The organism is Streptomyces sp. NPDC093801 (assembly GCF_040701585.1).
In the GTDB taxonomy this organism is placed as follows: domain Bacteria; phylum Actinomycetota; class Actinomycetes; order Streptomycetales; family Streptomycetaceae; genus Streptomyces.
This window is the reverse complement of the sequence record NZ_JBFBDP010000044.1, coordinates 1-56,252: the sequence shown is the minus strand read 5'-3', so window position 1 is coordinate 56,252 and position 56,252 is coordinate 1. Positions and strand designations below refer to the sequence as shown.

53 protein-coding genes are annotated in these 56,252 nt (G+C 72.7%); 20 read left to right on the top strand and 33 right to left on the bottom strand.

Annotated features, from left to right (window positions below):
- The first annotated feature begins 116 nt into the window (after positions 1–116).
- From fahA to AB0469_RS35720, 3 genes are all read left to right on the top strand, one after another.
- Positions 117–1,346 carry a fumarylacetoacetase gene (gene fahA / locus AB0469_RS35730; protein ID WP_366455695.1) on the top strand — a complete coding sequence of 410 codons (1,230 nt, stop codon included), beginning with the start codon at positions 117–119 and terminating at the stop codon, positions 1,344–1,346.
- 197 nt (positions 1,347–1,543) lie between these two features.
- The gene (locus AB0469_RS35725) at positions 1,544–2,167 is read left to right on the top strand and encodes a hypothetical protein (RefSeq protein WP_366455694.1); all 624 of its coding nucleotides are present in this window, start codon (positions 1,544–1,546) and stop codon (positions 2,165–2,167) included.
- A gap of 111 nt (positions 2,168–2,278) precedes the next feature.
- Positions 2,279–2,893 carry a hypothetical protein gene (locus AB0469_RS35720; protein WP_366455693.1) on the top strand — a complete coding sequence of 205 codons (615 nt, stop codon included), beginning with the start codon at positions 2,279–2,281 and terminating at the stop codon, positions 2,891–2,893.
- Positions 2,894–2,956: 63 nt separating this feature from the next.
- On the opposite strand, the gene nuoN is transcribed toward AB0469_RS35720, so the two are convergent.
- Genes nuoN through AB0469_RS35650 form a run of 14 tightly spaced genes read right to left on the bottom strand, consistent with a single transcriptional unit; the run spans position 2,957 to position 18,929 of the window.
- Positions 2,957–4,612 (bottom strand): NADH-quinone oxidoreductase subunit NuoN, encoded by a 1,656-nt coding sequence (nuoN, locus tag AB0469_RS35715; RefSeq protein WP_366455692.1) that lies wholly within the window; start codon positions 4,610–4,612, stop codon positions 2,957–2,959.
- Positions 4,609–6,201, bottom strand: a complete 1,593-nt coding sequence (locus tag AB0469_RS35710) for an NADH-quinone oxidoreductase subunit M (RefSeq protein ID WP_366455690.1) — start codon at positions 6,199–6,201, stop codon at positions 4,609–4,611. The genes nuoN and AB0469_RS35710 overlap by 4 nt, the downstream gene beginning before the upstream one ends.
- A gap of 1 nt (position 6,202) precedes the next feature.
- Entirely contained in the window at positions 6,203–8,143 is a 1,941-nt protein-coding gene (gene nuoL / locus AB0469_RS35705; RefSeq protein ID WP_366455689.1) for an NADH-quinone oxidoreductase subunit L, read from the bottom strand.
- A gap of 12 nt (positions 8,144–8,155) precedes the next feature.
- Positions 8,156–8,455, bottom strand: coding sequence for an NADH-quinone oxidoreductase subunit NuoK (gene nuoK / locus AB0469_RS35700; RefSeq protein ID WP_042815878.1), 300 nt, complete (start codon positions 8,453–8,455; stop codon positions 8,156–8,158).
- Positions 8,452–9,282 (bottom strand): NADH-quinone oxidoreductase subunit J, encoded by an 831-nt coding sequence (locus AB0469_RS35695; protein ID WP_366455688.1) that lies wholly within the window; start codon positions 9,280–9,282, stop codon positions 8,452–8,454. The genes nuoK and AB0469_RS35695 overlap by 4 nt, the downstream gene beginning before the upstream one ends.
- Complete coding sequence (nuoI, locus tag AB0469_RS35690) at positions 9,279–9,899, bottom strand: NADH-quinone oxidoreductase subunit NuoI (protein WP_366455687.1); 621 nt, start codon at positions 9,897–9,899, stop codon at positions 9,279–9,281. Before nuoI ends, AB0469_RS35695 begins: the two co-directional genes overlap by 4 nt.
- A gap of 3 nt (positions 9,900–9,902) precedes the next feature.
- Positions 9,903–11,288, bottom strand: a complete 1,386-nt coding sequence (gene nuoH / locus AB0469_RS35685) for an NADH-quinone oxidoreductase subunit NuoH (protein WP_366455686.1) — start codon at positions 11,286–11,288, stop codon at positions 9,903–9,905.
- Positions 11,285–13,795, bottom strand: coding sequence for an NADH-quinone oxidoreductase subunit G (locus tag AB0469_RS35680; RefSeq protein ID WP_366455685.1), 2,511 nt, complete (start codon positions 13,793–13,795; stop codon positions 11,285–11,287). Before AB0469_RS35680 ends, nuoH begins: the two co-directional genes overlap by 4 nt.
- Positions 13,792–15,183: an NADH-quinone oxidoreductase subunit NuoF gene (gene nuoF, locus AB0469_RS35675; RefSeq protein WP_366455684.1), complete on the bottom strand. Its 1,392-nt coding sequence runs from the start codon at positions 15,181–15,183 to the stop codon at positions 13,792–13,794. The genes AB0469_RS35680 and nuoF overlap by 4 nt, the downstream gene beginning before the upstream one ends.
- A complete protein-coding gene (gene nuoE / locus AB0469_RS35670) occupies positions 15,183–15,938 on the bottom strand; it encodes an NADH-quinone oxidoreductase subunit NuoE (RefSeq protein ID WP_366455683.1) in 756 nt (251 codons plus the stop codon). Before nuoE ends, nuoF begins: the two co-directional genes overlap by 1 nt.
- Positions 15,935–17,272, bottom strand: coding sequence for an NADH-quinone oxidoreductase subunit D (locus AB0469_RS35665; protein WP_366455682.1), 1,338 nt, complete (start codon positions 17,270–17,272; stop codon positions 15,935–15,937). Before AB0469_RS35665 ends, nuoE begins: the two co-directional genes overlap by 4 nt.
- The gene (locus AB0469_RS35660; protein ID WP_366455681.1) at positions 17,272–18,003 is read right to left on the bottom strand and encodes an NADH-quinone oxidoreductase subunit C; all 732 of its coding nucleotides are present in this window, start codon (positions 18,001–18,003) and stop codon (positions 17,272–17,274) included. The genes AB0469_RS35665 and AB0469_RS35660 overlap by 1 nt, the downstream gene beginning before the upstream one ends.
- The gene (locus tag AB0469_RS35655; RefSeq protein WP_045946776.1) at positions 18,000–18,554 is read right to left on the bottom strand and encodes an NADH-quinone oxidoreductase subunit B family protein; all 555 of its coding nucleotides are present in this window, start codon (positions 18,552–18,554) and stop codon (positions 18,000–18,002) included. Before AB0469_RS35655 ends, AB0469_RS35660 begins: the two co-directional genes overlap by 4 nt.
- A 15-nt stretch (positions 18,555–18,569) precedes the next feature.
- Positions 18,570–18,929: an NADH-quinone oxidoreductase subunit A gene (locus AB0469_RS35650; protein ID WP_045946775.1), complete on the bottom strand. Its 360-nt coding sequence runs from the start codon at positions 18,927–18,929 to the stop codon at positions 18,570–18,572.
- Positions 18,930–19,746: 817 nt separating this feature from the next.
- Between AB0469_RS35650 and AB0469_RS35645 the strand changes: the two genes are divergently transcribed.
- Positions 19,747–20,607: an NlpC/P60 family protein gene (locus tag AB0469_RS35645; RefSeq protein WP_366455680.1), complete on the top strand. Its 861-nt coding sequence runs from the start codon at positions 19,747–19,749 to the stop codon at positions 20,605–20,607.
- A 171-nt stretch (positions 20,608–20,778) separates the two neighbouring features.
- Complete coding sequence (locus AB0469_RS35640) at positions 20,779–21,033, top strand: hypothetical protein (protein WP_366455679.1); 255 nt, start codon at positions 20,779–20,781, stop codon at positions 21,031–21,033.
- 50 nt (positions 21,034–21,083) lie between these two features.
- On the opposite strand, the gene AB0469_RS35635 is transcribed toward AB0469_RS35640, so the two are convergent.
- A complete protein-coding gene (locus AB0469_RS35635) occupies positions 21,084–22,376 on the bottom strand; it encodes a geranylgeranyl reductase family protein (RefSeq protein WP_042814020.1) in 1,293 nt (430 codons plus the stop codon).
- Positions 22,377–22,474: 98 nt separating this feature from the next.
- On the opposite strand from AB0469_RS35635, the gene AB0469_RS35630 reads away from it, so the two are divergent.
- Entirely contained in the window at positions 22,475–23,014 is a 540-nt protein-coding gene (locus tag AB0469_RS35630; RefSeq protein WP_366455678.1) for a GNAT family N-acetyltransferase, read from the top strand.
- A gap of 33 nt (positions 23,015–23,047) precedes the next feature.
- On the opposite strand, the gene AB0469_RS35625 is transcribed toward AB0469_RS35630, so the two are convergent.
- The 7 genes from AB0469_RS35625 to AB0469_RS35595 form a co-directional block, all read right to left on the bottom strand.
- Positions 23,048–23,959, bottom strand: coding sequence for a glutaminase (locus AB0469_RS35625; protein ID WP_366455677.1), 912 nt, complete (start codon positions 23,957–23,959; stop codon positions 23,048–23,050).
- 15 nt (positions 23,960–23,974) lie between these two features.
- On the bottom strand, positions 23,975–24,670 hold the full coding sequence (locus AB0469_RS35620) for a demethylmenaquinone methyltransferase (RefSeq protein WP_366455675.1): 696 nt from the start codon (positions 24,668–24,670) through the stop codon (positions 23,975–23,977).
- Positions 24,671–24,829: 159 nt separating this feature from the next.
- Positions 24,830–25,474, bottom strand: a complete 645-nt coding sequence (locus tag AB0469_RS35615) for a hypothetical protein (RefSeq protein ID WP_366455674.1) — start codon at positions 25,472–25,474, stop codon at positions 24,830–24,832.
- 16 nt (positions 25,475–25,490) lie between these two features.
- Positions 25,491–26,690: a cyclic dehypoxanthinyl futalosine synthase gene (gene mqnC / locus AB0469_RS35610; protein WP_366455673.1), complete on the bottom strand. Its 1,200-nt coding sequence runs from the start codon at positions 26,688–26,690 to the stop codon at positions 25,491–25,493.
- Positions 26,691–26,786: 96 nt separating this feature from the next.
- Complete coding sequence (locus AB0469_RS35605; RefSeq protein ID WP_366455672.1) at positions 26,787–28,754, bottom strand: serine/threonine-protein kinase; 1,968 nt, start codon at positions 28,752–28,754, stop codon at positions 26,787–26,789.
- A 32-nt stretch (positions 28,755–28,786) separates the two neighbouring features.
- Positions 28,787–29,500: a hypothetical protein gene (locus tag AB0469_RS35600; protein WP_366455671.1), complete on the bottom strand. Its 714-nt coding sequence runs from the start codon at positions 29,498–29,500 to the stop codon at positions 28,787–28,789.
- 162 nt (positions 29,501–29,662) lie between these two features.
- A complete protein-coding gene (locus AB0469_RS35595) occupies positions 29,663–30,526 on the bottom strand; it encodes a menaquinone biosynthesis protein (RefSeq protein ID WP_366455670.1) in 864 nt (287 codons plus the stop codon).
- Between the two features lie 236 nt (positions 30,527–30,762).
- Here AB0469_RS35595 and AB0469_RS35590 point away from each other — a divergent pair, with 236 nt between their 5' ends.
- Entirely contained in the window at positions 30,763–30,966 is a 204-nt protein-coding gene (locus tag AB0469_RS35590) for a cold-shock protein (RefSeq protein ID WP_007265804.1), read from the top strand.
- Positions 30,967–31,199: 233 nt separating this feature from the next.
- Positions 31,200–31,781, top strand: coding sequence for a hypothetical protein (locus AB0469_RS35585; RefSeq protein WP_366455669.1), 582 nt, complete (start codon positions 31,200–31,202; stop codon positions 31,779–31,781).
- Between the two features lie 82 nt (positions 31,782–31,863).
- Here AB0469_RS35585 and AB0469_RS35580 read toward each other — a convergent pair whose 3' ends face one another.
- Entirely contained in the window at positions 31,864–33,540 is a 1,677-nt protein-coding gene (locus AB0469_RS35580) for a lytic transglycosylase domain-containing protein (protein ID WP_366455668.1), read from the bottom strand.
- A gap of 579 nt (positions 33,541–34,119) precedes the next feature.
- On the opposite strand from AB0469_RS35580, the gene AB0469_RS35575 reads away from it, so the two are divergent.
- The 3 genes from AB0469_RS35575 (at position 34,120) to AB0469_RS35565 (ending at position 38,310) form a co-directional block, all read left to right on the top strand.
- Positions 34,120–34,788, top strand: coding sequence for a hypothetical protein (locus AB0469_RS35575; RefSeq protein ID WP_366455667.1), 669 nt, complete (start codon positions 34,120–34,122; stop codon positions 34,786–34,788).
- Between the two features lie 104 nt (positions 34,789–34,892).
- Positions 34,893–35,678, top strand: a complete 786-nt coding sequence (locus AB0469_RS35570; protein WP_366455666.1) for an SDR family oxidoreductase — start codon at positions 34,893–34,895, stop codon at positions 35,676–35,678.
- A gap of 40 nt (positions 35,679–35,718) precedes the next feature.
- Positions 35,719–38,310, top strand: a complete 2,592-nt coding sequence (locus AB0469_RS35565) for a bifunctional FO biosynthesis protein CofGH (RefSeq protein ID WP_366455665.1) — start codon at positions 35,719–35,721, stop codon at positions 38,308–38,310.
- Positions 38,311–38,428: 118 nt separating this feature from the next.
- Here AB0469_RS35565 and AB0469_RS35560 read toward each other — a convergent pair whose 3' ends face one another.
- Positions 38,429–39,505, bottom strand: a complete 1,077-nt coding sequence (locus AB0469_RS35560) for a tyrosine-protein phosphatase (RefSeq protein WP_366455664.1) — start codon at positions 39,503–39,505, stop codon at positions 38,429–38,431.
- 699 nt (positions 39,506–40,204) lie between these two features.
- Between AB0469_RS35560 and AB0469_RS35555 the strand changes: the two genes are divergently transcribed.
- Entirely contained in the window at positions 40,205–41,326 is a 1,122-nt protein-coding gene (locus tag AB0469_RS35555; protein WP_366455706.1) for an ADP-ribosylglycohydrolase family protein, read from the top strand.
- Between the two features lie 82 nt (positions 41,327–41,408).
- Positions 41,409–41,558, top strand: a complete 150-nt coding sequence (locus AB0469_RS35550) for a hypothetical protein (protein WP_366455663.1) — start codon at positions 41,409–41,411, stop codon at positions 41,556–41,558.
- A gap of 70 nt (positions 41,559–41,628) precedes the next feature.
- Here the strand turns inward: AB0469_RS35550 and AB0469_RS35545 are convergent, their stop codons facing one another.
- Complete coding sequence (locus AB0469_RS35545; RefSeq protein ID WP_366455661.1) at positions 41,629–42,447, bottom strand: hypothetical protein; 819 nt, start codon at positions 42,445–42,447, stop codon at positions 41,629–41,631.
- 145 nt (positions 42,448–42,592) lie between these two features.
- Here AB0469_RS35545 and AB0469_RS35540 point away from each other — a divergent pair, with 145 nt between their 5' ends.
- The gene (locus tag AB0469_RS35540; RefSeq protein ID WP_366455660.1) at positions 42,593–43,453 is read left to right on the top strand and encodes a TIGR03619 family F420-dependent LLM class oxidoreductase; all 861 of its coding nucleotides are present in this window, start codon (positions 42,593–42,595) and stop codon (positions 43,451–43,453) included.
- 164 nt (positions 43,454–43,617) lie between these two features.
- Positions 43,618–44,103 (top strand): hypothetical protein, encoded by a 486-nt coding sequence (locus AB0469_RS35535; RefSeq protein WP_366455659.1) that lies wholly within the window; start codon positions 43,618–43,620, stop codon positions 44,101–44,103.
- Positions 44,104–44,302: 199 nt separating this feature from the next.
- Here the strand turns inward: AB0469_RS35535 and AB0469_RS35530 are convergent, their stop codons facing one another.
- Entirely contained in the window at positions 44,303–45,853 is a 1,551-nt protein-coding gene (locus AB0469_RS35530; RefSeq protein ID WP_366455658.1) for a helix-turn-helix domain-containing protein, read from the bottom strand.
- A 307-nt stretch (positions 45,854–46,160) separates the two neighbouring features.
- On the opposite strand from AB0469_RS35530, the gene AB0469_RS35525 reads away from it, so the two are divergent.
- Entirely contained in the window at positions 46,161–46,415 is a 255-nt protein-coding gene (locus tag AB0469_RS35525; protein ID WP_366455657.1) for a hypothetical protein, read from the top strand.
- Here AB0469_RS35525 and AB0469_RS35520 read toward each other — a convergent pair.
- The gene (locus AB0469_RS35520; protein ID WP_366455656.1) at positions 46,378–46,881 is read right to left on the bottom strand and encodes an ATP-binding protein; all 504 of its coding nucleotides are present in this window, start codon (positions 46,879–46,881) and stop codon (positions 46,378–46,380) included. The genes AB0469_RS35525 and AB0469_RS35520 overlap by 38 nt on opposite strands.
- Before the next feature lie 128 nt (positions 46,882–47,009).
- Between AB0469_RS35520 and AB0469_RS35515 the strand changes: the two genes are divergently transcribed.
- Together AB0469_RS35515 and AB0469_RS35510 are read left to right on the top strand one after the other, a co-directional pair.
- Positions 47,010–47,870 (top strand): helix-turn-helix transcriptional regulator, encoded by an 861-nt coding sequence (locus AB0469_RS35515; RefSeq protein WP_366455705.1) that lies wholly within the window; start codon positions 47,010–47,012, stop codon positions 47,868–47,870.
- Positions 47,867–48,049 (top strand): DUF397 domain-containing protein, encoded by a 183-nt coding sequence (locus AB0469_RS35510; RefSeq protein WP_366455655.1) that lies wholly within the window; start codon positions 47,867–47,869, stop codon positions 48,047–48,049. Before AB0469_RS35515 ends, AB0469_RS35510 begins: the two co-directional genes overlap by 4 nt.
- Here AB0469_RS35510 and AB0469_RS35505 read toward each other — a convergent pair.
- Both AB0469_RS35505 and AB0469_RS35500 read right to left on the bottom strand, forming a co-directional pair.
- Positions 48,046–48,384: a hypothetical protein gene (locus AB0469_RS35505; RefSeq protein WP_366455654.1), complete on the bottom strand. Its 339-nt coding sequence runs from the start codon at positions 48,382–48,384 to the stop codon at positions 48,046–48,048. The genes AB0469_RS35510 and AB0469_RS35505 overlap by 4 nt on opposite strands.
- Before the next feature lie 126 nt (positions 48,385–48,510).
- Entirely contained in the window at positions 48,511–49,179 is a 669-nt protein-coding gene (locus AB0469_RS35500) for a DUF4097 family beta strand repeat-containing protein (RefSeq protein WP_366455704.1), read from the bottom strand.
- 242 nt (positions 49,180–49,421) lie between these two features.
- Here AB0469_RS35500 and AB0469_RS35495 point away from each other — a divergent pair, with 242 nt between their 5' ends.
- Together AB0469_RS35495 and AB0469_RS35490 are read left to right on the top strand one after the other, a co-directional pair.
- The gene (locus AB0469_RS35495) at positions 49,422–49,793 is read left to right on the top strand and encodes a VOC family protein (RefSeq protein ID WP_366455653.1); all 372 of its coding nucleotides are present in this window, start codon (positions 49,422–49,424) and stop codon (positions 49,791–49,793) included.
- Between the two features lie 408 nt (positions 49,794–50,201).
- Positions 50,202–50,600, top strand: a complete 399-nt coding sequence (locus tag AB0469_RS35490; protein ID WP_366455652.1) for a VOC family protein — start codon at positions 50,202–50,204, stop codon at positions 50,598–50,600.
- Between the two features lie 31 nt (positions 50,601–50,631).
- Here AB0469_RS35490 and AB0469_RS35485 read toward each other — a convergent pair whose 3' ends face one another.
- From AB0469_RS35485 to AB0469_RS35470, 4 genes are all read right to left on the bottom strand, one after another.
- Positions 50,632–50,931, bottom strand: coding sequence for a hypothetical protein (locus tag AB0469_RS35485; RefSeq protein WP_366455651.1), 300 nt, complete (start codon positions 50,929–50,931; stop codon positions 50,632–50,634).
- Between the two features lie 123 nt (positions 50,932–51,054).
- Entirely contained in the window at positions 51,055–52,626 is a 1,572-nt protein-coding gene (locus tag AB0469_RS35480; protein ID WP_366455650.1) for an APC family permease, read from the bottom strand.
- 233 nt (positions 52,627–52,859) lie between these two features.
- Positions 52,860–54,332, bottom strand: a complete 1,473-nt coding sequence (locus AB0469_RS35475; protein WP_366455648.1) for an aldehyde dehydrogenase family protein — start codon at positions 54,330–54,332, stop codon at positions 52,860–52,862.
- Positions 54,329–56,071: a D-aminoacylase gene (locus AB0469_RS35470; RefSeq protein ID WP_366455703.1), complete on the bottom strand. Its 1,743-nt coding sequence runs from the start codon at positions 56,069–56,071 to the stop codon at positions 54,329–54,331. The genes AB0469_RS35475 and AB0469_RS35470 overlap by 4 nt, the downstream gene beginning before the upstream one ends.
- Positions 56,072–56,252 lie beyond the last annotated feature (181 nt).

Below are 56,252 nucleotides of genomic sequence, written 5' to 3'. Positions count from 1 at the left end.
GACAAGTCCTACAAATAGCGCCCGAATCCGGCCTCCCACAGACCCCATGCGCCACGTAACGTGTCAGCCAGCCCCCGGGACACCCCCGGACCGCGTCGAAAGCGAGGCAGTACCCCATGCCCCAGCAGAGCCCCCTCGATGTCCCCGAGGGCGACCCGTTCGGGCCGCACAACCTCCCGTACGGTGTCTTCTCCACCCCGCAGGAGCCGCAGCGCCGCCGGGTCGGCGTGCGGATCGGCGGGTACGTGCTCGACGCGGGGGCCGTGGCCGTCGCGCTCGGGTCCCCGTACGCCGGGCTGCTCGCCCAGGGTTCCCTCAACCCGCTGCTCGCCGCCGGCCGCACCGCCTGGCGCGACGTGCGCCGCGCGCTGACCGCCTGGGTCACCGACCCCGGCCACCGCGGGACGGTGGAGCCGCACCTGCTGCCGCTGGACGGGGTCGAGCTGCACCTGCCGTACGAGGTCGCGGACTACGTCGACTTCTACGCGAGCGAGCACCACGCCACCAACGTCGGCCGCATCTTCCGGCCGGACGGCGACGCGCTCACCCCCAACTGGAAGCACCTGCCGATCGGTTACCACGGCCGCTCGGGCACGATCGTCGTCTCCGGCACCGACGTCGCGCGCCCCTGCGGCCAGCGGAAGGCGCCCACCGACCCGGCCCCCGTCTTCGGCCCGTCGGTGAAGCTGGACATCGAGGCCGAGGTCGGCTTCGTCGTCGGCACCCCATCGGAGCTGGGCCGTCCGGTCGCCCTCGCCGACTTCGAGGAGCACGTCTTCGGCCTGTTCCTCCTCAACGACTGGTCGGCCCGCGACATCCAGGCCTGGGAGTACGTGCCGCTCGGCCCCTTCCTCGGCAAGTCCTTCGCCACCTCCGTCTCGGCCTGGGTGACCCCCCTGGAGGCCCTGGACGCGGCCCGCGTGGCCCCGCCCGCCCGGGACTTCCCGCTGCTGCCCTACCTCGACGACTCCGCCACCGACCGCCCCGGCGGCTTCGACCTGCACATCACCGTGTCCATCAACGGGCAGGAGGTGGCCCGGCCGCCGTTCGCCTCCATGTACTGGACCGCCGCCCAGCAGCTGGCCCACATGACCGTCAACGGCGCCTCCCTGCGCACCGGCGACGTGTTCGGCTCCGGCACCGTCAGCGGCCCGGAGGTCGACCAGCGCGGCTCGCTGCTGGAGCTCACCTGGAACGGCCGCGACGCCGTCGAGCTCGCCGACGGCAAGCGCACCTTCCTGGAGGACGGCGACACCGTCACCCTGACCGCCTGGGCCCCCGGCCCCGACGGCACCCGCGTCGGCCTCGGCGAGGTCACCGGCCGCATCGCCGCCGCCCGCCCGTAGCCACCGGTCGCCACACGATCGGCGGGGTGGCGGGCCCTCCCGCCACCCCGCCGCACCACCCCGGCGCATCCGCAGGTCGCGCCCCTGCCGCCACCCCCGCGGACCCCGCGGCGCCGCCGCGGCCCCGCGCGGGGGCGGCGTACGCCGCCCGCGCCGCCCGAGTGGCGGCCCCCCGGCGCCGAGGTGACGCTGCCTGCATGTCCCCTCGTACCGGAAGAATCGCCCCCCTCGCCCTCGCGGCGGCCGCGACCCTGGCGGCCGCGCCGTCGGCTCCCGCGGCCGCCGCGCCCGCCCCCCGGCTGACACCCTCCGCCCAACTGGCCCTGGCCTACCGGGCGACCGCGAAGTACCACCGCCACAGCGCCGGCGTCGAGGCCGGCTACGTGCCCGACCAGTACTGCGTCGTGGACCCGAACGGCGGTCCGGGCGCGCTGGGTTACCCGCACTTCAACCACGCCTACGACGGCTCCGTGGACCCGGGGAAGCCCACCGCCCTGCTCTACGAGGGCGACGGCAAGGGCCGCTGGAACCTGGTGGGGCTCGAATGGATGGTCGTCGACAAGGACGGCCGGTTGGACACCGACGACGACCGGCCCTCCCTCTTCGGCGAGCCGTTCCGCGGTCCGCTGCCGGCCCGCTACAAGGGGCAGAAGGTGCACTACTCGCTGCACCTGTGGCTGTGGAAGGACAACCCGGCCGGCCGCTTCGAGCCGTTCAACCCGCGCGTCGTCTGCCGCCCCGGCACCACCCGCCCCCGCCCGGTCGCCCCGGCGGCCACGCCCTCCCCCGCCACCCCCTCCCCCGCGGCCACCTCCCCGTAGCCGCCCCCGTTCGGCGGCCCCCGTTCGGCGGCCCGCCGCGTGCACGGCCCGCGCACCGCCGGGATGGTGGAACGACAGCCCCTCCGGGACCCCCGAGCACCAGGAGCTCCCATGCCCGTAGCCCGCGGCCTCACGGCCCTGTCCGCCTGTGCCGTCGCCGGGGCGTCCGTCGTCCTGGCCGCCCTCCCCCCGGCCCACGCCGTGGACGGTCCGGCGCCCGACCCGCACGACGTGAAGGCGATGCGCGACATGGCCACGGCCATGGCGGTGACCGCCAAGTACGTGGACGAGCGGGAAGCGATCAAGGACGGATACGTCCCGCACGGCCAGGAGTGCATGACTAACCCCTTCGGCGCGGGCTCCATGGGCTACCACTACGTCAAGGAGGCCAACTGGGGTTCGACGGACCCCGCCAGGCCGACCGCGCTCCTCTACAGCACCGAGAAGGACCGCAACGGCCGGCGCAGGCTCCAGACCGTGGAGTGGATGGTCCGCGACCGGGACCAGGACCTGACGACGAAGGACGACCGCCCGTCGATGTTCGGCCTGCCCTTCGACGGGCCGATGCCCGGCCACTGGGCGGGCATGCCCAAGCACTACGACCTGCACATGTGGGCGTACAAGGACAACCCGGCGGGCCGCTTCCACAACTGGAACACGGCCCTCAAGTGTCCCGCGACCAGCGCCGCCACCCCCGCCGGCCCGGCCCACGCCCACCACGGCTAGGCGGCCCGGACGCACACGGGCCCGGCTCCCCGAGGGGGAGCCGGGCCCGTGGTCCGCGCGGGGTCAGCGCACGAAGGTGCTCGCGTGTCCGGCCAGCTCCAGGAAGTACTGCGGTGCCAGGCCCAGCACCAGCGTGACGGCGACACCGACCGCGATGGTGGTCATCGTCAGCGGCGAGGGCACCGCCACCGTCGGCCCGTCGGCCTTCGGCTCGCTGAAGAACATCAGGACGATCACCCGGATGTAGAAGAACGCGGCGATCGCCGACGAGATGACACCGACGACGACCAGCACCCCGGCACCGCCCTCCGCCGCCGCCTTGAACACGGCGAACTTCCCGGCGAAACCCGAGGTCAGCGGGATGCCGGCGAAGGCCAGCAGGAACACCGCGAAGACCGCCGCGGTGAGCGGCGAACGCCGGCCCAGCCCGGCCCACTTCGACAGGTGCGTGGCCTCGCCGCCCGCGTCGCGGACCAGCGTGACCACCGCGAACGCGCCGATCGTCACGAAGGAGTAGGCCCCCAGGTAGAAGAGGACGGACTGGATGCCCTGCGCCGACGTGGCGATCACACCGGCCAGGATGAACCCGGCGTGTGCGATCGAGGAGTACGCCAGGAGCCGCTTCACGTCGGTCTGGGTCACGGCGATCACCGCGCCCGCGAGCATCGTGACGATCGCGACGCCCCACATCACCGGCCGCCAGTCCCAGCGCAGCCCGGGCAGGACCACGTAGAGCAGGCGCAGCAGGGCGCCGAAGGCGGCCACCTTGGTCGCGGCGGCCATGAAGCCGGTCACGGGGGTGGGGGCGCCCTGGTAGACGTCCGGGGTCCACATGTGGAAGGGGACCGCGCCGACCTTGAAGAGCAGGCCCATGAGGATCAGCGCGCCGCCGATCAGCAGCAGCGCGTCGTTGCCCATGGTGGAGGCCAGCGCCGGGTCGACGGTGGAGACGGTGCCGTCCACGACGTCGGCGATCACGGCGTACGAGACGGAGCCCGCGTAGCCGTAGAGCAGGGCGATGCCGAAGAGCAGGAACGCCGAGGAGAAGGCGCCGAGCAGGAAGTACTTGACGGCCGCCTCCTGCGACATCAGCCGCTGGCGGCGGGCGACGGCGCAGAGCAGGTAGAGCGGGAGGGAGAAGACCTCCAGGGCGACGAACAGGGTCAGCAGGTCGTCGGCCGCCGGGAAGATGAGCATCCCGGCGATGGCGAACAGGGTGAGCGGGAACACCTCGGTGGTGGTGAACCCGGCCTTGACCGCGGCCTTCTCACTGTCGCTGCCCGGTACGGACGCGGCCTGGGCGGCGAAGGAGTCCACCCGGTTGCCGTGCGCCTTCGGGTCGAGGCGGCGCTCGGCGAAGGTGAACACGGCCACGATCGAGGCCAGCAGGATGGTGCCCTGGAGGAACAGCGCCGGGCCGTCGACGGCGATGGCGCCCATGGCCGCGATGTGGGCCTTGGTGTTCCCGTACCCGCCGGCCGCGAGGCCGACGACCGCCGCGAAGGCCGCGGCCAGCGCGGCGACGGAGAGGAACACCTGGAGGTGGTAGCGGGACCTGCGCGGGACGAAGGCCTCGACGAGGACGCCGAGGACGGCCGCGCCCACCACGATCAGCGTGGGCGCGAGCTGCGCGTACTCGATGTGCGGGGCCGGGATCCTGTCGGCCGGACCGTTGGCCGCCAGTGTCAGCAGGCCCTGGGCAGCAGTCGCGGTGCTCACTTGACCGCCTCCCCGTTCTTGGCTTCGACGGCGACCTCAGGCTTGGGGTCCGTCTGCTTCACGTCCGACAGCGAGTACTGCACCGCCGGGTTGACGATGTCCGTCAGCACCTTCGGGTAGACGCCCAGTCCGATCAGCAGCACGATCAGCGGGGCGACCACCAGGAGCTCCCGCGCGCGCAGGTCGGGCAGGGTGCGGACCTCCGGCTTCACGGGGCCGGTCATGGTCCGCTGGTACAGGACCAGGGTGTACAGCGCGGCCAGCACGATGCCGATGGTGGCGATGATGCCGACGGCCGGGTACCGGGCGAAGGTGCCGACCAGCACCAGGAACTCGCTGACGAAGGGAGCCAGCCCCGGCAGGGAGAGGGTGGCGAGGCCGCCGATCAGGAAGGTGCCGGCGAGGACCGGGGCCACCTTCTGGACGCCGCCGTAGTCGGCGATGAGCCGCGAGCCGCGCCGGGAGATCAGGAAGCCGGCGACCAGCATCAGCGCCGCCGTCGAGAGGCCGTGGTTGACCATGTACAGCGTCGCGCCCGACTGCCCCTGGGAGGTCATCGCGAAGATGCCCAGGATGATGAAGCCGAAGTGCGAGATGGACGCGTACGCCACCAGCCGCTTGATGTCGCGCTGCCCGACCGCGAGCAGCGCGCCGTAGACGATGCTGATCAGGGCCAGGACGAGGATCACCGGGGTGGCCCACCGGCTGGCCTCCGGGAAGAGCCCGAGGCAGAAGCGGAGCATCGCGAAGGTGCCGACCTTGTCGACGACCGCGGTGATCAGCACGGCGACCGGGGCGGTGGCCTCGCCCATGGCGTTCGGCAGCCAGGTGTGCAGCGGCCACAGCGGGGCCTTCACCGCGAAGGCGAAGAAGAAGCCGAGGAAGAGCAGCCGCTCGGTGTTGGTCGCCATGTCCAGGGTGCCCGCCGCGCGGGCGGCGGTGATCTCCTGGAGCGAGAAGTTCCCGGCGACCACGTACAGCCCGATGACGGCGGCGAGCATGATCAGGCCGCCGACCAGGTTGTAGAGGAGGAACTTGACCGCGGCGTAGGAGCGCTGGGCGGCGGCGTTCTCGTCGGTGCCCGCGTGGGCCCGGTCCCCGAAGCCGCCGATGAGGAAGTACATCGGGATGAGCATGGCTTCGAAGAAGACGTAGAAGAGGAAGACGTCGGTGGCCTCGAAGGAGATCACCACCATCGCCTCGACCATCAGGATCAGGGCGAAGAAGCCCTGGGTGGGGCGCCAGCGGGAAGAGTTCGTCTCCAGGGGGTCGGCGTCGTTCCAGCCGGCCCCGATCACGAACGGGATCAGCAGCGCGGTGAGCGCGATGAGCGCCACCCCGATGCCGTCCACGCCCAGTTCGTAGCGGACCCCGAAGTCGGGGATCCAGGCGTGGGACTCGGTGAGCTGGTAGCGCGCGCCACCGGGTTCGAAGCGGACCGCGACGAGCACGGCCAGGGCCAGGGTCGCCAGCGAGAAGAGCAGCGCGAGCCACTTGGCGGCGGTCCGCTGCTTGGCCGGGACGGCGGCGGTGAGGACCGCGCCGACCGCGGGGACCGCGGCCGTCACCGTCAGAAGCGGGAAGGTCATGTCACACCGCCCTCATCAGCAGGGTCGCGGCGATCAGGATCGCCGTCCCCCCGAACATCGAGACCGCGTAGCTGCGGGCGTAGCCGTTCTGCAGCTTGCGCAGCCGGCCCGAGAGCCCGCCGACCGAGGCGGCCGTCCCGTTGACCACGCCGTCGACCAGGCTGTGGTCGACGTACACGAGCGAGCGGGTCAGGTGCTCCCCGCCGCGCACGAGAACGACGTGGTTGAAGTCGTCCTGGTACAGGTCCCGGCGGGCCGCCCTGGTGGCGAAGGAGCCGCGCGGGGCGGTCACCGGGACGGGCCGGCGGCCGTACATCGCCCAGGCGATGGCGACGCCGACGACGAGGGCCACCATCGTGGCCGCCGTCACCGTGAGGGCGCTGACGGGCGAGTTGCCGTGCGAGTACCCGGTGACGGGCTCCAGCCAGTCCACGAAGCGGTCGCCGATCACGAAGAAGGCGCCGGCGAAGACCGAGCCGAAGGCCAGCACGATCATCGGGAAGGTCATGGACTTCGGGGACTCGTGCGGGTGGGGCAGCTCTCCGGCGTGGTGCCCGGCGGCGGGCTCGACGCCCGGCTCCGCGTCCGCGGCGGGGGCGGGCTGCCAGCGCTTCTCGCCGAAGAAGGTCATGATCATGACGCGGGTCATGTAGAAGGCGGTGATGGCCGCGCCCAGCAGGGCGGTGGCGCCGAGGATCCAGCCCTCGGTGCCGCCCTTCGCGAAGGCCGCCTCGATGATCTTGTCCTTGGAGAAGAAGCCCGACAGGCCGGGGAAGCCGATGATGGCGAGGTAGCCGAGGCCGAAGGTGACGAAGGTGATCGGCATGTAGGTGCGCAGGCCGCCGTACTTGCGCATGTCCACCTCGTCGTTCATCCCGTGCATGACGGAACCCGCGCCGAGGAAGAGGCCGGCCTTGAAGAAGCCGTGCGTCACCAGGTGCATGATGGCGAAGGCGTAGCCGATCGGGCCCAGGCCCGCGGCCAGGACCATGTAGCCGATCTGCGACATCGTCGACCCGGCGAGGGCCTTCTTGATGTCGTCCTTCGCGCAACCGACGATCGCACCGAAGAGCAGTGTGACCGCGCCGACGACGGCGACCACCAGCTGGGCGTCGGGCGCCCCGTTGAAGACGGCGCCGGAGCGGACGATCAGGTACACGCCCGCCGTCACCATGGTCGCCGCGTGGATCAGGGCCGAGACCGGGGTCGGGCCCTCCATCGCGTCACCGAGCCAGGACTGCAGCGGCACCTGCGCCGACTTGCCGCAGGCCGCCAGCAGGAGCATCAGGCCGATCGCCGTCAGCATGCCCTCGGAGGCCTTGCCGGTGTTCGCGAAGACCGGCCCGAAGGCGAAGGTCCCGAAGGTGGTGAACATCAGCATGATGGCGATCGACAGGCCCATGTCCCCGACCCGGTTGACCAGGAAGGCCTTCTTCGCGGCGGTGGCCGCGCTGGGCTTGTGCTGCCAGAACCCGATCAGGAGGTACGAGGCGAGGCCGACGCCCTCCCAGCCGAAGTACAGCAGCAGGTAGTTGTCGGCGAGGACGAGCAGCAGCATCGCCGCGAGGAACAGGTTGAGGTAGCCGAAGAAGCGCCGGCGGCGCTCGTCGTGCTCCATGTACCCGATCGAGTACACGTGGATGAGCGTGCCCACCCCGGAGATCAGCAGGACGAAGGTCATCGACAGCTGGTCGAGCCGGAAGGCCATGTCCGCCTGGAAGCCCTCCACCGGCACCCAGGTGTACAGGAACTGGTGGAGCGTGCGGTCGTCGGCACCGCGGCCCAGCATGTCGACGAAGAGGACCACGGCGATGACGAAGGCGACCGCGGCGAACAGGGTCCCCAGCCAGTGGCCGGCCTTGTCCAGGCGCCGGCCGCCGCAGAGCAGCACCGCCGCTCCGAACAGGGGCGCCGCCACCAGCAGCGCAATCAGATTCTCCACTGTGAAGGCCCCTTACAGCTTCATCAGGCTGGCGTCGTCGACCGAGGCCGAGTGGCGGGTACGGAACAGCGACACGATGATCGCGAGGCCCACCACGACCTCCGCGGCGGCGACGACCATCGTGAAGAAGGCGATGATCTGGCCGTCGAGGTTGCCGTGCATCCGGGAGAAGGCCACGAACGCGAGGTTGCAGGCGTTGAGCATCAGCTCGATGCACATGAACAGCACGATCGCGTTCCGCCGGATGAGCACGCCGACCGCGCCGATGGTGAACAACAGGGCGGCCAGGTACAGGTAGTTGACCGGATTCACTTCGAGGCCTCCTCACGGGAGTCGCGGCCCAGGCGCTCCGCGGAGCGCTGCTCCAGCGCCTTGAGGTCGTCCAGGGCCTGGCCGGACACGTCGCGGATCTGGCCGCGGGCGCGCAGCGTCTTGCTGACGGTCAGATCGGACGGGGAGCCGTCCGGGAGCAGGCCGGCGACGTCCACGGCGTTGTGCCGGGCGTAGACGCCGGGGGCCGGCAGCGGCGGGACCTGGACGCCCTCGCGCACGCGCCGCTCGGAGAGCTCGCGCTGGGTGGCGGCCTGCTCGGTGCGCTCGCGGTGGGTGAGGACCATCGCGCCGACGGCCGCCGTGATCAGCAGGGCGCCGGTGATCTCGAAGGCGAAGATGTACCGGGTGAAGATCAGCTGGGCCAGGCCCTCGACGTGCCCCGCGGAGTTGACCCGGCCGAGGCCGTTGAAGTGGGTCAGCCCGGCGTTGGCGAGGCCGGCGATCAGCAGGATGCCGAAGCCGAGCCCGCACAGGGCGGCCATCCAGCGCTGCCCCTTGATGGTCTCCTTCAGCGAGTCCGCCGCCGTGACGCCGACGAGCATGACCACGAAGAGGAACAGCATCATGATGGCGCCGGTGTAGACGATGACCTGGACCACGCCCAGGAAGTACGCCCCGTTGGCGAGGTAGAAGACCGCCAGGACGATCATCGTCCCGGCCAGGCACAGGGCGCTGTGCACGGCCTTCCTCATCAGGATGGTGCACAGCGCGCCGACGACGGCGACGGCGGCGAGCACCCAGAACTGGATGGCCTCGCCCGTCGACGTCGTGGTGGCGGAGGCCGCGGTGGTCAGGAGGGCGCTCATCGGCCGGCCGCCTTCTCGGAAGCGGGCCCGGAAGCGGCGGACTCCTGCGGGACCTCGCCCTTGGAGACCGCCACCTGCCGCTCGGTCCCGGGCGCCGCGCCCGTCACCAGACCCCGGTAGTAGTCCTGCTCGTCCATGCCCGGGAAGATCGAGTGCGGGCTGTCGACCATGCCCTCGGTCAGCCCGGCGAGGAGCTGCTCCTTGGTGTAGATCAGCGACTCGCGGCTGGCGTCGGCCAGTTCGAACTCGTTCGTCATGGTCAGCGCCCGGGTCGGGCACGCCTCGATGCAGAGCCCGCACAGGATGCAGCGGGCGTAGTTGATCTGGTAGACCCGCCCGTACCGCTCGCCCGGGGAGTAGCGCTCCTCGTCGGTGTTGTCCGCGCCCTCCACGTAGATCGCGTCGGCGGGACAGGCCCAGGCGCACAGCTCGCACCCGATGCACTTCTCCAGGCCGTCGGGGTGCCGGTTGAGCTGGTGCCGTCCGTGGAACCGCGGGGCGGTGGTCTTCTCCTGCTCCGGGTACTGCTCGGTGAGGCGCTTCTTGAACATGGCCTTGAAGGTCACGCCGAAGCCGGCCACCGGGTTCTGCCACTTTTCGGACTTCTCGTCAGACACGTCTCAACCCTCCTCTCGGTCACTGTCGGTGTGCGTCCCGCCGCTGGCGATCAGCTCCCGCTCTCCGCGGGGCCGCCTGCGCGGTACGGGTGCCAGGTGCTGGCCGGGCTTGGGCGGTACGGGGAACCCGCCCGCCATCGGGTCGAAGGGCTCGGCGGCCGCGGCCTTCCCGGCCCGTTCCGCCGCCGTCTTCTCCCGCTTGTCGCGGAAGTGGTCGGCGACGGAGGTCAGCAGCAGGATCGCCACCACGGCCCCGCCGACGTAGAGCACGATCTCCGAGAAGTCGTAGCGCTCGTTGCGCAGCGCCCGGACGGTGGCGACCAGCATCAGCCAGACCACGGAGACCGGGATCAGCACCTTCCAGCCGAGCTTCATCAGCTGGTCGTAGCGCACGCGCGGCAGCGTGCCGCGCAGCCAGATGAAGAAGAACAGCAGCAGCTGCACCTTGATGACGAACCAGAGCATCGGCCACCAGCCGTGGTTCGCGCCCTCCCAGTACGTGGAGATCGGCGCCGGGGCCCGCCAGCCGCCCAGGAAGAGGGTGACGGAGACGGCCGAGACGGTGACCATGTTGACGTACTCGGCCAGCATGAACAGCGCGAACTTGATGGAGGAGTACTCGGTGTTGAAGCCGCCGACCAGGTCGCCCTCGGACTCCGGCATGTCGAAGGGGGCGCGGTTGGTCTCGCCGACCATCGTGATCACGTAGATGATGAAGGACACCGGCAGCAGCAGGACGTACCAGCGGTCCGCCTGCGCCTCCACGATGGCCGAGGTCGACATCGACCCGGAGTAGAGGAAGACGGAGGCGAAGGCCGCGCCCATCGCGATCTCGTAGGAGATCATCTGCGCGCAGGAGCGCAGGCCGCCGAGCAGCGGGTAGGTGGAACCGGAGGACCAGCCCGCCAGGACGATGCCGTAGATGCCGACGGAGGCCACGGCCAGGACGTACAGCATCGCGATGGGCAGGTCGGTCAGCTGCATCGTGGTGCGCTGGCCGAAGATGGAGACCTCGTCGTCGGCCGGTCCGAACGGGATCACCGCGATGGCCATGAACGCCGGGATCGCCGCGATGATCGGCGCCAGGACGTAGACCACCTTGTCGGCCCGCTTGACGACCACGTCCTCCTTCAGCATCAGCTTCACGCCGTCGGCGAGCGACTGGAGCATGCCCCAGGGGCCGTGCCGGTTGGGGCCGATGCGCAGCTGCATCCAGGCGACGACCTTGCGCTCCCACACGATGGAGAACAGCACGGTCACCATCAGGAAGGCGAAGCAGAACACCGCCTTCAGCAGGACGAGCCACCAGACGTCCTTGCCGAACAGGCTCAGGTCCTCGGCGGCGAGGACGTGCGGCTGGTGCGCCGCGATGTGGGCGAGGCCGGTCATGCTCGCACCTCCTTGGCGGGGGCGGCCGGGGCCGGCGCCGGTCCGATGCGGACGAGGGTGCCGGGCAGTGCGCCGGTGTCGGCGGGGACGCCGGCGCCGGTGGAGTTCAGGGGGAGCCACACGACACGGTCGGGCATCTCGGTGATCCGCAGCGGGAGTTCCACCGAGCCGGCCGGGCCGGTGACGGCGAGGAGGTCGCCGTCCTTGACGCCGGTCTCGGCGGCCGTGGAGGCCGAGAGGCGGGCCGCGGCCTCGTGCCGGGTCCCGGCCAGGGCCTCGTCGCCCTCCTGGAGCCGGCCGAGGTCCAGCAGCAGGCGGTGCCCGGCGAGGAGGGCCTCGCCCGCGCCGGGCCGGGGCAGCGGCACCGGGTCGGTGGACCGCTCGGGGGCCAGGTCGCCCTCCCAGGGGCCGAGCCGCTCCAGCTCCCGCCGGACGGCGTGCACGTCGGGCAGCGCGATCGGCCGGTCGGCGGCGTCGGCCAGCATGTGCAGCACGCGGGCGTCGGCCGGGGCGAGCCGGCGGGTCATCTGGTCGGGCTTGAGGGCGGCCTCGAACGGCCGGACCCGGCCCTCCCAGTTGATGAACGTGCCCGCCTTCTCCGCGACGGCGGCGACCGGCAGGACCACGTCCGCGTGGTCGGTGACCTCGCCGGGCCGCAGCTCCAGGGAGACCACGAAGGCCTCCTCCAGCGCGGTGCGGGCCCGCCGCGGGTCGGGCAGGTCGCCGACCTCGACGCCCGCGACCAGCAGCGCGGACAGCTCGCGGGTCGCGGCGGCCTCGACGATCTGGCCGGTGTCGCGGCCGTAGCGGTGCGGCAGCGCGTCCAGCCCCCAGGCGGCGGCGACCTCGTCGCGGGCCCGCGGGTCGGTGGCGGGGCGGCCGCCGGGGAGCAGCGACGGCAGGGCGCCCGCCTCGACCGCGGCCCGCTCCCCGGCCCGGCGCGGGATCCACACCAGCCGGGCCCCGGTCGCGGTGGCCGCCCGTACGGCGGCGGTCAGCGCGCCGGGCACCCCGGCGAGCCGCTCGCCGACGACGAGGACCGCGCCGGGCCGGCGCAGTGCCTCGGCGGCCTCGGCGCCGCCGGCCTCCAGGCCGGTGCGGGTGGCCAGGGCGTCCAGCCATTCGGGTTCGGTGCCGGGGGCGGCGGCCAGCAGGGTGCCGCCGGCCTTGGTGAGGCCCCGTGTGGCGAAGGGCGCCAGCGCGTACGTCTTCTGGCCGCGCTTGCGGTGGGCCTTGCGCAGCCGCAGGAAGACCCCGGGGGCCTCCTCCTCGGCCTCGATGCCCGCCAGCAGCACGGCCGGGGCCGCTTCCAGGGAGGCGTAGGTGACGCCCGTGCCGTCGAGGTCCTTGCCGGTCCCCGCGACGGAGGCGGCCAGGAACTCGGTCTCCTCCGCGCTGTGGACGCGGGCCCGGAAGTCGATGTCGTTGGTGTCGAGCACCACCCGGGCGAACTTGGCGTAGGCGTAGGCGTCCTCGACGGTCAGCCGGCCGCCGGTCAGGACCCCGGCGCGGCCGCGCGCGGCGGTGAGCCCGGCGGCCGCGGCCTCCAGGGCCTCGGGCCAGCTCGCGGGGGCGAGGACCCCGTCCGCCCCGCGCACGAGCGGGGTGGTCAGCCGGTCCGGGCGCTGCGCGTACCGGAACGCGAAGCGGCCCTTGTCGCAGATCCACTCCTCGTTGACCTCGGGGTCCTCGGCGGCGAGGCGGCGCATCACCTTCCCGCGCCGGTGGTCCGTACGGGTCGCGCAGCCGCCCGCGCAGTGCTCGCACACGCTCGGGGAGGAGACGAGGTCGAAGGGGCGGGAGCGGAACCGGTAGGCGGCCGAGGTGAGGGCGCCGACGGGGCAGATCTGGATGGTGTTGCCGGAGAAGTACGACTCGAACGGGTCGCCCTCGCCGGTGCCGACCTGCTGGAGCGCGCCGCGCTCGAGCAGCTCGATCATCGGGTCGCCGGCGACCTGGTTGGAGAAGCGGGTGCAGCGCGCGCACAGCACGCACCGCTCGCGGTCCAGCAGCACCTGGGTGGAGATCGCGACGGGCTTCTCGTACGTGCGCTTGCGCCCCTCGAACCGGGACTCGGCGTTGCCGTGCGACATCGCCTGGTTCTGGAGCGGGCACTCGCCGCCCTTGTCGCAGACGGGGCAGTCCAGCGGGTGGTTGATGAGCAGCAGCTCCATCACCCCGCGCTGGGCCTTGTCGGCGGCCTCGGAGGTCAGCTGGGTGCGGACGACCATCCCGTCGGTGCAGGTGATGGTGCAGGAGGCCATCGGCTTGCGCTGGCCCTCGACCTCGACGATGCACTGGCGGCAGGCGCCGGCCGGGTCGAGGAGGGGGTGGTCGCAGAACCGGGGGATCTCGATGCCGAGCTGTTCGGCGGCCCTGATGACCAGGGTCCCCTTGGGTACGGACAGTTCGGCGCCGTCGATGGTCAGGGTGACCGTGTTCTCGGCGTCCGGTACCGGCTTCGCCGCCTCGCCGCCGCCCGCCGGGGCGTTCGTGCTGACGGTCATGCGTTCACCTCGGAGTTCAGGGAAGGACCGTCAGCCCAGAGGGTCGACTTCCTGGGGTCGAAGGGGCAGCCCTTTCCGGTGATGTGCTGCTCGTACTCCGCGCGGAAGTACTTCAGCGAGGAGAAGATCGGGCTGGCGGCGCCGTCGCCGAGCGCGCAGAAGGACTTGCCGTTGATGTTGTCGGCGATGTCGTTCAGCTTGTCGAGGTCGGACAGGACGCCCTTGCCGGCCTCGATGTCCCGCAGCAGCTGCACCAGCCAGTACGTGCCCTCGCGGCAGGGGGTGCACTTGCCGCAGGACTCGTGGGCGTAGAACTCGGTCCAGCGGGTGACGGCGCGGACCACGCAGGTCGTCTCGTCGAAGCACTGGAGCGCCTTGGTGCCGAGCATCGAGCCGGCGGCGCCGACGCCCTCGTAGTCGAGCGGGACGTCGAGGTGCTCGTCGGTGAACATGGGGGTGGAGGAGCCGCCGGGGGTCCAGAACTTCAGCCGGTGCCCGGGGCGCATGCCGCCGCTCATGTCGAGGAGCTGGCGCAGGGTGATGCCGAGGGGGGCCTCGTACTGGCCGGGGCCGGCGACGTGCCCGGAGAGGGAGTAGAGGGTGAAGCCGGGGGACTTCTCCGTCCCCATCGCCTTGAACCAGTCCTTGCCCCTGCCGAGGATCGCGGGAACCGAGGCGATGGACTCGACGTTGTTGACGACAGTGGGGCACGCGTAGAGCCCCTCGACCGCGGGGAAGGGGGGACGCAGCCGGGGCTGACCGCGCCGGCCTTCGAGGGAGTCGAGCAGTGCCGTCTCCTCGCCGCAGATGTACGCGCCCGCTCCCGCGTGCACGGTGATGTCGAGGTTGCGCCCGCTGCCGTCGATGTCCTGGCCGAGGTATCCGGCCGCGTACGCCTCGCGCACCGCCTCGTGCAGGCGCCGCAGCACCGGCACGGTCTCGCCGCGCAGGTAGATGAAGGCGTGCTCCGAGCGGATCGCGTAGCAGGCGATGATCATTCCCTCGATGAGGGAGTGGGGGTTGGCGAACAGGAGGGGGATGTCCTTGCAGGTTCCCGGTTCCGACTCGTCCGCGTTCACGACGAGGTAGTGCGGCTTGCCGTCGCCCTGCGGGATGAACTGCCACTTCATCCCGGTGGGGAAGCCCGCGCCGCCGCGTCCGCGCAGACCGGAGTCCTTGACGTAGGCGATCACCTCGTCCGGGGTCATCGCGAGTGCCTTGCGCAGGCCCTCGTAGCCCTCGTGGCGCCGGTAGGTCTCCAGCGTCCACGACTCGGGCTCGTCCCAGAACGCCGACAGGACGGGGGAGAGCAGCTTCTCCGGACTCGTACCTCCCCCGGCCTCCGGCTGGGAGGTACCCCCGTGACTTTCCTTGGACGACACGGACATCACTCCCCTCCCTCGCCGCCGGTCTCGGTCCGCGGGCGCACGATCGGCGCGTGCGGGGATTCGCCGCGGGCGATGCGCAGGCCGATCAGGGACGCGGGGCCCGCTCCGCCGCTCGCCGCGACCGCGCCCTCGCGCTCGTCGGGGAAGCCCGCCAGGATCCGGGCGGTCTCCTTGTACGTGCACAGCGGCGCGCCCCGGGTCGGCTCGACGGGGCGTCCGGCGCGCAGGTCGTCCACGAGCGCCTTGGCGGACTCGGGGGTCTGGTTGTCGAAGAACTCCCAGTTGACCATCACCACGGGGGCGTAGTCGCAGGCCGCGTTGCACTCGATGTGCTCCAGCGTGACCTTGCCGTCGGGGGTGGTCTCGTTGTTGCCGACCCCGAGGTGCTGCTTGAGCTCGTCGAAGATGGCGTCGCCGCCCATCACCGCGCACAGGGTGTTCGTGCAGACGCCGACCTGGTAGTCACCGCTGGGCCCGCGCCGGTACATCGTGTAGAAGGTGGCGACCGCGGTGACCTCCGCGGTGGTCAGCCCGAGGACCTCGGCGCAGAAGCGGATGCCGGTGCGGGAGACGTGGCCCTCCTCGGACTGCGTCAGGTGCAGCAGCGGCAGCAGCGCGGAGCGGCTGTCGGGGTAGCGGGCGATCACCTCCTGTGCGTCCGCTTCCAGCCGGGCGCGCACCTCGGCGGGGAAGTCGGGGGCGGGCAGCTGCGGCATCCCGAGGCTGACGCCCGTATTCACTGCATCGGCCGTCATCGGTCGACGCCTCCCATCACGGGGTCGATGGAGGCGACGGCGACGATGACGTCGGCGACCTGGCCGCCCTCGCACATCGCCGCCATGGCCTGAAGGTTGGTGAAGGACGGGTCGCGGAAGTGGACCCGGTAGGGGCGGGTGCCGCCGTCGGAGACCACGTGGACGCCGAGTTCGCCCTTGGGGGACTCGACGGCCGCGTAGGCCTGCCCGGCGGGGACCCGGAAGCCCTCGGTCACCAGCTTGAAGTGGTGGATGAGGGCCTCCATGGAGGTGCCCATGATGTTCTTGATGTGGTCGAGGGAGTTGCCGAGGCCGTCGGGGCCCATCGCGAGCTGCGCCGGCCAGGCGATCTTCTTGTCGGCGACCATCACCGGGCCCGGCTCCAGCCGGTCCAGGCACTGCTCGACGATCCGCAGCGACTGGCGCATCTCCTCCAGGCGGATCAGGAACCGCCCGTAGGAGTCGCAGCTCTCGGTGGTGGGGACGTCGAACTCGTAGGTGTCGTACCCGCAGTAGGGGTCGGTCTTGCGCAGGTCGTGCGGCAGGCCGGCCGAGCGCAGGATCGGTCCTGTGGCACCGAGGGCCATGCAGCCGGCGAGGTCGAGGTAGCCGACGTCCTGCATGCGGGCCTTGAAGATCGGGTTGCCGGTGGCGAGCTTGTCGTACTCCGGCAGGTTCTTCTTCATCGTCCTGACGAACTCGCGCAGCTGGTCGACCGCGCCCGGGGGCAGGTCCTGGGCGAGGCCGCCGGGGCGGACGAAGGCGTGGTTCATGCGCAGGCCGGTGATCAGCTCGAAGACGTCGAGGATCAGCTCGCGGTCCCGGAACCCGTAGATCATGATCGTGGTCGCGCCGAGCTCCATGCCGCCGGTGGCGATGCACACCAGGTGGGAGGAGAGCCGGTTGAGCTCCATCAGCAGGACGCGGATGACGGTGGCGCGGTCCGGGATCTGGTCGGTGATGCCGAGGAGCTTCTCGACGCCGAGGCAGTAGGCCGTCTCGTTGAAGAAGGGCGTCAGGTAGTCCATGCGCGTCACGAAGGTGGTGCCCTGCGTCCAGTTCCGGAATTCGAGGTTCTTCTCGATGCCGGTGTGCAGGTAGCCGATGCCGCAGCGGGCCTCGGTGACCGTCTCGCCGTCGATCTCCAGGATCAGGCGGAGCACCCCGTGGGTGGAGGGGTGCTGCGGGCCCATGTTGACGACGATGCGCTCGTCGTCCGCCTTGGCGGCCGACTGGACGATCTCGTCCCAGTCGCCGCCGGTGACGGTGTAGACGGTGCCCTCGGTGGTCTCGCGGGAGGCCGCGTGGTCGGCGGCGTTGGGGGTGTTCGACATCAGCTGTACGACCTCCGCTGGTCGGGAGCCGGGATCTGGGCGCCCTTGTACTCGACGGGGATGCCGCCGAGCGGGTAGTCCTTGCGCTGCGGGAAGCCCTGCCAGTCGTCCGGCATCATGATCCGCGTGAGCGCCGGGTGGCCGTCGAAGACCAGGCCGAAGAAGTCGTAGGCCTCGCGCTCGTGCCAGTCGTTGGTCGGGTAGACCGTGACGAGCGAGGGGACGTGCGGGTCGCCGTCGGGCACCGACACCTCCAGCCGGACGATCCGGCCGTGGGTGAGGGAGCGCAGGTGGTAGACGGCGTGCAGCTCGCGCCCCTTGTCGTCGGGGAAGTGCACGCCCGCGACCCCGGTGCACAGCTCGAAGCGCAGCGCCGGGTCGTCGCGCAGCGTCGAGGCCACCCGCACCAGGTGCTCGCGGGCGATGTGCAGGGTCATCTCGCCGCGGTCGACGACGACCTTCTCGATCGCGTTCTCCGGGAGCAGGTCCTGCTCCTCCAGGGCGCCTTCGAGTTCGTCGGCGACCTCGTCGAAGTACGACCCGTACGGGCGGGAGCTCGCGCCGGGCAGGGCCACGGTGCGGACGAGGCCGCCGTAGCCGCTGGTGTCGCCGCCGTTCCTGGCGCCGAACATGCCCTTGCGGACGCCGATCACCTCGGGCCCGGGGGCGGCCGCCCGGGGGGCGGGGACGTTGTTGCCGTTGCCGTTCTCCACGGCGGGTTCGTCGCTCACCGCAGGAGCCCCTTCATCTCGATGGTGGGGAGGGCCTTGAGGGCCGCCTCCTCCGCCTCGCGCGCCGCCTCTTCCCGGTTCACGCCGAGCTTGGAGCCCTGGATCTTCTGGTGGAGCTTGAGGATCGCGTCCATGAGCATCTCGGGGCGGGGCGGGCAGCCGGGGAGGTAGATGTCCACCGGGACGATGTGGTCGACGCCCTGGACGATCGCGTAGTTGTTGAACATGCCGCCCGAGGAGGCGCAGACCCCCATGGAGATGACCCACTTGGGGGCGGGCATCTGGTCGTACACCTGCCGCAGCACCGGCGCCATCTTCTGGCTGACCCGGCCGGCGACGATCATCAGGTCGGCCTGGCGCGGGGAGCCGCGGAAGACCTCCATGCCGAAGCGGGCGAGGTCGTAGCGGCCGGCGCCGGTGGTCATCATCTCGATGGCGCAGCACGCGAGGCCGAAGGTGGCGGGGAAGACGGATGCCTTGCGCACCCAGCCCGCGGCCTGTTCGACGGTGGTCAGCAGGAAGCCGCTCGGCAGCTTCTCTTCCAGTCCCATGGAAAATTCAGCCCCTCAGTCCCATTCCAGCCCGCCGCGGCGCCAGACGTATGCGTAGGCGACGAAGACGGTGAGCACGAAGAGCAGCATCTCGACGAGCCCGAAGATCCCCAGGGAGTCGAAGGTGACGGCCCAGGGGTAGAGGAAGACGATCTCGATGTCGAAGACGATGAAGAGCATCGCCGTGAGGTAGTACTTGATGGGGAAGCGGCCGCCGCCGGCGGGCATCGGGGTGGGCTCGATGCCGCATTCGTACGCCTCAAGCTTCGCCCGGTTGTACCGTTTTGGGCCGATCAGCGTGGCCATGACCACGGAGAAGATCGCAAACCCTGCGCCGATGGCGCCGAGCACGAGGATGGGTGCGTAGGCATTCACGCTCCTCGCTCCTTCCAGTCGTCCTTGACCGTTGGACCGCTGCGCCGGCGTTGGGGGCCTCCCAGCGGTGGCCGGGGGGAGCCGCCCCGGGAGACCGCGGCCGCCGGAGCGGGGGCGATCGCATGTGAGGCAGTTCACAAGCCGGACTGGTGCGCATCTTATGCCTGCCGGTCTGTGATCTGCGACACGGGTAACAACACCGAGTTTGTGATCTCCACCACCTGACGAACGATCATGAAGCCCGACGAGTGGCGATCTTCATACGCAAGGCATCCACATGATCACCAAAGGTGACATCCGACCCCGTCATCGCAGGTGAAGGCGGCCTTGCACTATCAAACAATGGGCGCTACAGGCAAATTGGCGGCAGGGCGGCCCGGGTGATAAGGGAATCCGCCTCCCCCGGCCGGGGGAGCCCGGCGGTACGGAAGTGGACGGCCCTCCCGGCGCCGGGAGGATGTGCACCGGTTCACGAACCCGGGCGCCCGCACCGCGCCCCGGAACGCACGGACACCTCACGGTCGGATCACGGACCGGCCACGGCGCCCTCACGGCGGCGGGTGACTGTGACCTGCGACACACCCGGGAGGGCCCGCAAAAAGGAGGCTTGGCCATCTGTACGGGGGGATGGTAGGCGTGGATCAATTCGGACTTATTACTGAAACCCCATGATCACAGCCCTGTGAAGGGGTGTCCGATTCGTCCGTTACGGCGTCAATAAGAGTCGCGACGCGCCCGGTTGCCCGCCGTTTTCCGCAACTGTGGCGCAGACCACGTTTCTTGAAGGTGACCCTGCACCCCTGATAGCGGTTGTCCCATGTCCCACACCGCTCACATACCCAGCCACCGGAAGCCCCGCCGCAGCACCTCGAAGCTCGCGGTCCGCGCCGGAGTTGCCGGTGGCGTCCTCAGCACCCTGGCCATGGCCGGCACCGCGAGCGCGTCCCCGTCTACCGAGCCCGTGGCCGAGACGACGCTGGAGATGCCGGTCCTCAGCCTGGACCTCGGCACCGAGGTCTCCAACGCGGTCAACACGGCCGCCGAGAACACCCGCGTCGCCGCCGTCGAGGCCGCCGTCACCGGCGAGCTGAACGCCCAGGAGGAGAGCGCCCGTACGGGTGCCGCCGCCGAGGCGAAGCAGGCGAAGGAAGACGCCCAGAAGGTCGCCGAGCAGAAGGCCAAGCAGGAGGCCGACCGCAAGGCCGACGCCGAGCGCGCCACCCGCAACGGCGGCCGCTCCTCCCTGACCAGCGCCTCCGCCTCCGACGACGGCAGCGGTGCCGTGGTCAAGGGCGGCTCCAGCAGCGGCCGCTCCTCCGCGACCGGCTCCGCCGCGGCCATCGTCAACTTCGTCTACGCCCAGGTCGGCAAGGCGTACGTCATGGGCGCCACCGGCCCCTCCGCGTACGACTGCTCGGGCCTCGTGCAGGCCGCCTACCGCCAGGCGGGCATCACCCTGGACCGTGTCTCGCAGGACCAGTCCATGGCCGGCACCTCGGTCTCGCTCAGCAACCTCCAGCCGGGCGACATCCTGTACTGGGGCCCCAAGGGCAGCGCCTACCACGTCGCCATCTACGTCGGCGGCGGCAAGTTCGTCGGCGCGCAGAACCCCAGCGCGGGCATCGTCGAGCGCACGATGAGCTACGACATGCCGACGGGCGCGGTCCGCGTCCTCTGACCCACCCGGTCTCCGCGAGGTCCGGTGCTCCCCCGCTCGGGGGTGGAGCGCCGGGCCTTCGGCATGCCCGGAATCCCGCCCGCCGGACGGCCCGTACGGAACCCTCCGGGGCCCTGCGAAGATAGACGGCGTACCCGTGCGCCCGTTGCGATTCCCTGAGGTGGTGATCCCGTGAGCGGAACCTCGTGCGAGGAGTCCGGCGACGCCACCGCCCTCCCCGCCGCCCTCGGCCTGTGCCTCCTGTCGGTCGGCGGCTGGCTGTTGACCACCGCCCGCCCCTGGCGCAAACCGGGCACCCCCCTGACCCTGGGCCTCGGCTGGACCGTCTCCTGCGCCCTCCTGCTGGCCGGCCTGGTCCTCCTGGCGCGCTGCGTCCGGGCCGTCCACGGGGCCCCGGAGGGCGTCGAGGAGCCCGCGGACGGCTGAGCCGCCCACCGGGGACCCGGGGGCGGCTCAGGAGGCGTCTGGAGCCCGGCTCAGGCCTTCGGGGCCACCTTCGAGAGGCCGTTGATGATGCGGTCCATCGCGTCGCCGCCCGTCGGGTCCGTCAGGTTCGCCAGCATCTTCAGCGTGAAGCGCATCAGCACCGGGTGCGTCAGGCCCCGCTGCGCGGCGATCTTCATGACCTTCGGGTTGCCGATCAGCTTCACGAAGGCGCGGCCCAGCGAGTAGTAGCCGCCGTAGGTCTCCTTCAGCACCTTCGGGTAGTTGTGCAGCGCCAGCTCCCGCTGCGCCGGGGTGGCGCGGGCGTGGGCCTGCACGACGACGTCCGCCGCGATCCGGCCCGACTCCATCGCGTAGGCGATGCCCTCGCCGTTGAACGGGTTGACGAGCCCGCCCGCGTCACCGACCAGCAGCAGGCCCTTGGTGTAGTGCGGCTGCCGGTTGAAGGCCATCGGCAGGGCCGCACCGCGGATCGGCTGCGTCATGTTCTCGGGGGTGTAGCCCCAGTCCTCCGGCATGGACGCGCACCAGGCCTTGAGGACCTCGCGCCAGTCCAGCTCCTTGAAGGCGGAGGAGGAGTTCAGGATGCCGAGGCCGACGTTGGACGTGCCGTCGCCCATGCCGAAGATCCAGCCGTAGCCGGGCAGCAGCCGGTCCTGCGGGCCGCGCCGGTCCCACAGCTCCAGCCAGGACTCCAGGTAGTCGTCGTCGTGCCGGGGCGAGGTGAAGTACGTGCGCACCGCCACGCCCATCGGGCGGTCCTCGCGCCGGTGCAGGCCCATCGCGAGGGACAGGCGCGAGGAGTTGCCGTCGGCCGCGATGACGAGCGGGGCGTGGAAGGTGGCCGGGGTCTTCTCCTCGCCGAGCTTCGCCTGCACACCGGTGATGTGGCCGGTGCGCGGGTCGCGGACGGGCTCGCCGACGTTGCAGCGCTCGTACAGGCGGGCCCCCGCCTTCTGCGCCTGACGGGCCAGGATCTCGTCGAAGTCGTCGCGCTTGCGCACGAGTCCGTAGTCCGGGAAAGAGGCGAGTTCCGGCCAGTCCAGCTGGAGCCGCTGCCCGCCGCCGATGATGCGCAGGCCCTTGTTGCGCAGCCAGCCGGCCTCTTCGGAGATGTCGATGCCCATCGCCACCAGCTGCTTGGTGGCGCGCGGGGTCAGACCGTCGCCGCAGACCTTCTCGCGCGGGAACGCCGTCTTCTCCAGGAGCAGGACGTCGAGCCCCGCCTTGGCGAGGTAGTAGGCGGTCGTCGAGCCGGCGGGCCCGGCCCCGACGACGATCACGTCCGCGGAGTGTTCGGAGAGGGGCTCGGTGCGCTCGGTCACTGCGGGGTCTCCCGAAGGCTCGATAAGGGGTGCCCAACGGCACAGGACATGACGCAGTCTATGCAGCGAGAGAGATCGCGATCCGAAGGGCTGCCCCGATGACGACCTCCCCGACGACCCTGCCGCCGCTGCCGGCGGTCCGGCTCCGCGTACCGATCGACGAGGACGCGCGGGCCTGGCACCGCGTCTTCGACGACGCGGACGTGATGGAGTTCCTCGGCGGACCCGCGGAGCTGTCCGCGTACGAGGAGATCACCGCCCGCCAGCGGATGCACGACGCCCAGCTGGGGCACTGCCTGTGGACCCTGCTGGACGGGGCCGGCGAGGTCATCGGCTTCACGGGCGCGCAGCCGTGGCCGGCGCACAAGGAGTGGGGGCCGGTGGGGCGGATCGAGATCGGGTGGCGGCTGGGGCGGACCGCGTGGGGCAAGGGGTACGCGTACGCCGCCGCGCTGGCCACGCTGGAGCGGCTGCGGGAGGTCGGGGTCGAGCGGGTCTGCGCGGTGATCGACGCCCGCAACGTGCGTTCGGTGGCGGTGGCGGAGCGGCTCGGCATGACGCTGGCGGAGGAGTTCCCGGCGCCGCCCGACCGCCGCGCCCTGCGCTACGAGCTCGCGCTCGCGCTCGGCCGACCGTAGGCCCGCCGGCCCGGTGGGAGCCCGGCGGCCGGGTCAGAAGACGCTGAGGCCCGTCAGGGTCGTGAAGCGGTCCAGGGCGGCCACGCCCGCGACCGAGTTGCCCTGCGCGTCCAGGCCCGGGCTCCACACCGCGAGGGTGCACCGGCCGGGGACGACCGCGATGATGCCGCCGCCGACCCCGCTCTTGCCCGGCAGCCCCACCCGGTACGCGAACTCCCCGGCCGCGTCGTAGGTCCCGCAGGTCAGCATCACCGCGTTGACCTGCTTCGCCTCGCTGCGCGTCAGCAGCCGCGAGCCGTCCGCGCGCAGCCCGTGGCGGGCCAGGAAGCGGCCGGCCAGGGCCAGGTCCGCGCAGGTCATCTCGATCGAGCACTGCCAGAAGTAGTGGTCGAGCAGCGCCGGCACGGGGTTGTCGATGTTGCCGTACGAGGCCATGAAGTGCGCGACGGCCGCGTTCCGGTCGCCGTGTTCCTGTTCGGACGCGGCGACCTCCGGGTCGAAGCCGACGTCCGGGTTCCCGCTCTCCTGCCGCAGGAAGTCCAGGAGTTCGCTGCTCGCGTCACCCGTCAGGGTCTGGAGCCGGTCCGTGACGACGAGCGCGCCCGCGTTGATGAAGGGGTTGCGCGGGATGCCGTTCTCGTACTCCAGCTGCACCAGGGAGTTGAACGGGTTGCCGGACGGCTCCCGCCCCACCCGCTCCCACAGGCTGTCCCCGCCCTCGGCGAGGGCGAGGGCCAGGGCGAACACCTTGGTGATCGACTGGGTGGAGAAGGGGACCTGCCAGTCACCGGTGCCGAAGACGTTGCCGTCGAGGTCGGCGACGGCCATCCCGAACCGTCGCGGGTCCACCCCCGCCAGCGCCGGGATGTACTCGGCCGGGGTGCCGCTGCCGATGAGCGGGGCGACGTCCGCCGCGATGCGTTCCAGGAGGTGCTGGTAGTCCACGGGAGCCAACGGACGCTACTGGGCCTTGACGCCGCGGTGCAGGGCCACGATGCCGCCGCTGAGGTTGCGCCAGGCGACCTCGCCCCAGCCGGCCTTCTGGAGCAGCCCGGCCAGCGCCGGCTGGTCCGGCCACGCACGGATGGACTCGGCGAGGTACACGTACGCGTCGGGGTTCGAGGAGACCGCGCGGGCCACCGGCGGCAGGGCGCGCATCAGGTACTCCGTGTAGACCGTGCGGAACGGCGCCCACGTCGGCTGCGAGAACTCGCTGATGACGACCTGCCCGCCGGGCTTGGTCACCCGGTACAGCTCGCGCAGCGCGGCGTCCGTGTCCTGGACGTTGCGCAGCCCGAAGGAGATCGTCACGGTGTCGAAGACGTCGTCCTTGAAGGGGAGCCGGGTCGCGTCGCCCGCCGTCAGCGGGAGCCACGGGTTGCGCTTCTTGCCCTCGCGGAGCATGCCCAGGGAGAAGTCGCAGGGGACGACGTAGGCGCCGGTCGCGGCGTACGGGAGGGACGAGGTCGCGGTACCGGCGGCCAGGTCGAGCACCGTGTGGCCCGGACGGGCGGCGACCGCCTTCGCGGCCTCCCTGCGCCACAGGCGGGCCTGGCCGAGGGAGAGGACGTCGTTGGTGAGGTCGTACTTCTCCGCCACGCCGTCGAACATGGAGGCGACTTCGTGCGGCTGCTTGTCCAGGGAAGCCCTAGTCACTGGCGGTGGCCCCTCGCTGCTCGGTGTCTGCCGGTCGGTCGGCTCGTACGGGGCCATCCTCTCAGGCCCGCCCCCGGAGCGGAGCGGTGCCCTCACCCGGCCGGGGCGGCGGCGCTCCCGGGGCGGCGGCCCCCGCCCGGCAGCCCCCTCCGGGAGCCCCTACCGCCGCCGGTGCAGCAGCCGGCCGCCGATGACCGTCGCCACGCAGGTGGTCGCCCCGCGCTCCAGCAGCTCGGCCTCGTCCGCCACCGCGAACACCGCGAACCGGGCCGCCGCCCCCGCCTCCAGCACCCCGTGGAAGGCCTGCCCGGCGCTCTCCCGCCCGGTGAGCGGGTCCAGTGCGGGCGCGCCCTCGTAGGGGGCGGGCGGGACGACGGCCAGGCCCGAGCGGACCACCGCCGTGCGCACCGCCGGGACCGAGAACCGCCCGGCGACCGCCACCACCCCGCGCGCCAGCAGCTTCTGCGTGCCGCGCCGGGCGCTGTTGCCCCAGCGGGACTCGGTCAGCTTCAGGGCGTCGAGCGCCGCGGCACCGGTGACCGGGGCGGCGCCGAGCTCGGTGACCTCGTACGGGTCGTCCGGGTAGTACGTCCCCTCCAGCAGCACGTCCGCCCCGCGCGCCAGCAGCCCCGGGGTCAGCACCCCGGGCCAGCGCCGCACGCGGGCGTGCGGCGCGGTCGCGCCGAGCTCCCCGTACGCGCCCGTGCGGACGATCCGGTCGCCCTCCACCAGGACGGCGCCGGCCTCCAGCGGTGCGGCGCCGGGGCCGGTGACGAGGAGGTCGGCGGTGTGCAGCGTCAGCATCGGGGACCGGTCCGCGTCAGTTCGCGGAGATGAGCTTCAGCTCGGGGTGGGCGGTGCCCCCCTCGATGGCGGTCGAGGAGATGTGCGAGACGACGCGGTCGTCGACGGGGTCGTTCGCCGGGTCCTCGTGGACGACGAGGTGCTCGTACGTCGTCGCGCGCTGCGCCGGGACGCGGCCCGCCTTGCGGATCAGGTCGATGATCTCCTGGCGGTTCGAGCGGTGCTTGGCGCCGGCGGAGGAGACGACGTTCTCCTCCAGCATGATCGAACCGAGGTCGTCGGCGCCGTAGTGCAGGGCGAGCTGGCCGGCCTCCTTGCCGACGGTCAGCCAGGAGCCCTGGATGTGGGCGACGTTGTCGAGGAAGAGCCGCGCGATCGCGATCATGCGCAGGTACTCGAACACGGTCGCCTGCGTCCGGCCCTTGAGGTGGTTGTTCTCGGGCTGGTACGTGTACGGGATGAACGCGCGGAAGCCGCCCGTGCGGTCCTGCGTGTCGCGGATCATCGCGATGTGCTCGATGCGCTCGGCGTTGGTCTCGCCGGTGCCCATCAGCATGGTGGAGGTGGACTCCACGCCCAGCCCGTGGGCGATCTCCATGATCTCCAGCCAGCGCTCGCCGGACTCCTTCAGCGGGGCGATCGCCTTGCGCGGCCGCTCGGGCAGGAGTTCGGCGCCGGCACCCGCGAAGGAGTCGAGGCCGGCGGCGTGGATGCGCTGGATGGCCTCCTCGGCGGAGACGCCGGAGATGCGGGCCATGTGCTCGACCTCGGACGCGCCGAGGGAGTGGATGACCAGCTGCGGGAAGGCCTTCTTGATGGCGGAGAAGTGCTCCTCGTAGTACTCCACGCCGAAGTCCGGGTGGTGCCCGCCCTGGAACATCACCTGCGTGCCGCCGAGCTCGACGGTCTCCGCGCAGCGGCGCAGGATGTCGTCGAGGCCGCGGGTCCAGCCCTTCTTCGTGTCCTTCGGGGCCGCGTAGAAGGCGCAGAACTTGCAGGCCGTGACGCACACGTTGGTGTAGTTGATGTTGCGCTCGATGATGTACGTCGCGATGTGCTCGGTACCCGCGTAGCGGCGCCGGCGCACCGCGTCGGCGGCCTGGCCGAGGGCGTGCAGGGGAGCGTGCCGGTAGAGGTCGAGCGCCTCTTCCTTGGTGATCCGGCCCCCCTCGGCGGCGCGGTCGAGGACGGACTGGAGTGCGGCCAGGTCGGTCACCGGTGGGTCACCTTTCGGCGGTGTGTCAAGGGTCCGGACCGATCCAGCCTACGCCAGGGCCCCCGACCGGCTCCGCCAGGGGGCGGGGCCCCCCGGTCAGGGGCTGCGGACGAGGTCGCCCTCGGGGTTGCCGGCCCCCCTGTCGCCCGACCTGTAGTGCAGCGTGCCGCCGGGGTTGAGGGTGAAGCGCTCGTCGGCGGAGCCGCCGGAGCAGATGCCGGGGGCCGGATTGGAGCCGACCGAGCTGTCCAGGACCAGGGAGCCGTCGGTGGCGGAGGAGAGCCTCCAGTCGCCGCTGCAGTCGGTGCCGAGGACCGGAAGGACCGACTTGTCCCGGGCGACGACCTCGCCGATCCCGCCGGCCTTGATGGTGATCTCGAACTCGGTGGTGGCCTTGATGCTGGTGGTGACGCTGCCCTTCCACGTGCCGATGAACTGCTCGGGGACGTCCTTGCGGGACCCCTTCGGCGCGGAGGCGGAGGACGAGGGGGCGGAGGCGGCGGGATCCGGGGTCGAGGCGGTCGGGGGCTTGCCCACCGCCGCGTCCCGGACGTCCCCCTGACCGGGCAGCAGCCCCATCCCGTACAGCCCTCCGGACAGCGCCACCAGGGCGGCCGCCGCGCCGAGCACCAGGGTGCAGCTGAAGCGGCGGCCGGCCGCGCTGACGGTGACCCCGCGCCGCTCGTCCACCGGAACGGTCCGCGGCCCCGGGACCCCGCCGCGCCCCGCCGTCTCGGTGGGCGCCCCGTACACCCCGCCGCCCGTGGAGCCGGGGCCCGTGGCGCCGGGCCCCGCCCCGTACGCGCCGCCGCCGAACCCGGCTCCCGAACCGGGAGCGCCCGCGCCGGAGCCGTAGGGGCCCGCGGTCGCCGCGTACCCGGACGGGGTCCCGTACGAGGGGTCCGGCGTCCCGAACCCGACCCCGGCGGGCCCGCCGTAGGACCCTCCGTAGGACCCCCCGGTGAACGCCACCGGCCCTGACCCGGACCCCGGCCCGGACCCGTGGCCTGGCCGGGCGCCCGAACCGGCCGCGGCCCCCGCCGCGTTCCCGGATCCGGAGCCGGCCCGGGTTCCCGGACCCGCGCCCGCCCCGGGGAAGGCGGAACCGCCGGGCCCCGCCGGTCCGCCCCCGCCCTCGGAGGCGTCGGCGTCCAGGTCCAGCAGCGCCACCGCCGCCCGGCTCGCCTCCTCCACCAATGGCGCCGGCAGCCACCCCGGAACGCCCAGCGCCCCGCCCAGCACGGCCGCCAGCGCCTCGGGCGACGGCCGCTCGGACGCCGCCTTCGCCAGGCAGGCCGCGATCAGCCCGCGCAGCTCGCCGTCCGGGAGGGCGTCCAGCTCCGGCGGCTCGTGCACCACCTTGTAGAGGAGGGTCGCGGAGTTGTCCCCGCTGAACGGCGGCCGGCCGGTCGCCGCGAAGGCCAGGACCGCGCCCAGCGAGAACACGTCCGACGCCCCCGTGACCCCCTTGCCGAGGATCTGCTCGGGGGACATGTAGCCGGGCGAGCCGATCGACACCCCGGTGGAGGTCAGCGACGCGGTGCCGTCCGTGGCCCGGGCGATCCCGAAGTCGATCAGCCGCGGCCCGTCCAGGGTCAGCATCACGTTGGAGGGCTTCACGTCCCGGTGGACGAGGCCCAGCCCGTGCACCGCCACCAGGGCCCGGGCCAGCCCCGCGCCCACCGCCCGCACCGAGGCCTCCGGCAGCGGCCCGTGCCCGGCGACCGCCCGGTCCAGCGCGGGCCCCGCCACGTACCCGGTCGCCACCCACGGCACGGCCGCCTCCGGGTCGGCGTCCAGCACGGGCGCGGTCCACTCCCCGCCCACCCGCCGGGCGGCCTCCACCTCGCGGCGGAAGCGGGTGCGGAACTCCGCGTCGGAGGCGAAGTGGGGGTGCACCACCTTCACGGCGACGGTCCGGCCGCCCGCGCTGCGCCCCAGGTAGACCCGGCCCATGCCGCCCGCGCCGAGCCGGCCGAGCAGCCGGTACGCGCCGATCGTCCGCGGTTCGCCGTCTTCGAGCGCCTGCATCGGGTCCCCCTGTCCCCCGGGCTCCGTGGTCACCCGGACAGCAGCACCTTAGGGGGAGTCGGGCGTCAGCGGCGGTCCGCGCCCCACACCTCGCCCTCCCGCAGGACCGCGAGGGCGAAGGCCAGCCGCTTGTCCAGCCAGCCGTCCCGCTCGACCGTGTACCAGCGGGGGCCCTGGGAGGGCCGGAAGGAGAGCACGGTCTCCTCCCCCGCCCGCCAGAGCACCGGGTGGAGCGGGGTGTCCCCGGTGTCCTCGGCGCCCAGGCTCAGGACGTTGTCGACGACGCTGCCGAGGAGCTTGCCGACGCCCCGCCCGGCGATCCGCCCGGGTCCCCCCTCGGCCCAGCGGCGCGCGGCGGCCACCTCGGGGCGACCGGGCTGCTCCAGCCACCAGCCGTGCCGGACCAGCCGCTGGGCCGCCGGGGTGCGGTGGACGGTGCCGGCCTCCCGCCCGGCCGCGTCGGTCACCCGGTGGCGGTCGCCGCCGGGGCCGTCCGGGGCCACCGCGCACAGCAGCCGGGCGCGGCCCTCGTCCTCGTACAGCCGGAAGCCCGCCTGCCGCAGCGGGGCGCCGTCCGGCCCTGACGGCACGATGTACACCGCCGGGACCATGTACTCCTCGCCGCCGTGCAGGCGCGGGACGCGCAGGGCGTGCGCCCCCGTGCCCCGCTTGGACGCGCGGACCGCGTCGCGCAGCGACCTGCCGACCGTGAACCTGGTGATCTCCTCCCAGGGCACCGGCCCAAAGGACTCGCCGGTCATGTTCCTGCCGAATGCCATCCGCTTCCCCGCCCTCCCGCCCGCATTCCCCGCGGCACATCTTCTTCCGCTTCTTCGGACGCGTGCGACGGAAATGCGAAAGGCGAACGAATTACCGGCAAACGGAACATTCCCGTGCCGTGAAGCGGAAGATCCCGGGGAAGATCCCCGGGGTATTGGTGATCAACGTTCGGGAGCGCCCGCCTTCAGCAACTCCACGGTCACATCTGCCGCGTAGCCCGTGTCCGCCCCCGTACGGCGTGCGAATTCCCTGACGCCCGCGAGTTGTTCCGGGCCGAAGCGGAAGTCGAGGGTGGTGAAGTAGCGCTGGAGCAGCCCGGCGTCGAAGGCCTCCCAGCGGGCCGCCTGCTCGGCGACCTTCACGACCTCCTCCAGGGAGAGGTCCCGGGAGGCGAGGAAGGCCTCGTGGGCCTCGCGGACGATCTCGGGTTCGCGGGCCAGGTAGTCCTTGCGGGCGGCCCAGACGGCGAAGACGAACGGCAGCCCCGTCCACTCCTTCCACATCTGGCCGAGGTCGTGCACGGCCAGCCCCAGCCGGGGGGCGTCGTGCAGCGAGGCGCGCAGCGCGGCGTCCCCGATCAGCACCGCCGCGTCGGCCTCCTGCATCATCAGCCCCAGGTCAGGGGGGCAGGTGTAGTAGTCGGGCCGCACCCCGTACTGCTCGGCGAGCAGCAGCTGGGCGAGGCGCACGGAGGTGCGCGAGGTCGAGCCGAGCGCCACCCGGGCCCCGTCCAGCCGTTCCAGCGGGACCTGCGAAACGATCACGCAGGACATCACGGGGCCGTCGCAGCCGACCGCCAGGTCGGGGAAGGCGACGAGCTGGTCGGCGTTGCGGAGGAACTCCACGAGGGTGATCGGCGCGATGTCCAGGTCCCCCTGCACGAGGCGCTCGCTGAGCTTCTCGGGGGTGTCCTTGGTCAGCTCCATGTCCAGCAGCGTGCCGGTGCGCGCGAGCCCCCAGTAGAGGGGCATGCAGTTCAGGAACTGGATGTGGCCGACCCGGGGCCGGCTGCGATAGACGTCCACATCGCGAGACTAGCCGCGCTTCTCCGTCAGCGATCGAGCGGGTCTCAAACGTCCGGGTGACGTGATCTTTCCCTCTGGTCTCGCCCCGAGGGTGCGTGCTAGGCTCGACGCAAGTTGCAGTTTGGTTTCCCTTGCAGTACGAGGCCTGCGGAGCATGTAACCCGCAGGCTTTTGTAGTTTTCAGACTTCTTAGCAGGTTCTGGAGCAGGGCGACCCTTTGGCCCATAGGAGGGCTCATGGCTACCGGAACCGTGAAGTGGTTCAACGCTGAAAAGGGCTTCGGCTTCATCGCCCAGGACGGCGGCGGCCCGGATGTCTTCGTCCACTACTCCGCGATCAACGCCTCTGGCTTCCGCTCCCTCGAGGAGAACCAGCAGGTGAACTTCGACGTCACGCAGGGTCCGAAGGGCCCGCAGGCGGAGAACGTCACCCCGGCCTAGTCGCCAGGCCGACCGGATCGCGGTCGGATATCGCAGTACCCAAGGAGCCCTGCCCCTCCGTGCGAACGGAAGGGGCGGGGCTCCTGCCTTTTCCCTCCGGAGCAGTGCCCCACCGCCGTTCGGGGCCGAGTCGTGGTTCCCCTGAGTGATGAACCGGTCACGTTGCGTGCACTTCGGGAGCGGGTCCGGGATGTTCGAACGCGAACACCAGGCCCGAACTCACGGAGGATCAGATGACGAAGCTCGCTTGGGCCGCACGGGGGATTTCGGCGGTGTCGGGGGCGGTGCTCCTCGGCGCGCTCATGGCGCCGTCCGCGGTCGCCGGCGGGGGCGCGGACCACGACCCCCAGCACAAGAAGAAGGGCTCCCATTCCGCCAAGGCCGCCATGCAGCACAAGCAGGCCGGGCCGGCCAGGTCCGAGGACGACCGGCACGACGAGCGGCAGGACGAGCACAAGAAGAAGTGCTCCACCGCGCGCGACATCAGCACCGCCGCTCCGGACTACATCAACTTCGACCCCGGCGTGATCTTCCACGTGGCGACCGACCGGCACGGCCACGCCTTCCTCAACGACAGCCGCAACCCGGGCGTCTGGATCAACCTGGGGATCCTCGCCAACGCCCCCCAGTGCGTCACGGACACCGCCGCCTCGGTCACCGAGAGCAACCCCGGCTACCTGTACGTCAACCTGCTGGGCAAGGACGGGGTGATCCACCAGGCCCGGTGCACCACCTCGAACACGCCGTTCACCCCGGCGAACCTGGCGGCCGCCTGCGGCACCGGCTTCTCCCCCGTCCAGGACACCCCCGTATAAGGGTTCCCCCGGGGCCCCGTACACGACGGCACGGCCGGTCGCCCTGGGCGACCGGCCGTGCCGTCGTACGTGCGGGAGCGGGTCAGACGACCTTGACGTCCAGGACCAGCTCGGCCCCGTCCGCCGTGGTCAGCCGCAGGTGGTACGTGCCCGCCGGCACGCCCGCCGTCAGCAGCTCCGGCAGGGAGACCTTCCCGTCGGCCTTGGTCTTGGGCAGCTCCAGGGTGAACAGCTTCTGGTCGGCCGTCGCGCCCTTGAAGAAGGGGCCCTTCGCCGTCTTCGGGTCCACCGGGACCCAGGCGCCGGGCTTGCCGGTGACCAGCGCCGCGGTGACCTGGACGCCGGTCTGCGCCGTGCCGCCGCGGGCGGCCAGGAACTCCAGGCCCTCGACCGGGGTGCCGGCCGCGACCTCGACGGCCTTGGTGCCGTCCGTCCGGGTGAGCGCCAGGGGCTGCTCGGCCGGCTTCGCGGTGACCTTGCCGTCCAGTGCCACCGTGAACTGGCCCTTGGCGTCGTAGGCCGTGGCCCGCAGGGTGAAGGTGCCCGCCTTCGGGCCCGCCTTGAGCCGCGGCGCGGCCGCGACGCCCTGGGCGTCGGTCCGGACGACCACGCTCGACTGGTCGCCGAAGACGAAGCCCGTCCCGCCGGTGGTGTCCTGCTCCACGGCGACGACGACGGCCTGGCCGACGGCCGGCTTGCCGTCGCTGAGCACCGCCTTGAACCGGACGCCGTCCGCGAACGTGCTGCCGGCCTCCGCCTCCAGCGCGGCGTCGCCCACCCGCTCCAGCTTCGCCAGCGTCGCGGGCGCCGGGGTCGGCTTGGACGGCTCCGGCGTGGGCTTCGACGGCTCGGGGGTGGGCTTCGGGGTGGGCTTCGGGTCCGGCTTGGGCGTCGGCTTCGGCGCCTGCGGGTTCGGGGCCGGGACGTGCGGCGGGGTGGGCACGGTCGGCGTCGGCGGGGTCGGGTAGGTGCCGACGGGCGGGTTCGGGATCCCGGCGGTGCCGTCCTGCTGGTACTGGCGCATGTAGCCGAGCACGCTGTTCACGTACTCGCGCGACTGGTTGTAGCTGAGGATCGCCTTGTCGAGGTCGGCGGGGTTGGAGAGGTCCTTGCCGCCCGAGCAGAGGTAGAGGCCCGCGCCGAGGGCCGCGTCGTAGATGTTGTTCGCGTCGCGCTTGCCGTCCCCGTTGCCGTCGGCCTTCCAGGTGGCCCAGGTGGAGGGGATGAACTGGAGCGGGCCGAAGGCGCGGTCGTACTCGGTGTCGCCGTCGAACTCGCCCTTGTCGGTGTCGAGGATCTTCGCGAAGCCGTTGCCGTCGAGGCGCGGGCCGCGGATCGGCCGCTCGGTGGTGCCGTCCTCCTTGAGTCCGTAGCCGGAGGCGTGCACGGACTCGATGCGGCCTATGCCCGCGATCAGCTGCCAGGGCAGCTTGCACTGGGGGAGCGCGGCGGCGACGGCGGTCTCGGCGCGCTTGTAGGCGTCGAGGGCGGTCGCGGGGATGCCGGCGGCGCCCTCGGCGGCCGTTCCCCCCGCGCCGGCGGCGGGCGGGACCACGGGGTCGGCGAGCTGGCCCGGCAGGTCGAGGCGGGCGTCACCGCGCTCGGCGGCCTGCGGGCTGTCCGGGGTGGGGTCGGCCTCGCCCGCGCCGGCGACCGGCGTGTTGGTCACGACGGCGGCCGTGGTGAGGCTGGCGGCGAGGGCAGCCGTGCACAACACCTTGCGCGAGGTGTTGACTACATGACGGTGAAGCGGCTTCACGGTGCGGCGATCCCCCCAAGGCGGCCGGCGAAGTCAGGCGCACGGCCGGTCGGGCCGTGATTGTTCTGTCTATCAGGTATTCGGATCCGACTCGCCGTCGCCCCCGCAGATATGACGCACCATTCGTCTCGGCTTCACCCGTCTGTGGCCCAGGACGTCCAGCCCGCCTCCTGCGGCCCTCCGGCCCGGCCCGACCGGGACGTCCAATCCTGCCTGGAACACCCCAAAGCCCACACTCGCCTGGTTTGTTGGAAATTGCCCCGGTTCCATGGCGGGCGCCGGCAAGCAGGACCGAGTGGTCGTCCGGTACGTCGAGGACCTGGAGACGATCGCCCCGGAGGCCTTCGACCAGCCGGCCGCCTCGAACCGGAAGCCGTGACACCCCGGGATCGAATGACCTGAAGTCGCCCCCGTTCCTGGTAGTTTCAGGCCAGACGAGAGCACTGGTGTGCGACTCCTCCTCCTTCCGTGCGGACATCCGGAAGGCGGAGCGGGCCGTGGTCCGGGCCGTTCGCCGCCCTGCCTCCGCCCGCCGGCCGCCGCTCTCGAAGCCCGCGCCGCCGATCCCGAAGGCCTGCCATGACCACCCCGCCGCCGCAACAGCCCATACCGAACCCGTACTCCGGCACCCCGGCCCCGCCGAACCCGTACGCGGGCACCACCGCCCAGCAGCCGAACCCGTACGCCCAGCCGGCCGGAGGGCCGCCGATGGGCCAGCCCGGCCAGCCCGGCCAGCCCGGCCAGCCCGGCCAGCCGCCGATGGGCTATCCGGCCGCTCCGGGCGCCGTGCCCCCGGGCGCCGTGCCCCACGACCCCGCGTACGCGCCCCCGTACGCCCACGCGCCCGCGCCCGGCTGCCGCAACTGCGGGGCCCCCGAGGCGGCGAACTTCGCGGTCCGTGCCCACGTCGGCGTGCTGATCATGATGCGCTTCCACACCCTCAACGGGCCCTTCTGCCGCCGGTGCGGCCGGGCGCTGGTCCGCATCATGACCACGAAGACCCTGTGCCAGGGCTGGTGGAGCCCCTTCTCCCTGGTGATCTTCACGCCGTTCACGCTGCTCTGGAACCTGATCGCCTCGATCAAGTTCGGCAAGCTCCCGGAGCCCACCCCCGCGCCGGGCCGCCAGCCGCTGGAGGAGGGCCCGCCGGTGCACGCCCGGCCGCTCGCCTACGTGGCGATCGTCCCGCTGCTGTGGTTCACCTGGGTCGCCGTGAACATCTACCTGGATGCCTCCGGGCGCCGCTGAGCCGCCGGCGCCCCGTCCGGGCCCCCCGCACCCCTTCCCACCGCGGCCGCTCCCACCTACCCTGACGCACCGTCAGAAACGATGCCGTCACACGGGAGCACGCCATGCTGCTGCGAGGGAAGACCGTCGTCGTCTCCGGTGTGGGGGCCGGGCTCGGCCACCAGGTGGCCGCCGCCGTGGTCCGCGACGGCGGGAACGCCGTCCTCGGGGCTCGCACCGCGGCCAACCTGGCCAAGTCCGCCGCCGAGATCGACCCCGACGGCACGCACACCGCCCACCTCCCCACCGACATCACCGACGAGCGGCAGTGCGAGGCCCTCGCCGCCCTCGCCGCCGAGCGCTTCGGCGGCATCGACGCCGTCGTGCACGTCGCCGCCTGGGACTCCTACTTCGGCGGCCTGGAGGACGCCGACTTCGGCACCTGGCAGCAGATCCTGGACGTCAACCTGCTCGGCACCCTGCGCATGACCCGCGCCTGCCTGCCCGCCCTCAAGACCGGCGGCGGCGGATCCGTCGTCCTCATCGGCACCCAGTCCGCCGTCGCCGCCCCGAACGAGGTCCGCCAGGCCGCCTACGCCGCCTCCAAGGGCGCGCTGACCTCCGCCATGTACTCCCTGGCCCGCGAGCTCGGCCCGCACCGGATCCGCGTCAACACCGTCCTGCCCGGCTGGATGTGGGGCCCGCCCGTCCAGGCCTTCGTGACCTTCACCGCCCACACCGAGAACGTCCCCGAGGCCGAGGTCCTCGCCCGCCTCACCGACCGGATGGCCCTGCCCGACCTCGCCACCGACGGGGACGTCGCGGACGCCGCCGCCTTCCTCGCCTCCGACCGGGCGAGGGCGATAACCGGCCAGTCCCTGCTGGTCAACGCCGGTGAGCTGATGCGGTGACCCGCCCCGGCCCCGGAAGCACTGATCGTATGCTCCCCGTATGACCACTCCGAGTGACGCTCCGACCGACAACGCGATGCGCCGCGCGCTCCGGCGGGCCCGCGACGGCGTCGCGCTCGACGCGACCGAGGCGGCCGTACTCCTCCAGGCCCGCGGCGCGGCCCTGGAGGACCTCGCCGCCTCCGCCGCACGGGTCCGCGACGCGGGCCTGGAGGCCGCCGGCCGCGCGGGCGTGATCACGTACTCGAAGAGCGTGTTCATCCCGCTCACCCGGCTGTGCCGCGACAAGTGCCACTACTGCACCTTCGCCACCGTCCCCGGCAGGCTGCGCCGCGCGGGCCACGGGATGTTCATGTCCCCGGACGAGGTCCTCGACATCGCCCGCCGGGGCGCGGCCCTCGGCTGCAAGGAAGCCCTGATCACCCTCGGGGACAAGCCCGAGGACCGCTGGCCCGAGGCGCGCGAGTGGCTGGAGGCGGAGGGCTACGACGACACGATCTCCTACGTCCGCGCCATCTCCGTGCGGATCCTGGAGGAGACCGGGCTGCTGCCCCACCTCAACCCCGGCGTGATGTCCTGGGCGGACTTCCAGCGCCTCAAGCCGGTCGCCCCGTCCATGGGCATGATGCTGGAGACCACCGCCACCCGGCTGTGGTCCGAGCCCGGCGGCCCGCACCACGGCTCCCCCGACAAGGAGCCGGCCGTCCGCCTGCGCGTCCTGGAGGACGCCGGCCGCTCCTCCGTCCCCTTCACCTCCGGGCTGCTGATCGGCATCGGCGAGACCTACGAGGAGCGCGCCGAGTCGCTGTTCGCGCTGCGCCGGATCTCCCGCGCCTACCACGGCATCCAGGAACTGATCATCCAGAACTTCCGCGCCAAGCCGGACACGGCGATGCGCGGCATGCCGGACGCCGAACTGGACGACCTGGTCGCCACGATCGCCGTCGCCCGGCACATCATGGGCCCCTCCGCCTGCCTCCAGGCCCCGCCCAACCTGGTCGACGGCGAGTACGCCCGCCTGATCGGCGCCGGCATCGACGACTGGGGCGGGGTCTCCCCGCTCACCCCGGACCACGTCAACCCCGAGCGGCCCTGGCCCCAGATCGACCTGCTGGCCGAGCGGTCGGCGGAGGCCGGGTTCGAGCTGCGCGAACGGCTCTGCGTGTACCCGGAGTTCGTGCGCCGGGGCGAGCCCTGGCTGGATCCCCGCCTGCTGCCCCACGTACGGGCGCTGGCCGATCCGGAGACCGGCCTGGCCCGCCCCGACGCCACCGTCGAGGGGCACCCCTGGCAGGAGCCCGAGGAGGCCTTCACCGCCAGCGGGCGCACCGACCTGCACACCGCCGTCGACACCGAGGGCCGCACCGGCGACCGCCGCGAGGACTTCGACGAGGTCTACGGCGACTGGGAGGCCCTGCGCGAGGCGGCCGCCCCCGGGATGGTCCCCGAGCGGATCGACACCGACGTACGGGCCGCGCTGGCACGGGCCGCCGACGACCCCGAGCGGCTCACCGACGAGCAGGCCCTGGCACTGCTGCACGCGGACGGCCCGGCGCTGGACGCCCTGTGCCGGATCGCGGACGACCTGCGCCGCTCGGTGGTGGGCGAGGACGTCACCTACGTCGTCACGCGGAACATCAACTTCACGAACGTCTGCTACACCGGCTGCCGCTTCTGCGCCTTCGCGCAGCGCCGCACCGACGCCGACGCGTACACCCTCTCCCTGGAGCAGGTCGCCGACCGGGCCGCGCAGGCCTGGGAGGTGGGCGCCGTCGAGGTGTGCATGCAGGGCGGCATCCACCCGGACCTGCCGGGGACGGCGTACTTCGACATCGCGCGGGCGGTGAAGCAGCGGGTACCGGGGATGCACGTGCACGCCTTCTCCCCGATGGAGGTCGTCAACGGCGCGACCCGCACCGGGATGTCCGTACGGGACTGGCTGACGGCCGCCAAGGAGGCCGGGCTGGACTCGATCCCGGGCACGGCGGCGGAGATCCTGGACGACGAGGTCCGCTGGGTCCTCACCAAGGGCAAGCTGCCCACGAAGGACTGGACCGAGGTCATCACGACCGCGCACGAGCTGGGCATCCGCTCCTCGTCCACGATGATGTACGGGCACGTGGACCAGCCCCGGCACTGGCTCGGCCACTTCCGCACCCTGGCCCGCATCCAGGAGACCGCCCTCGCCAAGGGCGTGGAGGGGTTCACGGAGTTCGTGACGCTGCCCTTCATCCACACCAACGCCCCCGTCTACCTGGCGGGCATCGCCCGGCCCGGCCCGACGGTCCGCGACAACCGGGCGGTGACGGCGATGGCCCGGCTGCTGCTGCACCCGCACATCCGCAACATCCAGACGAGCTGGGTGAAGCTGGGCACGGAAGGCGCGGCCGAGATGCTCCGCTCCGGCGCCAACGACCTGGGCGGCACCCTGATGGAGGAGACCATCTCCCGCATGGCGGGGTCGAGTTACGGCTCGTACAAGTCCGTGCGGGACCTGGTCGCGGTCGCGGAGGCGGCGGGCCGGCCCGCGAAGGCCCGGACGACCCTGTACGGGGAGGTGCCGCAGGAACGCCAGGACGCGGCCCGGGCCTCGGACGGCCACCTGCCGGAGCTGCTGCCGGTCCTGGACTGAGCTCGCGGTCCGGACCGGTTGAAGCAGCCCGGTCCGGGCCTCCGGCACCCGGAACGGCAGGAGCGGGCCCACGCCCTCGGGAACCCGCTCCCGCACTCCCGCCGGCCGGGGTTCCGGCTCAGCCGACGAGCAGGTCCTGCTTCAGCTCGCGCAGGTCCCGGGCGTCGATGCCGAGACCGTCCTTGAGGTACCGGTCGAAGGTGCCGTACTTCGCCTTGACCTCGTCGTAGCCCGCGTTCAGGTACTCGGGGCGGACGTCGAGCAGCGGCTTGTAGACGGCGGCCTGCGCGGCCGGCAGGTGGGCGAGGACCGCGTCGTTGGCGGCCTTGCGGTAGTCGTTGCTGGCCAGGTAGTCGGCCATCACCGTCTCCTGCGGGACGCCGAGGGCGGTCAGCAGCGTGGCGTCGGCCCAGCCGGTGCGGTCCTTGCCGGCGGTGCAGTGGAACAGGACGGAGCGGGCGCGGTCGTTGCCGATGCCCTCGAAGACCTGCGCGTACGCCTTCTTGCCGCCCTCACCGCTGACCATGGCCTTCTCGGCGCCGATCATGGCGTTGACGGCCTCGTCGGGGGTCTTGGGCAGGGTCTGGAACGAGCCGGATCCGGCGAAGACGTCGGCGACGACGTAGCGGGCGCCGTCCGGGACCTGGTCGGCGTCCTTGGTGCGCTCGTCCTGGGTGCGCAGGTCGAAGACGGTCTTCACGCGCAGGCGCTGGAGCTTGGCCCGGTCGGCGGCGGTGAGCTTGCCGAGGGCGTCGGAGCGGTAGACCTCGCCCATCTTGACCCACTGGCCGGTGGTGGTGCGGTAGCCGCCCGCGTCGCGGAAGTTGACCGCGCCCTCCAGCCTGATCAGGCGGTCGGCGAGGTGCAGGCCCTGGCCGTGGTCGGCCTCGAAGTCGAACCACTGGCGGTCGGCGGCGGGCAGGCCCTTGACGGTGGCCTGCCCGTGGGAGCCGCCCTTGGCGACGACCTTGCCGTTCGCCTTGATCTCGACGTGCTTGGTGCCCTTGGCGTTCCACTTCAGGGCGTACGAGCCGTCCGCGGCGGCGACGGTGGCCTCGGTGAAGGGGATGGAGGTGCGGTCGTGGTGCCGGCCGGGCCATTCCCAGCCGGAGGCGGAGGCGGCGGGGGCCACGACCAGCGAGGCGGTGAGGGCGGCGGCGACGGCGGCGGTCGCGGCGAGGAGAGCCTTCTTCATGGCGTCGAGGCTCCGGGCCGCCGGCCAACCGCGCATGAACGGGACATGGCGGGAACCAGCCACCACGAAGGCAAGTGGCAAAACGTGCCACTGATCATTTCCCTGGCCGGATCGCGCGCATTCCGGCCGTTCTCCGGTCACTTACGGGCGACCTGACGGACTCGGTCCGAATCGGACCGAACCTGTCCACTACAGTGCGCGCCAGACTCTGGGGGGAACGGCATGGATACGACGACGAGCACGTCCACGAGTACGCCCACGGCGGCGGAGCCGGCCGGGCCGGCCGGCCCGGCGGAACCACCCGCGCCCACACCCCGCACCACCACCCCGGCCGACACCGCCACCGGCCCGGCCACCAGCGCGGCCACCGCGCCGAGCACCGGGCCGAGCACCGAGGCCGGCGCCGGCCTGCCCACCGGGGCAGCCACCGACCCGACCACCGGGGCAGCCACCGACCCGACCACCAGGGCGGCCACCGGCCCGACCGTCAGCCCGACCACCGCGCCCACCACCGGCCCGACCACCGGGGCGGCCACCGGCCCGACCACCAGGGCAGCCGCCGGCCCGACCGTCAGCCCGACCACCGCGCCCACCACCGGCCCGACCACCGGGGCGGCCGTCAGCCCGACCACCAGGGCAGCCGCCGGCCCGACCGTCAGCCCGACCACCGCGCCGGCCACCGCGCCGACCAGCGGCCCGATCATCAGCCTGGCCACCGCGCTGTGGGGCCGCGCCGAGCAGCAGGACTTCCGCAGCCGGGTGCGCGGCACCCTCCTCGGCTCCGCCATCGGCGACGCCCTCGGCGCCCCGGTCGCCGGCCTCTCCCTGGAGGGCATCCGCGAGGCCCACGGCCCGGCCGGCCTCACCGAGCCCGCCCCCGCCCACGGCCGCCGCGGCACCGTCACGGCGTCCACCCAGCTCACCCTGTTCACCGTCGACGGCCTGATCCGGGCCCACGTGCGCCGCGACACCGGCGCCTGGCACCCCCCGACCGACGTCCACCGCGCCTACCTCCGCTGGGCCGCCACCCAGCACGACTGGGGCCCCGACGAGCGCCGCAAGGACGACGGCTGGCTCGCCCGGGAGGAGTGGCTCTACGCCCGGCGCGGCCCCGACCGGGCCTGCCTGACCGGCTTCGCCGACGACACCCTCGGCACCCTGGACCAGCCCAAGAACCCCACCGCCCGCGACGCCGCCGCCACCGTGCGCTCGGCCCCCTTCGGCCTCCTCGTCGGCTGGGAGCCCTCCCTGGTGCTCCAGCTCGCCGTCGAGTGCGCCACCCAGAGCCACGGGCATCCCACCGCGTACCTGTCCGCCGGGGCCCTCGCCGTCATCGTCCACGGACTGACCCGGGGCGAAACCCTCGACGCCGCCGTCCGGCGCGCCCTGGCCCTCCTCGCCGCCCGCCCCGGCCACCAGCCCGTGACCGACGCCCTGCGGCGCGCCGTGGCCTCCGTCACGGAGACCACGCCGGGCCCCGCCGCCGTCGAGTCCCTCTCCCCCGGCGACGGCCGCGACGCCGGGGACACCCTCGCCGTCGCCGTCTACTGCGCCCTCGTCGCGCAGGACGTGCCGCACGGGCTGCGCCTGGCCGTCAACCACGGCGGCGACTCCACGGCCACCGGCGCCCTGTGCGGGGCCCTGCTCGGCGCCCTCCACGGCGAGACGGCCCTCCCGGCGGCCTGGATCGCGGACCTGGAGGGCCGGGCCACGATCCTGGAACTGGCCGACGACTTCGCCCTGGAGATGACCCAGGGCCCCACCCTCCACGGCCCCTCGGCCTCGGCCCCGGCCTGGCTCACCCGCTACCCCCGAGGCTGACCGCCGGCCCCAGGTGCGGGCAGTCGTTCCGCAGGGCCCGGGGGTCCCCCCTGCTCGCGCGGAGCCGAGAGCTCTGGGAAGGGTGGGCACACCGGAACGCGCCGCCGCGCAGGCCGCCCCGCCCACCCCGGCACCGGCCGGCCCGCAGCTGCGCGCCCTGCACGCCGAACTGCTCCGGCCCCGCCGACGCCGCGCGCCGCGCCGCGCCGCGGCAACCTCCGCCCCCGCCTGACCTCCTTCGTCGCCACCGGCCGGCCCGCACCGGCCGACCCCGTCCAGCCCGCCACCCCGGCACCGGCCGGCTAGGCGTGCCCCCCGTCCGCCCCCCGCGGCCGCACCCACAACGCCTCGGCCACCGCGCACACCTCCCCCTCCGCCGTGGCAAGGGCGGTCCCCACCACGCACTTGCGCCCCTCGACCCCCACCAGCCACGAGTACGACACCAGCCCCGCCCCGGCCCCCGGCACGCCCCCCGACACCCGCGCCGTCAGCGCGGCGGTGACCGCTCCGGCCGGACCGCCCGCCAGCAACCGCCCCGCCGCGTTCCCCGGACAGTCCAGCGCCCCCCACACCAGCTCCGCCGGCAGCGCCCCGTCCCGGTCCAGCAGCCCCGCGTCCGGCGTCCACGCGGCTGCGACCAGCTCCCGACCCGGCACCACCCCGCAGTGCAGCCGCAGCCCCGTCGCCGGGGTCCGCCCGAGCCCGCAGCCGAAGCAGTCGACCTGCCCGTCCGGCGGGTCCGCCCGATAGGCCTCGGCGGCCTTCACGGCCTCCGCCCAGGAGGGCGCCACCGGCACCTCCCCACCGGGAACACCGGGAGCACCGGGAGCACCGGGAGCACCGGCAACGCCGGGCACGCCCGCCGGCACCGCGGCGGCCAGCAGCACCCCGTCCGCGCCGAGCAGCACGGCCCCGGGGCCGGTCCCGCCCTCCCCGGGCCCCAGCCGCACCTCGGTCCGGGTCGGCACGGGCCGGCGGAAGTCCACCCGCACGGCCCCGCCGCCCCCGCCCGGCACCCGCGCCGCCAACAGCCCGGCCACGTACCCGCCGAAGGCCACACCGGGGTAGCCGTGCAGGCCCTCCGGAACGGTGATCGTCTCCATTGACTCCATCGCGTCCATACGGACCACCCCACCACACGCGCCCCGCGCCCACCACACCCCGCCGCGGGACGCCCGCCCCCGGGACACCCCGCCCCGAGCCCCTGCCACCCGCACCCCGTACCCCGTACCTTGGCCCTCCCGACGACTCGGAGGTGCCCCACCCATGCGGATCGCCACGACCATCTTCCTCACCGACCGCACCGTCTCCCCCACCCGTCTCGCCCACTCCCTCGAAGAACGCGGCTTCGCCGGCCTCTACCTCCCCGAGCACACCCACATCCCGGTCAGCCGCACCACCGCCGCCCCCATGGGCGGCGAACTCCCCGAGGAGTACGGCCGCACCCTCGACCCCTTCGTCGCGCTCGCCCAGGCCGCCGCCGTCACCCGCCGCCTCCACCTCGGCACCGGCATCACCCTCGTCGCCCAGCACGACCCCATCGGCCTCGCCAAGCAGGCCGCCACCCTCGACCACCTCAGCGGCGGACGCCTCACCCTCGGCATCGGCTACGGCTGGAACGTCGAAGAAGCCGCCGACCACGGCGTCGACTGGCCCACGCGGCGCGAACGGGTCGGCGCGCACATGGCCCTCATGCGCGCCCTGTGGTCCCCGAGGCCCACGGCGTACGAGGGCCCGTACGGCTCCGTCCAGGCCAGCCTCGCCTACCCCAAGCCGGCCACGCCCCCGCGCGAACTCCCGGCCGGAGAAAGGCTGTGCGGCCCCCGCACCCTCATCGGCGGCGCGGCCGGCCCGAAGCTCTTCGCCGCCGTCGCCGGCCACGCCGACGGCTGGCTCCCCATCGGGGGCGGCGGCCTGACCGAGAGCCTCCCGGTGCTGCGCCGGGTCTGGGAGGACGCCGGGCGCGACCCGAAGGCCCTGCAGGTGGTCCCGTACGCCGTCCGGCCCAACCCCGGCAAACTCGCCCACTACGCCGAGCTGGGCATCGACGAGGTCGTCCTGCAACTCCCCTCCGCCCGGGAGGAGGAGGTCCTGCGCACCCTGGACGACTACGCCCGGTACCTCTGATCCGGACACCGGCCCGGGACGGTTCCGAGACCCCTTCGGGACACGGTGGCCGGAACCGCACCGCCACCGCGGGGCGTGTCTCCGAGTGCCTCGGCCCGCCCGCACGGCTGGTACTTTGGCGCGTTCCGTCGATCGATCAACTCGCTTTCCTGGGGGACCCTCCCGTGCACCGCACCCTGCGCCTCACCGCCTTCGCCGCCGCCGGCCTGGCAGCCGCCCTGACCCTGACCGCCTGCGGCAGCAGCGGTTCCCCGAAGGCGGACACGAAGCCCGGCGCCGCCGCCTCGGCCCCGGCCGCCTCCACCCCGACCGCCGCCCCGACCGCCGGTGCGGACGCGGGCGCGGCCGGCGGCACCCTGGACGGCGGCTGGCTCTCGATGCAGAACCCGGGCAAGGGCGTGGTGCTCACGGTCAAGGGCCAGAAGGCGCTCGTGGTCGAGGCCGCCACCGGCCTGACCTGCGAGGGCAGTGCGACGGGTACCACCCTCGACCTGAAGTGCCCTCCGGGTGCGACCCGTTCCAAGGGCAAGGTCGACTCCGTCGACGCCACCACCCTGAAGGTCACCTGGGACGGCGCGGGCCAGGACACCTTCCAGCGGAGCGAGGCGGGCAAGCTCCCGTCGCTGCCGGCGCTGCCGACGAAGAAGTAGCCGCGGGCCGGGCGCGCCGCCCGGCCGCCCGCCGGCATGACGAACCGGGCCCGGAGCGCAGCAGCGGCTCCGGGCCCGGTTCGGCGTCACGCTCCCGCGTGCTGGATCGGAACCTGTGGTTCCGATCCCCCCGTTGACGGCACCGATCTCAGAGCGCCGCTGAGGGGAAAACTAGAGCCCGGCTGGACCGCCCGCCACCTCACGGATGCACGGTCGCGGGGCAGGAGGGTGTCACGGGTGCACGGTGCACCCGCCCCGACCGGCCCGGATGCCCCCCGGACGGATCCTCGCCGCGCCCCTGGGCTTCCGCCTCCGCCTCCGTCGCGAGCGCGAGCACCACCTCGTAGAGCCCGCCCCCGCCCGCGACGAGCTGCCGCCGCAACAGGCCCTCCGCCCCGCGCAGGTGCTCGCGGACCGTCTGCGGATGCACGCCCCGCCGCCGGGCCGCCGGCCCCACCGCACAGTTCTCCCCGACCCAGTCCCGCAGGGTCCGCCCCAGGTCCCGCTCGTCGGCGCCCAGCGGTGCGAGCAGCTCGCGGGCCCACGCCCGGACGGGGCCCGCGGCCAGGAGCCGGCCCAGGCCGGCGGCCCCCCGGCCCGGGTCCGCCACCTCGTCCTGGAACCTCAGGGCCAGATCGAGCGCCGCCCGGTCCCGTACGTCACCCAGATCGACGCCGAGCAGCCCGGCCGCCCGGTCCATCCGCGCCCGCACGGTGTTGCGGCTGATCCCGAGCAGCCGGGCCGCGTTCACCGCGGTGAACTCCAGCCCGAGCCGTACGGTGGCCGTCAACTGGCCGCGGTCCTGCGGCGGCACGGCCGCCAGCGGCCGCAGGAACCCCGCCGCCCAGCCCGCCGCCGCGCCCGCGTCCAGCACCTCCGACAGCCGGATCCGGGCGGAGTGCCCGGCCACCCGGCCGGGCACCAGCCGCGCGGCCGCCAGGCTCCGGACGGCGTCGTCGTAGCCCGCGGCGACGCGGGAGAGGGGATGCCGGTCGCCGACCCCCAGGAACACCCCGTCCCGCCCGGCGACGAACGCCCGCAGGGCCGCCTCGGCACCGCCGCCGCCGTCGCCGGTGACCGGCACGACCACGATGACGTGCCCGTCGTCCGCGGGACACCGCACGACCAGCGCCCGCCCGGCGAGGAGCCCCTCACAGGACCGCGCCACCTCGCGCCGCTCACCATGGGGTGCCTCCAGTACGCACACCACCGCGCGGTCCGCGTCCAGCAGCCCGGGCCGCAGCCCGGCCATCGTCCGCTGGGCGAGCGCCACCTCCCCGCCCATCAGCAGCTGGAGCACCGACAGCCGCACCCCCGCCCCCGCCTCGGCCAGCCGGCGCCGCTCCCCCTCGGCCTCACCGGCCCGCAGGAGCAGCTCCAGGACGGTCGCGGCGTGGGCGACGAGGGCGGCGGCCGTCCCGTCATAGGGGGACGGGCGGGTGACGACGAGCACCGGATGGGGCCGCTCCTGTCCGAGCGCCAGGACCCGCACGTGCCGCCCGGGCTCCGCGACCCCGGCGGAACGGGGGCTCCCGGCCGCGACGTCCCGGACCAGCCCGGCCTCCCGGCCCCCGCCGCCCGTCCCGCCCCCGATCCGCGCGGACCCCCCGACGGCCCCGCCCAGCCAGCCGAGCACCCTGCGCACGGCCGCCCGGCTCCCGTCGGGCCCGACACGGGCGGCCCTGAGCAGCCCGGCGACCGCCCCGGCCTCCCGGCCCGCACCAACTCCCGGCCCGACCACGTCAGTCACCGCCACCCCGCCTTCCCGGTCCACCGGACTCCGGCGCGCATGCTAGTCCCCTGACCTGGGGCGGCTGTGGAGGCCGCCACGGGAACGGCCCCGGACCGCCTCGGAGGAGCTCGGGCATCCCGTCCAGCGGCACCACGACCCCGGCCACCCGCACGGCCGCGGCGTCCTCGCACCAGGCCCCCTCGCCTCGGCGTAGGTCACCTCGATGCCCGCCGTCGACTCCCCGGCCATACCGCCCCGCCCCGATCTGCCTGATACTTACCGCCACGGACAGCGGCAGCCGGGGAGCCGACGACAGGAGGACCCGATGCCGGGCCAGCGCAGGCGGAAGGCACGACGACGCCGGGAGGCCGACGCCTGGAACCGGCGGCTGGCCGGGGCGCGGTGGGAGCGCCGGTTCTCCACCCAGGACCGGGACGAGCTGCGCACCTACCTGAACCTGCTGACACGGTCCGGGGTACCGGCCGACGAGGTCCGCATCGACATGCCGTGCGGACGCCTGGAGCAGCCGACGTGGTACACCGTCAGCGTCCTGGTGCCGACGCCGGACCGGCCGTCCTGACCGGCGGGGAGCCGCCCGCGGACAGCTCCGCCCAGACCGTCTTGCCGATGATCCGGTCCGTCACCCCCCAGTCGGCCGCGAGGCCGTCCACGATGCGCAGGCCGTAGCCCGACTCCGCCTGGCAGGCCGGCCGGCGGACGGCGGGACGGCGGTCCCGCCGGGGGTCGGAGACCTCCAGGCGCAGGATCCCGGCCGCGTGGGGGTCTTCGCCGCCCAGCAGGGTCATCCGGAGCTCGAAGTCCCGTCCGACGACCCGCCCGTGCGTGGCGGCGTTGGAGGCGAGCTCCGCGACGACGAGCCCGGCGTCGGCGGAGAGGGCAGTGCCTTCGGGGACGCCCCAGTCGTGCAGGCACACCAGCGCCAGCTGACGGGCCAGCCGGGCACCGCGGGGGGTGCAGCTGAAACGCTGAGTGAACACGCGTACGAGGGGTGGGGTGGGGCGCGCGGGGCGGGAGGGTGCGGTCATGGGGAAGAACGTCCCGTGTGGGCTGGGGAGTTCCCAGCACCTGCACTGCTACTGGAGAAGAGTAGTAGTCCACGACCTGGACACGCACGGTGACGGTCCGTGAGCATGGTGGCGGGGAGGTGACCGCGATGACGGGCGCGACGTCCAGGACGACTGGTGACCAAGGCGGCGGCGACAAGGAGGCGGTCAAACCGGATGCCGACCTGCGGAACTTCGGGGAGATGGTGAAGGCCTTCCGCAAACGCGCGGGCCTGACGCAGGAGGAGTTCCGCGCCGAGGTCGGGTATTCGGTCCAGTACGTCGCGGCGGTCGAACAGGGCCGCCGACATCCGTCGGCGACGTTCGTCCGGGAGGCGGAGCGGGTCCTGGACGCCTTCGGCGTCCTGGAGATCGCCGCGAAGCAGCTCACGCGGCGGCGGGGGCTGGCGTCCTGGTTCACGCAGTGGGCGGAGCTGGAGGAGGAGGCGATCGCGCTCAACACGTACGAGTGCCGGTCGATTCCGGGTCTGCTGCAGACGGAGGCCTATGCGCGGGCGCAGATCAAGAACGTCCCACCTCTGCCGACCCCGGACAAGGCAGAGGCCCGCATAGCGATGCGGCTCGACCGGCAGAAGCTCCTCCACCGCACGCCGTACATCGCGTTCAGCTTCATCTTCGAGCAGACGCTGCTGGAGCGGCGGACGGGCGGCGCCGACATCACGCGGGGGCAGATCGACCACCTGCTGGAGTGCGCCGAGCTGGCGAACGTGGACATTCAGATCATGCCGACCGTCAGCCCGGAACATGCGGGTACCGATGGGCCGTTCCGGCTTCTCGAAACCAACGAGAACGAATGGGTTGGCTACAGCGAAGGCCAGCAATCCGGCATCGTCATCTTCGACCCGAAAGACATCAGCCTGCTCCACCAGCGGTATGCGAAACTGCGCATCCAGGCCCTCAACCCTGCGGACAGCACGGGCCTGTTGATGCGAATGCGAGGTTCCTTGTGAACAGCTCCCAGCTCCGGTGGTTCAAGAGCAGCTACAGCGGCAGCCAGGGCGACGACTGCGTCGAGGTCGCCACCTGCACCGACACCGTCCACATCCGGGACTCGAAGCTCACGGCCGGCCCGGAGCTGAAGGTCGGCCCCGCCACCTGGACCGTCTTCCTGGGCGGGATCACCGCCTAAGGCGGCGGAATCGGCCCCGGGGCCGCCACGCCGGGGGCCGGACGCCAGAAGCGCCCGTCAGGCAGGGCCTGACGGGCGCCGAGGAAGTAGTCGGCATCGCGCTGGAACCGGACAGCCGGCACGGCGCGGCGGACGTGCGCCCAGATACTCGGCGCCACACGGTACTCGCCCGCCACCATCCAGGGATCGTCCCCCAGCACGAAGAGGTGCCTGATCTTCAGGAACTGGTCCCGGGACAGCGAAACGGACTCGACTATCTCCTCGTCCGCGCCACCGAAGCCGGTCAGGTCCCAGACGAGGTTGTAGCCGTCGGCGAATGGATAGTCGCTGCTCACCGACTCAAGCTAGGCCGCGGCCGCGTGCACCCGCACCTTCTTTTACGACGAGCCGCCCGGCATCCGGCGGCCGGGCCGACATCCGCACCGGAGGACGGTCGGAGGCCGGGACCGGGCCGCTGGGTGTCAGTTGCTGCGGGCGGTGATGTCGCCGTAGGCGGTGGTCGCCTGGATGGTCAGGGCCGCCGTGCCCTCGGCGTTCTGGAGGGAGTTGCTGATCCGGCCGTAGCCGGTTCCGGCGTCCAGGGAGGCGGTGACGCCACGGGCGGCGCCGACCGTGATGTTGCCGTGCTGGGTGCTCAGGGTGAGCACACCGCCGGTGGCCTCGGCGATGGCGATCTCGCCCTTCTGGGTGCTGAGTTCCGCCGGGCCGCCCAGGCGGCCGAGGGAGATGTCGCCGGACTGGACGGTGACGCGGGCGGAGGCGGTCTCCTCCAGCTGGACCTGGGACTGGGCGGCCTCGACGACGACGTCGCCCAGCCGGCCCGCGCCCAGGAGCTCGGCGGCGGCCACCTTGGCCTCGACGTGCGAGCCGGCGGGCAGCTGGACGGTCACGTTCACGAAGCCGGAGTTGCCCGTGATCCGGTTCTTCGCGGGGCCGGCCACGACGCGCAGGACACCGTCGGCGAACGCGACTTCGATCAGCTCGGCCGCCTGCACGTCGCGGCTCTTCGAGGGGTCCGCGGGGCGGATCTCGACGGTGGCGTCGGCCCGGTCGGCGGCGGTGATCTGCACGCGACCCGCGGGGATGTCGAGGACGGCGGAGACCGGAGTGGCCGTGGCGAACGTCTGCATCATGCTCTCCTTCATCGGTATCGCGCGCCCTTCCGGCCCGCTGCTTTCTGACATGAGAAACGCTACGTTGCATTCCAGGTGACGACAACACCCTCGTTGCACATGACTTCAATAAACGCAGGTCAAACTCTTGCAATCGTTGCAACAGTCCTGAATTCAACGCAACGAAGGGATGCCGCACATTGCAATGGAGTACAGGTAAACGCTATGCCCACGAGCATGAGGACGGCTAGTGTGCGTCCATGGCTTCTCTCATACGACACATCACCCTCGACTGCCACGACGCCTACGCCCTGGGCCAGTTCTGGGCAGAGGTCCTCAACGGGACCCTCGACAAGGACGACAAGCCCGGAGACCCGATGGCGCTGCTCACCACGGAGGGTGGGACGCTCCTGTTCATCCAGGGGCCCGACAGCAAGTCCGTGAAGAACCGGGTGCACTTGGACATCCAGCCGCAGGACCGTTCGCGAGACGAGGAAGTGGAACGCCTCCTGGCCCTCGGCGCCACGCTCGTCGGCGACCACCGGAAGCCCGACGGAACCGGCTGGGCGACCCTCGCCGACCCCGAGGGCAACGAGTTCTGCGTGGAACGCAGCGCGGCCGAGCGGAACTAGCCCACGCAAAAGCCCCGGCCTCCCTGAGGAGGCCGGGGCCTTGATCGAGCGCTGGGCAGGCCTTGCACCTGCATCCCCCCACAGGAAGTGGGGTGCCTTTCCTTGGACCACCAACGCCAGTCCCACCGCCGGTTTCCCGGCCGCGAGCTCGAGATCGACTTTACACGAGAACCAGCCCCGAAACCATCGCCGCCGGTCAAGAAGCGGAACCTGCTCGCCACCTGACGGCGCCACCACTTCCGGAGACGCCCCTCTCCACCCTTTCGTGCAGGTATCAGGCCCGGACGGCCGCCGGCCGCCGGACCCGGAGAAGCGCGCAGCGATCCGGGGCGGCCCGCCCGCCGGCCCATCTGACAGACCGGCCCCTCTTCCGACGCCGAACGCCCCCGGCCCCCGTAGCCTCCCGGCATGATCGATGCACACACCCACGTCCGCGTCGCCCGCCCCTCCCGCGACCTCGTCGCCGCCGAGCGGTTCTACGTCGACGGGCTCGGGCTCGACGTCCTGTGGCGGACCTCGGGGCACGTCCCCGGGGAGCACGACCTCGTCATGGTCGGCCCGGCCGGCGGCGGGTGGCACTTCGAGCTCACCCGTGACCCCGAGCACCCGGTCGACCCCTCCCCCACCGTGGACGACCTGTTCGTCGTCTACCTCGGCCAGGCCCCCGACGCCGCCCTCGTCCGCCGCCTCGTCGCCTGCGGCGGGGAGCAGGTCCCGTCCAACAACCCGTACTGGGACGAGTACGGCGTCACCGTCGCCGACCCCGACGGCTACCGCCTCGTCCTCTGCTCCCGCACCTGGGGCTGACGGAGCACGGGTCGGCAGCACGACCAGTGCGTCAGCGCACCGACGGGGCGTGGGGCAGGCCGCCGTCCAGGGCGGTGTCGGCGCCCGCGAGGGAGCCCTGGGTGGACTTGGTGGCGCTGCCGGCGGCCGCGGTGGTGACGGCGAGGGCGGTCTTGGTGTCCTGCACCGCCTGGCCCGGGTGGCCGGCGATGTCGACGACGCGCTCGACGACGGGCTGGCCCTGGTTCTCGGCGGTCGGGCCGTCGGCGGCGTGCGCGGCGACGGGGGTGAGGGCGAGGGCGGCGCCGCCGGTGAGGACCAGGGCGGACAGGGTGCGCTTGATGGCAGTCATGCCCCGCCCAACGACCCCGCCGCACCCCGGGTCACCGCCCACCCCCTCATTGGTGTGAACCCGGGTGACGGGCGTCGCGGCCGGGGTCCCTGCGGGCCGGCCCCCCCGGCCGGCCCGCGGCCCTCAGTCCTCGACCACCAGCGACGGCGTCGACCTGGTCAGGACCTCGCCGCGGAAGAAGGCCGGGCTGCGGCGTTCGGTGACCAGCATGATGACCACGCCCAGGGCCAGCAGGCCGACGCCGATGACGAAGACGCTGCCGACGCCCAGGCCGGGGATGGCGGAGCCGGAGCCGTACGACGGGTCCCAGGCGTCCGTCAGGGTCTTGGTGAAGACCGCCGCCAGCAGCAGGCCGCCCAGGACCGGGAAGACGCCCTTGAAGAACAGGTCGCGGGCGGAGCGGCGCAGGTCGCCGCGGAAGTACCAGGCGCAGGCGAAGGCCGTCAGGGAGTAGTAGAAGCAGATCATCAGGCCGAGCGCGAAGATCGTGTCGGTGAGGACGTTCTCGCTGACCAGGGTCATGACCGTGTAGAACGCGCCGGTCGCGACGCCCGCCGTGACGGTGGCGCGGCCCGGGGTCTTGAAGCGGGGGTGGACCCGTGCGTAGGAGGCGGGCAGGGCCTCGTACGTGGACATGGCCAGGACGGTGCGGGCGACCGGGATGAAGGTGGTCTGGAGCGAGGCGGCCGCGGAGGCGAGGACGGCCACGAAGAGCAGGATCCCGAGGAGCGGGCCCATGACGGGGCCGGCGAGGGCGGCGAAGACGTTGCCGGAGGTCTCCGGGTTGCCGAGGCCGAGGCCCTTGCCGCCGGAGCCGACGGCCATCTGGGCGGCGACGCCGGTGGCCAGGTAGGAGCCGACGAGGACGGCCATCGCGATGAGCGAGGCGCGGCCGGGGGTCTTGGCGGAGCCGATGGTCTCCTCGTTCGCGGTGAGGCAGGTGTCCCAGCCCCAGTACATGAAGATCGAGAGCGAGAGTCCGGCGGTGAAGGCGCCCATGGACTCGACCGCGAAGGGGTTCATCCACTGCCAGGAGAAGTCGACGCCGGTGTCGAAGGCTCCGGCGGAGGCCTTCTGGAAGGCCATGGCCACGAAGACCGCGAGGACGACGAGCTGGAGGCCGACGAGGGTGTACTGGACGCCTTTGGTGGCGGTCATGCCCCGGTAGCTGATGGCGGTGGCGGTGGCGATCAGCGTCAGGCAGGTGGCGATGTGGGCGAACTTGTCGTGGTCGAGGGCGGCGACGTCCGGGTTGGACGTGATCTCGCCGGCCAGCAGCCAGAAGTAGGACGTGGCGACGCCGGCCAGGTTGGACAGGACGATGATCGTGGCGATCACCAGGCCCCAGCCGCACATCCAGCCGATCCGCGGGCCGAAGGCCTTGACGGTCCAGGTGAAGGAGGTACCGCAGTCCGGCATGTCCTTGTTGAGCTCGCGGTAGGCGAAGGCGACCAGCAGCATCGGCAGGAAGCCGGCGAGGAAGACCGCGGGCATCTGGAGGCCGACCTGGCCGGCGGTGGAGCCGAGGGTGGAGGTCAGGCAGTAGACGGGGGCGACGGTGGAGATGCCGATGACGGCGCTGCCCACCAGGCCGACGGAGCCCTTGCCGAGGCCCTTGCCGCGCACCTCTCCGTCGCCCTCGGCGACGACGCTTACCGTGTCTCCGACCCGAGGCCGCTCGTCCAGCTGTGTCATGTGAAAGGACGGTAGAGGGTGCGATTTCCACATCTGGACTGGTTAAGTCCAGATGTCGGCGCAATGAATCGCCTTGGAATGCCAATCCAATGGCAGTTTACGACGCCCGATTGCAAGATCGACTCACACCCCCGCGCCCGATTCGCAGGTCCCGGACACGGGGTTCCGGAATGCGGAAACCGCACCGCCGACCGAAATGTCCGTTTAGAAAATTTCCCGAGGCAATTTTCCGGCTACCCCGCCCACACGATCGACTGCACCTCGCTGTAGGCGTGCAGCGCGTACGAGCCCACGTCCCGGCCCACCCCCGACCGCTTGAAGCCACCGAACGGCGCCTCCATGTTCCGGCCGATCGTGTTCACCCCGACCCCGCCCGCCCGCAGCCGCCGCGCCACCCGGAAGGCGCGCGCCGCGTCACCGGACCACACGTAGCTGAGCAGCCCGTACTCGCTGTCGTTGGCCAGGGCCACCGCCTCGTCCTCGCCCCCGTCGAAGGGGACGACCACGACCACCGGCCCGAAGATCTCCTCCCGCACCACCCGCATGTCGTTGGTGCAGTCCACCAGCAGCGTCGGGGCCACGTAGAAGCCGCGCCCCTCCCCCACCACCGGCCGCTCCCCGCCGTACGCGATCCGCGCCCCCTCCTTGCGGCCCAGCTCCACGTACGACTCCACCCGGTCCCGGTGCACGGCCGAGATCACCGGACCGACCACCGTCCCCTTCACCGCCGGATCCCCGACCTTCATGAACGCCAGGTACCCCGTCAGCTTCTCCACCAGCTCCGCGTACACCGACCGGTGGACGATCACCCGGGTCGGCGCCGTGCAGATCTGCCCGCTGTAGAAGGAGAAGGTGGTGCCGATGCCCATGACGGCCGCGTCCAGGTCGGCGTCCTCGAAGACCACCGCCGCGCCCTTGCCCCCCAGCTCCATCAGCTGCCGCTTCATGGACCGCCCGCAGACCTCCGCGATGCGCTGCCCCACCCCCGTCGAACCGGTGAAGGACACCATGTCCACGGACGGGGAGTCCACCGCCGCCTCGCCGACCTCCACGGCCCGCCCCGAGACCACGTTCACCACCCCCGGCGGGATCCCGGCCTCCGCCAGCGCCTCCGCCATCCGGAACACCGACAGCGGGTCCTGCGGGGCCGGCTTGACCACCACCGTGTTCCCCATCGCCAGCGCCGGCGCCACCTTGCCCGCCGGATTCGCCCACGGGTTGTTGTACGAGGTGATGCAGGTGACCACCCCGACCGGCTGGCGCACCTCCAGCGCGCCCAGCACGCTCGCCCTCCCCATCGGCCCGGCCTCGGTGACCTGTGGCGGAAGGCCGCGCTCCACCGGCTCCAGCGCCCCCTTCGCGTACCGCCGGAACCGCGACACCCCCACCCCGACCTGCATCCCGCGCGCGATCCCCGTCGGGGCGCCCGTCTCCGCCCGGGCCAGCTCCGCCCACGGCTCGAACTCCCGCTGGATGACGTCCGCCGCCCGGTCCAGGATCGCCGCCCGCTCCTCGGGCCGTGTACGGGACCACGGGCCGAAGGCCTCGGCGGCGGCGCGGGCGGCCTCCTCGACCTGTGCCCGCGAGGCCTCGGGGGCCAGGCCCACCACGGACTCGTCCGCCGGGTTCACCACCTCGTAGTGGCCGCCGTCGGGCTCGACCCACTCCCCGCCGATGTACAGCTTCTGCCGCTGTTCGGCCCTCATCGCGTGCTCACCGTCCTCGTGTCCCGGCCCGACCGGAGCACGATCCCCGGGACCGCGCCGGTCACCTCGTCGTCGCGGATGGTCTCGACCCCGTTGACCCGTACCGACACGATCCCGATCGCCCGGGAGTCCAGGCGCGGGCTGTCCCCGGGCAGGTCGTGGACCAGGGTGGCCGGTCCGGCCTCGATGCGCTCCGGGTCGAAGAGGACCAGGTCCGCGTGCCAGCCCTCGGCGATCCGGCCGCGCTCGCGCAGCCCGAACAGCCGGGCCGGGTCGTCCGTCAGCATCCTCACCGCCTGCTCCAGCGGCACCAGCCTGCGCCCGCGCAGGCAGTCGCCGAGGAAGCGGGTCGTGTACGGGGCCCCGCACATCCGGTCCAGGTGCGCGCCCGCGTCGGAGCCGCCGAGCAGGACGTCCTCGTGCTGCCAGGTCTCGGCGCGCAGGGCCCAGGTCGCCGGGTCGTTGTCGGTGGGCATCGGCCACAGGACGGTGCGCAGGTCGTCGTTGGCGCAGATCTCGACCAGGCACTGGAAGGCGTCCTGGCCCCGCTCGGCGGCGATGTCGTTCACGACGCGTCCGCTGAGCCCCTCGTTCGCCTCGCTGTACGTGTCGCCGATGACGTACCGCCCGAAGTTCGCGAGGCGCCGGAAGACCCCGGCCTCCTTGCTGTCGGCGCGGCGCAGCATCTCCGCGCGGACGTCCGGGTCGCGGAGCCTGGCGATCCGCTCGGGAACGGGGAGGGCGAGGACCTCGCCCCAGCCCGGGATGAGGTTGAGGGCGCAGAAGGTGCCGAGGGACATGTTCATGGGCGTGAGGATCGGCATGGTCAGCGCCACGATCCGGCCGCCGGCCTTGCGGGCGCGCTCGCTGGGGACCAGCTGGCGCGGGACCCGTTCGGGGACGGCGGCGTCGATGGTGAGCACGTTCCAGTTGAGGGGCCGGCCGGCGGCCGCGCTCATGTCGACGAGGAGGTCGACCTCCTCGTCGGAGAACTGGTCGAGGCAGCCGGCGACGATGGCTTCGAGCTGGGTTCCCTCGTGCTCTCCGACGGCCCGGGAGAGCGCGAGGAGCTCGGCGGGCCGGGCGTGGCGGGAGGCGACGGGGTGGCCGTCGCCGTCGGAGTGGGTGGAGGACTGGGTGGTGGACAGGCCCCAGGCGCCGGCGTCCATGGCCTCGTGGAGCAATGCCAGCATCCGGTCCAGCTGGGCGGGGGTGGGGGCGGCGGCGCCGGTGGCGCCCTCGCCCATCACGTGGCGGCGCAGGGCGCAGTGGCCGACCATGAACCCGGCGTTGACGGCGATCCGCCCTTCGAGCGCGTCGAGGTACTCGCCGAACCCCGCCCAGGACCAGTCGACCCCCTCTTCGAGGGCGGCCAGGGCCATGCCCTCGACCTTGCTCATCATGCGGCGGGTGTAGTCGGCGTCCTCGGGGCGGTCGGGGTTGAGGGGGGCCAGGGTGAAGCCGCAGTTGCCGCCGGCGACGGTGGTGACGCCGTGGTTCATGGAGGGGGTGGCGTACGGGTCCCAGAACAGCTGGGCGTCGTAGTGGGTGTGGGGGTCGATGAACCCCGGGGTGAGGACCAGCCCGGTGGCGTCCTCGCTGGTGCGGGCCTCCTCGTCGACGGTGCCGGGGGCGGCGACGACGGCGATGCGGCCGTCGCGCAGGCCGACGTCGGCGACGCGGGCGGGGGCGCCGGTGCCGTCGACGACGGTCGCTCCGCGGATGAGGTGGTCGAGCATGGGGTTCCCTTCCCGTCCTGGTCTACGGCCTGCGGTGTCGTACCGGGTGCGGTGCCGGGTGCGGGCGGGCCGCTGCGCGGAGCCGGTCCCGCACATCGACACGGACCCGGTCCACCGCACGACCCGCTTCCGCCAGTCCGCGTAGCGGGCCCCGCCGGGGGCCCGGTGGTGCCGCTGCGCG

Excerpts from the sequence above, each read along its gene's own strand:
- AB0469_RS35540 (WP_366455660.1), top strand. The coding sequence starts at position 42,593 with ATGCGGATCGCCACGACCATCTTCCTCACCGACCGCACCGTCTCCCCC.
- AB0469_RS35600 (WP_366455671.1), bottom strand. The coding sequence starts at position 29,500 with ATGGCATTCGGCAGGAACATGACCGGCGAGTCCTTTGGGCCGGTGCCC.
- AB0469_RS35655 (WP_045946776.1), bottom strand. The coding sequence starts at position 18,554 with ATGGGACTGGAAGAGAAGCTGCCGAGCGGCTTCCTGCTGACCACCGTC.
- AB0469_RS35630 (WP_366455678.1), top strand. The coding sequence starts at position 22,475 with ATGACGACCTCCCCGACGACCCTGCCGCCGCTGCCGGCGGTCCGGCTC.
- AB0469_RS35490 (WP_366455652.1), top strand. The coding sequence starts at position 50,202 with ATGATCGATGCACACACCCACGTCCGCGTCGCCCGCCCCTCCCGCGAC.
- AB0469_RS35565 (WP_366455665.1), top strand. The coding sequence starts at position 35,719 with ATGACCACTCCGAGTGACGCTCCGACCGACAACGCGATGCGCCGCGCG.
- AB0469_RS35520 (WP_366455656.1), bottom strand. The coding sequence starts at position 46,881 with ATGACCGCACCCTCCCGCCCCGCGCGCCCCACCCCACCCCTCGTACGC.
- AB0469_RS35720 (WP_366455693.1), top strand. The coding sequence starts at position 2,279 with ATGCCCGTAGCCCGCGGCCTCACGGCCCTGTCCGCCTGTGCCGTCGCC.
- AB0469_RS35590 (WP_007265804.1), top strand. The coding sequence starts at position 30,763 with ATGGCTACCGGAACCGTGAAGTGGTTCAACGCTGAAAAGGGCTTCGGC.
- AB0469_RS35485 (WP_366455651.1), bottom strand. The coding sequence starts at position 50,931 with ATGACTGCCATCAAGCGCACCCTGTCCGCCCTGGTCCTCACCGGCGGC.
- AB0469_RS35475 (WP_366455648.1), bottom strand. The coding sequence starts at position 54,332 with ATGAGGGCCGAACAGCGGCAGAAGCTGTACATCGGCGGGGAGTGGGTC.
- AB0469_RS35480 (WP_366455650.1), bottom strand. The coding sequence starts at position 52,626 with ATGACACAGCTGGACGAGCGGCCTCGGGTCGGAGACACGGTAAGCGTC.
- AB0469_RS35525 (WP_366455657.1), top strand. The coding sequence starts at position 46,161 with ATGCCGGGCCAGCGCAGGCGGAAGGCACGACGACGCCGGGAGGCCGAC.
- nuoF (WP_366455684.1), bottom strand. The coding sequence starts at position 15,183 with ATGTCCGTGTCGTCCAAGGAAAGTCACGGGGGTACCTCCCAGCCGGAG.
- AB0469_RS35645 (WP_366455680.1), top strand. The coding sequence starts at position 19,747 with ATGTCCCACACCGCTCACATACCCAGCCACCGGAAGCCCCGCCGCAGC.
- AB0469_RS35515 (WP_366455705.1), top strand. The coding sequence starts at position 47,010 with ATGACGGGCGCGACGTCCAGGACGACTGGTGACCAAGGCGGCGGCGAC.
- AB0469_RS35585 (WP_366455669.1), top strand. The coding sequence starts at position 31,200 with ATGACGAAGCTCGCTTGGGCCGCACGGGGGATTTCGGCGGTGTCGGGG.
- AB0469_RS35500 (WP_366455704.1), bottom strand. The coding sequence starts at position 49,179 with ATGCAGACGTTCGCCACGGCCACTCCGGTCTCCGCCGTCCTCGACATC.
- fahA (WP_366455695.1), top strand. The coding sequence starts at position 117 with ATGCCCCAGCAGAGCCCCCTCGATGTCCCCGAGGGCGACCCGTTCGGG.
- AB0469_RS35665 (WP_366455682.1), bottom strand. The coding sequence starts at position 17,272 with ATGTCGAACACCCCCAACGCCGCCGACCACGCGGCCTCCCGCGAGACC.
- AB0469_RS35545 (WP_366455661.1), bottom strand. The coding sequence starts at position 42,447 with ATGGACGCGATGGAGTCAATGGAGACGATCACCGTTCCGGAGGGCCTG.
- AB0469_RS35570 (WP_366455666.1), top strand. The coding sequence starts at position 34,893 with ATGCTGCTGCGAGGGAAGACCGTCGTCGTCTCCGGTGTGGGGGCCGGG.
- AB0469_RS35470 (WP_366455703.1), bottom strand. The coding sequence starts at position 56,071 with ATGCTCGACCACCTCATCCGCGGAGCGACCGTCGTCGACGGCACCGGC.
- AB0469_RS35615 (WP_366455674.1), bottom strand. The coding sequence starts at position 25,474 with ATGCTGACGCTGCACACCGCCGACCTCCTCGTCACCGGCCCCGGCGCC.
- AB0469_RS35695 (WP_366455688.1), bottom strand. The coding sequence starts at position 9,282 with ATGAGCGCCCTCCTGACCACCGCGGCCTCCGCCACCACGACGTCGACG.
- AB0469_RS35725 (WP_366455694.1), top strand. The coding sequence starts at position 1,544 with ATGTCCCCTCGTACCGGAAGAATCGCCCCCCTCGCCCTCGCGGCGGCC.
- AB0469_RS35710 (WP_366455690.1), bottom strand. The coding sequence starts at position 6,201 with ATGACCTTCCCGCTTCTGACGGTGACGGCCGCGGTCCCCGCGGTCGGC.
- nuoE (WP_366455683.1), bottom strand. The coding sequence starts at position 15,938 with ATGACGGCCGATGCAGTGAATACGGGCGTCAGCCTCGGGATGCCGCAG.
- AB0469_RS35495 (WP_366455653.1), top strand. The coding sequence starts at position 49,422 with ATGGCTTCTCTCATACGACACATCACCCTCGACTGCCACGACGCCTAC.
- AB0469_RS35575 (WP_366455667.1), top strand. The coding sequence starts at position 34,120 with ATGACCACCCCGCCGCCGCAACAGCCCATACCGAACCCGTACTCCGGC.
- AB0469_RS35680 (WP_366455685.1), bottom strand. The coding sequence starts at position 13,795 with ATGACCGTCAGCACGAACGCCCCGGCGGGCGGCGGCGAGGCGGCGAAG.
- AB0469_RS35560 (WP_366455664.1), bottom strand. The coding sequence starts at position 39,505 with ATGAAGAAGGCTCTCCTCGCCGCGACCGCCGCCGTCGCCGCCGCCCTC.
- nuoH (WP_366455686.1), bottom strand. The coding sequence starts at position 11,288 with ATGACCGGCCTCGCCCACATCGCGGCGCACCAGCCGCACGTCCTCGCC.